We start from the raw sequence: 57,671 nt of genomic DNA on the forward strand, positions 1-57,671 counted from the left end.
ACGCCTATCAAACCAAGGGGATGCGTGGTCTCCAGAGCGAGGGCTATGCGAAAGGGAACCTTTTGGCAGCCTACACGCATGTTCATCTCGCTTCTCTTCCCAAAGCGGCAGCACGCTGGGTGGAACAATGCCAGGCTTACGGTCAATAGTTTTGCAAACGAGTCCACTACTTCATAAAAACGAAAAAAAGCCGATTCCCCTAAAGGGTCCGGCTTTTCTAAATATCAATAGACTTAAACCTTACATAGTTTGGAAGCGTATACATTACTTTTTTGGTGATTCGCTTACATGAGCTTTTTCAGTTGGGAAATCCTTCCCTGACTCACACCAAGCATGGAGGCGAGTTGTTTTTGTGAAGATGCTGGATGTTCTTCCATAAGCTCTCTCATTTTCTCCAAAATAACGTCCGTGCGCTGATAAATTTTTTTCATATGCATATTTTGCTTAAGTGGGGGTGAATGGGTTTCAGTCGCTGTGACCGGAAGTAAATCTTCCGTTTTCATCGAGGCTGCACATTCATCGCAGATAAACTGATCTTTAAAGTAGGTGTTGGTATCAACCGCACCGCAAAAAATACAGTTGGTTGATTTGTACTTACGGAGCATGAGTGTCTGGTCTTCAATAAAAAACTCTAATGGATCGCCGATGTCAATCTCCATCGTCATGCGCAACTCTTTAGGTAGCACAATTCGCCCCAAGCTGTCCAAGGGCCGGGTCATTCCAGTCCTTTTCATTCATGCAACCTCCCCGGTTTTTTAAGATTTATAGAATGTATAAGGTTTGAGGCAATTCTTATCAATTCTATAACCGCAAGCATAAATTCTTACAAAAAGCGGCCCTTTATTGTTAATCAAGCATGGACGCACTTTTTTTCTTACGAGTATACCATAAACAGGCCGAATCGCCATCGTTCAGATTTATAAATTTTGAATAAGTTTTAAATAAGTTTATCCCGAGCGAACATATATGCTATAATCTTCTGCTAAAGGATTTAATAGGCCGTCTGTAGAATTATTTATATATGCCGTAGCTCGGACAATGATGGCGGTGTTATGGGAAATGGATGAGGGCCAAACGGAATTTTCTGAGCGTTTTGACCCCACAAACAAGAATAAATGACACGGGTCCCGCCTTTAAAGTCCTTATATACAAGTCAGGCAAGGAGGATTTATCATGGAAAAAAGAAAAGCATTGTTGTTAGGAGATTATTCGTATCCGGAGTTTCACCCGCTGCAAGGGGTGGACGAAGAGATTAGCCATATTTTACAGGATTGGATGACCGTACAATGCAGTGAGAATCGTAAAATGCTGCTCAAGGAAAATCTAACCCCATTCGATCTATGTATCTCGTACTGTGATAGCCGCAAGGAGGTCCTGTCTCCTCAACAAACAGCAGGATTGCTGTCCTATGTTAGCGGCGGGGGTGGATTGCTTGTGCTGCATAACGGAATCACATTGCAAGGACGGTATGAGATTGCACAATTAATGGGGGCGCGTTTCTTGCGGCATCCGGCTGCCGGACCACTTTCCTTCAAAGTAACGGCGCCGGATCATCCGATTATGGAAGGAATCGAGCCGTTTGAGATCCAAGAGGAACCGTATCGTTTTGACTTTGATCCATTCACTGAAAAAACACTACTGATGGAATATGAACACGAGGGCGAGTGGTGGCCGGCGGCATGGTCACTGTCCTATGGCTTGGGTCGGGTCGTCTATTTGATGCCTGGACATAATCAGCCAAGCTTCCAGCACGAGGGATACCGCAAGCTGCTGCTTCAGGCTGCCAAGTGGGCTGGACGCTTTCCAGGTTAAACATAGATCATTCCATTCATTGAGGAAGGGGAGCTGCGAGCTTTATGCGGCTCCCCTTTTCAGGTTATACTATAGGTAATCACAGGTAGGGGAGGATATATTATGAGCGATTTGTTCAAAAAAGCCATCTCGTTGGGGTGGGGCCTCACCGTTGTCAGCAAAGAAAAGGTGGAGAAAGCCGTCGAGGATCTCGTAAACCGGGGAGAACTTGCGCCCTCGGAATCCAAAGCGCTGGTCGATCGTCTGATCGAACGAGGGGCAGAGGAACAGGGACAATTCAAAACAGTGATCCGCGAACAGGTTAGCCGCATTTTGCAGGAGCTGGAAGTACCTACCGAAAATGATGTTACAAGTCTGGAGCAGCGTGTGGCATTGTTGGAAAAACAGGTAGCGGAGCTGGAAAAAGAAAAGGCGGCGCTTACGGGTTCGAGCGACGCTGAAGAAGCGAACCGGCTGGATTAAAATGGCGGTTCGTATGAAGCACGCCGGTCGTTACCGGGAAATTGCCATGGCGCTGGCGCGTCATGGCTTTGGCTATATGGTGGAAGAAATGGGACTGTTCCAGCTGCTGTCATTGCCTCGCAAGTGGCTGACGAGAGAAACTCCCGAGTCCAAAACGCTAGGTGAACGGATTCGACTTGTGCTGGAGGATCTGGGGCCTGCATTCATCAAGCTTGGACAGTTGGCAAGCACACGTGCTGACCTGCTGCCGGAGCCTATTATCCGTGAGCTGGTTAAGCTTCAGGATCAGGTACCGCCGTTTTCATCTGAAACGGCGCGTGGCATTCTAGAGCAGGAGCTGGACACGTCATTAGAGGACATACTGGTTCGTTTTGACGATGTTCCGCTGGCCGCTGCTTCGATCGGGCAAGTGCATCTGGGCAAGCTGCACAGCGGCGAAATGGTCGCCATTAAAATCCAGCGTCCTGGCGTTAATCGCATTATTCGGCGAGATTTGGACATTTTGCGGGAACTGACCGCTATGGCAGCCAAGCGCTGGGAATGGGTAGAGCGGTATCAGCTTCGCCAGATGGTAGAGGAGCTGGGGAGATCGCTCATTCAGGAGCTGGATTACAACCATGAAGCCCGTAACACAGAGAAGATTGCGCTCCAATTTGAGCAGGACCCACATATCTATATTCCGAAAATATACTGGGATCATACCTCTTCCCGTATACTGACCATGGAGTTTCTAGACGGAACTCACTTGGGTAGTCGTGAAGAGCTATTACGCCGTGGATATAACTTGAAAGAACTGGCGCAGCGGCTGGTGAACAGCATGCTGCATCAAATTTTTATGGAAGGTTTTTTTCATGCCGATCCCCATCCGGGGAATTTACTCGTTCTGAAAAATGGCAGTCTCGCTTATTTGGACTTTGGCATGACGGGAAGGCTGAGCGAAGAGATGAAGAATCATCTCGCTTCCCTCATTATTGCCCTGATGCGCAAAAATACCGATGCCATGGTTCGGTCTATCGAACGTTTGGGTCTGGTCGAACCGGACACCGACCTGAATGCGCTGCGTGCCGATCTGGACAAGATACGCGAAGATTACTCAGACGTTCCTTTCTCACAGGTCAGTATTGGTGATGCTTTGAACGACCTATTTGGCGCAGCGCAGCGCCATCGGATTGGTTTGCCGTCGGACGTCCTGTTGCTAGGCAAGGCGTTGCTGACACTGGAGGGGGTCGTGGAGCATCTGGACCCTGATCTCAGTATTATCGCTTTGGCTGAGCCCTTTGGTAACAAGCTGTTGAAGGAACGCTTCAGTGGTCGTCGTATCCGAGGCAAGCTACTGGGTGGTGCAACCGAGCTGTTGGAGACGCTGATGGAACTGCCAGGACAGGCGAGACAATTGGCCTCGATTATCAGCAAGGGCAAGCTTAAGCTGGAGGTTACTGTGCCGGAACTGGAAATGCTTTTGCGCAGGCTGGATCAGATCAGCAACCGCCTGTCATTCAGTATCGTGCTGTTAGCGTTCAGCATTATTATGGTCGGACTGATTATCGGTTCATCGCTGAATCATCAGGCGACTATGCTGTGGAATGTACCTGCCATTGAAATCGGCTTTGTTGTAGCTCTCTTAATGGTTGCCTTTTTACTGTATTCCATTTTTAAATCGGGAAGGTTTTAGATACCGACCAGAAAGGAGGGGTTATGGATACACATAAGATGAATAATCTCCTAATTGCAGATGTGCCATGGCATCGCCTGACTACTCCTTATGGTAGGGGCACGGAGTTGCCACAATTGATATCCAACGGGGAGTACGCAGCAATTGCTGATCTGATAGAGCATCAAGGCACACTGTGGCAGGTTACGCCATGGGTGTTACTTTTCTTATTGCGTAATATGCATACGAGAAATTCGGATGATATCACGCTGAGTGAGTTGGAACTGTACCATGCGGTTGTTGGAGCATTGGACATGGAAAATGCACAAGAGGATTCACAGAAGTCTGTGGAATCTCTAACCATGCTGCTGGACGAAAAATATCTATGGCCGACAGACATCGATCCAGAAGAAGATGAACTGGAGTGGGAAGAGGAAGAAGCACGCGGTTATGATCCGGTAGCTTTTTGGAGTTATTATGACTATAGCTATCGATTATTAAAGCAAGCACTGCCTGACTTTGAAAACCTACTCCAGCACCATGCGGACTCGGAGATTGCTGAAGCTCTATCGGAGCTTGTACAGGAATTGCGAAAATTTTAAATATAAGAAAACGAATAAGATGAAGATACTGGGCGATATTTCAAGGAAATAGATGATTTCTTTCTGTAAACAGCCTTTTAACTCATTCGTCTCTGCGAATTCCTTACGTTATAATGATGGACTGAATGTAACGGACCGGGTTCGTTTGAGAGAGACGAGCTGAATGATAGGAGAGCCTTGGCGATTGGCAGCTGGACGGATGCCCGAAACACACGGGTTGCGAGTCAACACGCTACTCTCTGTAAATATAGGAGGCTGGAACGAGACAGTATGAATCTTAGACAACAATGGTTCGGTAATATCCGGGCCGATATACTTGCGGGCATGACTGTGGCGCTAGCACTAATTCCCGAGGCGATTGCCTTCTCGATCATTGCAGGGGTCAATCCCATGGTCGGACTGTACGCCTCCATCTCGATGGCAATTGTCATCTCTTTTGCAGGTGGACGTCCGGCGATGATCTCGGCAGCGACCGGGGCCGTAGCTGTACTGGTCGTTGGCCTGGTGAAGGATCATGGCGTGGAATATCTGTTTGCAGCTACCATTTTGGCAGGAATCATTCAAGTGCTGCTGGGTGTTTTGAAAATAGGTCGCTTTATCAGCTTTATTTCGCAGCCAGTCATGACCGGATTTGTGAATGCGCTGGCCATCCTCGTCTTTATGGCGCAACTCACCCACTTTCATGGAGCTAATTGGATCATGTACGCGATGGTAGCGGGGACGCTACTTATTGTGTATATTTTACCGAGATTTGTGAAAAGCATTCCTGCCCCATTGACGGCAATCATCATCATGACGATCATTACGTATGTATTTGGATTGAATGTGAAAACAGTAGGAGATATCGGTACACTAACCAGCTCGCTGCCTTCATTCCATTTGCCGCAAATTGAGTGGTCGTGGCACACTTTGCGGATTTTGCTGCCGTATTCCTTTACGATGGCACTGGTTGGACTGCTGGAATCGCTGCTGACAGCCAGTATTTTGGATGAAATGACCGAAACGAAAAGCAATAAAAACCGGGAAGCCCGCGGACAAGGGATTGCCAACTTTGTAAATGGCTTTTTTGGTGGTATGGGTGGCTGTGCCATGATCGGACAATCCGTCATTAATGTCAGCTCAGGCGGAAGAGGGCGTTTGTCCACTTTTACGGCTGGGGTATTCTTGGCCTTTCTGCTGCTCGTGCTTGGCGGGGTTGTAAAGGAAGTGCCAATGGGCGCATTGGTGGGAGTCATGTTCATGGTGTGTATCGGAACCGTGGATTGGAAATCGCTGCGAAACATTGCCAAGGTTCCGAAAGCAGATACGTTAATTATGGTAGTCACGGTGATCATCGTGGTGGCTACGCATGATTTGTCCAAGGGCGTGATCGTGGGCGTACTGCTGAGTGCCCTGCATTTTGGCTGGAAAATGGCTAAAATCCGCATCAGCGCAACGGAGAACAACGATGAAAAGGTGTACCATGTCAGGGGGCCGATGTTTTTTGCTTCAACGACTCATTTTGTCGATCATTTCGAACCTTCGGATGATCCAGAACGTGTCGTTGTGGACTTTAGCCATTCTCATATTTGGGATCACTCCGCGGTTACTGCCATCGGCAAGGTGCTGCAAAAGTATACGAAATCCGGCAAATCTATTACCCTGCAAGGGTTAAATGAGGAAAGCCGTTTAATTATAGAGAAGCTCGGCGGTCCTGTAGTTACAGAGCCACTCGTGTGATGAATCGTATAGCATAAATCAAAGCTTGAAATGAAATTTATTCATTTCAAGCTTTTTTTATTTATTTCTGAAAGAAAACAACACTTTTCTTCCTAAATCATAGATAATTATGACAAATTTTCGTCAAAGTATTGACGTAATAATTGGGCAGGAATACAATCATTGTTATTAAGCAGAGCAAATACATAGGAATAATTGAAAATCGAAAGGTATGCACATATGAACTTAGACTGGGAGTTTATTGTAGAGAGCTTGCCGTTATATGGAGAAGCTATGTGGCTGACGTTGAAGATCGCCTTTTTTGCTATTCTATTTTCACTAGTCGTCGGTTTGCTGTGCAGCACAGTACTGTATTACAAGGTAAGGGGAATTAGCGGCATCATTGTTGCCTATATTGAGCTTTCCCGAAATACGCCGCTGCTTGTACAGTTATATTTTCTGTATTATGGGTTTACGAAAATAGGTCTGCATATGAGCGAAATGACGTGTGCCATTGTGGGCATGACCTTTTTGGGCGGGGGGTATATGGCTGAGGCGTTCCGTGGGGGAATGGAAGCAGTGAGTAAAACCCAGACGGAATCCGGGCTGAGTCTCGGGCTGTCCAAGATACAACTGGCGAGATATGTTATTTTGCCACAGGCTTTTGCCATCAGTGTTCCGTCTCTGGGAGCGAATGCGATTTTTTTGCTCAAGGAGACTTCCATTGTTGGCGCCATTGCTTTATTAGATCTGATGAATGTGGCAAAAGACCTGATCGGCATGTACTACAAAACAACAGAATCACTAATTCTGCTGGTATTGGCATATCTCGTCCTGCTTTTACCTTTGTCGATACTGCTGACGTGGGTGGAAAGGAAGGTGCGATATGCTGAATTCGGGGATTAATGTGCTCTTTGAAGGTTCCAATTTCGAGCGTCTATTAGGGGGATTACTCGTTACGCTGGAGATTGCGCTACTTTCCATTATTATCGGTACTCTATTAGGCATTTTGATGGGGTTGCTGCGCACCTTAAAATCAAGACCGATTCGGTTTGTGCTGAAATTATATTTGGAGACATTCCGCATTATTCCAATTCTGGTGTGGTTGTATGTCGTATATTTTGGATTTACTCCTTTGTTGAATGTGAATATCAGCGGGGAATTGACAGCAATTATCGTATTCAGCCTGTGGGGAGCGGCCGAGATTGGTGACATCGTTCGTGGTGCATTGGAATCACTGCCCAAGCATCAGGTGGAATCCGGGCAGGCACTGGGACTGACATATAGACAGTTATACCGCCATGTGCTCATTCCCCAGGCGGTGCGCCGAATGCTTCCCGGTTCTATTAATCTGGCGACACGGATGATCAAAACCACTTCATTAGTGGTGCTGATCGGTGTAGTGGAAGTGGTCAAGGTCGGACAGCAGATTATTGAGCTTGGTGTAATCAAAGCGCCCTCGGCATCCTTCTGGGTGTACGGCTTTATTTTCATATTGTATTTTCTCGTATGCTATCCGTTATCCAGACTTTCCAAAAGATTTGAACGCAGATGGCAAAATTAGCAGGATGGGGTGGGTGTCATGGGAGAGGCTGTGGAGGTTTTACTCGAAATTCGAGGGCTGCACAAAAGCTTCGAAGACCGAAAAGTACTGCAACAGATTAATCTGGACGTAACGAAAGGGGAAGTTGTGGTCGTTCTCGGTCCTTCGGGATGTGGAAAAAGCACACTCCTCCGATGTCTCAATGGTCTGGAGCCAGTCCAGAGTGGAGATATCCGTTATAGAGGGCAGGACCTGACGGATAAGAAAGTGAATTGGCGTGAGGTGCGGCAGCATATCGGAATGGTGTTCCAGAACTACGAATTGTTTCCGCATATGACGGTCTTAGAAAATATATTGCTCGGCCCGCTTAAAGTTCAGCGGAGAAACAAGCAGGAGGCACTTGAACAAGCGGAGCAACTATTGGAGCGAGTGGGTCTGCTGGATCGCAAAGATGCGTATCCGAGACAATTATCAGGCGGGCAAAAGCAACGGATTGCGATTGTGCGCGCCCTGTGTATGAACCCGGAAATTATGCTCTTTGATGAAGTCACCGCATCCTTGGACCCGGAAATGGTCAGAGAGGTGCTGGATGTCATGCGAGAGCTGGCACAACAGGGCATGACCATGATTATCGTGACGCATGAAATGGGATTTGCCAAGTCGGTAGGAGATCGTATCGTTTTTATGGATCAAGGACAGATATGTGAAATGACTACACCGCAGCAATTTTTTACCCAACCGGAAACAGAGCGTGCCCAGCACTTTCTGGATATATTTCAGTACGAAACGATATAAACAGGGGGATGAATACAGATGAGAAAAGGAATGAAGTTCACGACGTTATTACTGGCTTTAAGCTTGCTGCTTGTTGGTTTGGCGGGATGTGCAGGAGGCGGAAATACCAACGGTAGTTCAGGCTCGGCTAAATTTGCTTCGATTGAGGACATTAAAAAGAATGGCAAGATTCGAATTGGTGTATTTGCAGATAAGCCGCCTTTTGGCTACGTGGATTCGGAAGGGAAGAATCAAGGCTTTGACGTTTACATTGCGAAGCGGTTTGCCAAAGATCTCTTGGGTGACGAGTCCAAGGTGGAATTTGTCCTGGTGGATGCTGCCAGCCGGGTCGCCTATTTGGAATCCAACAAGGTAGATATCATCATGGCTAACTTTACGGTGACGGATGAGCGTAAAGAAAAAGTCGATTTTGCCAATCCATATATGAAATTATCCTTTGGCATTGTGTCACCTGACAGCGCTCCAATCACCACGATTGACCAATTAAAGAATTCGGACCAGAAGCTGATTGTCGCAAAGGGAACGACGGCTGAAACCTATTTCACGAAAAATTATCCTGACATCAAGCTGCTTAAATTCGATCAATACACAGAAATCTTCTCAGCCCTCAAAGACAAACGCGGTGCCGCCATTGCCAACGATAATACAGAGCTGATCGCCTGGGCCAAGGCCAACCCCGGCTTTACCGTAACCATCCCGGCCTTTGGTGGTCAAGATACAATTGCACCCGCAGTAGCAAAGGGAAATAAGGAGTTGTTAGACTGGATCAACAATGAGCTGGCTACATTAGGCAAGGAAAACTTTGTGCATCAAGCCTACAAGGACACATTGACCTCTGTTTATGGAGAAGGCTTTACAGATCAATTGGTTGTAGAGGGCGGCAAAGTGGATTAATCATAGTATAAGTTGTTGTTTTACCATAAAGAAGCGTTGGGACAACAAGCCCAACGCTTCTTTAATATGGGGAAAAGAGGGCCTTAGCAACCTCTTATTTTGTCATGGAAATGCCCACTGGGCTAATAGTAATCCTCATTCTCATGTTACAGTCTCACTGTCTCTCAATTCCATCTTCAGGAATGTATTCTATAATATCAGCGAGAGTAATAGCCCTTGTAAATCTTCGTTGGCGGGCAAATCTATTCAAAGCATCAAGTATATGGACTAGTGTTTCCAGTTCAAGTCTTTTGGTTTTGCCATTTACCATATCTATTACGGTAGCCGGACGTATTTTTGCTTCTGAAAAATACTCCTTTATCAGTATAGATTCTAGTTACACGTACTCTGAAATAATGATAACAATTATGCTAAATAACAAGGGAAAAAATATCCCTGCCAGGGGCAGAGATATAAGGTGCAGCGGACTATTCTGTGAATGAATTAGTGTTTCTCTAGTTCATTTTCAGGTATATATTCGAGAACATCATGTAGAGTTAATGGACGACCAGAGAGCCGAATCAGTGTTTCCATCACGGTATTAAATGTTTTAAATTCGATTCGCTTGGATGTATTGTTACACATCTCATAGATGGTATTAGGCCTGATTTTTGCCTCACGAGCGAGAGCGTTTTTAGTAATCCCGATTTCTCGAAGTAATTCTTCAAGTTTAAAAACAATTCCCATACATACACCTCATTATAGAAATTTAAATAGAAATAACATTAACTATTGAAGTTTATCTTCAAAGGATATAAAATAACTACAAAGGTTAATCTTTAAAAGTTATAAAATTTACAAATCTAATCTTTAGTAAAGACCGTTTTAATAGATGTGAAGGGAGCTAAATCTAAATGAACAAAAGTAATTTTGAAAAAGTAAGTGTCATTCTTGGTCCCTGTGATCTTCCGCATATGTATGAGCTTTTTGAAGGCTATCTGATCAAGGACCGTTACGTCATGATGATCGACAATAGCGTGCTTACTCTTCGACATGTAAAAAAGGAAAGAAATCATTCGCATCTATATGTTGATGGTGACACGGGAGGAATTCACTCTTGCAAGGCATGTACAACGTGAAGACATAGATGTGATTACTGAGTTGGTCGAACGATTGCGCAACATGGATGCATTAAGTTTTCTTACAGATGAATTGTTATGGAACACATGTCGGGAAGATATAGACTTTGATTTAGTTCGGAATAAAGGACTATGAAAATGGCGAACGTAAATCTGATTCGAATTTTTGTTCTCGTTTTACTTATATAATGTAACACAGAAGCGTAAAAGGGTGAAATGAACACCGTCCTAATAAAGATACATACTCTACCCAAAAGCTCTTGCATGCTAGTAGATTTCATTATATAATCTTAAATGATAATGAGAATCATAATCATTACTAACAGTCTTTAGGTGCATGCTCCCAATATGAGCCTAAGTGAATAGGATGGTGATGTGCACATGGCTAAAGCAGATGTGGCAACTGCCAGAAGACAGCTTCGGAGTCCGAACAAGGTAACTCGCAGACGAGCTTTGAGAACGATCAAAGCTGCGAAACGGGCAAAGTAGCAGGTTCCAAGTTAACTGCAAATGGCAATACCAGTGTCAAATTTTTCAGTCTCCTCGTTTTGATATTGCACCTGCTTTCCTGATGGTGGTACACAGGAAGGCAGGTGCCTTTTTTTGAATGATATAAAAAAGCGCCAGACGGGTATCGAACCGTTCTGGCGCATTATTTGGAGATATAAAAAAACCAAACTTAAAATGAACATAAAAATGGAGTAGACGGAATAGTGCTGTACAAGCGAAGCGATCGCTTTTGTCCCCGGATTACTACTCTATAAAAGGCTTTGTTCAAGAAATCCGGTGGCGGTGGCGATGGGAAGCACTATCCGACTGCGTAGTGGCACAATATGAAACTTTTAAGTTCGGTTTTAATACAAAAACTACATTTATTTCTTTTGTGCAAACAGCCATTCAATCATATCCTGATTTTGCAGAGCCGGAACCCAGGAGAAGTGTCCTGTAGGTTTGATAATCCCTGCTTCGTATTCAGTGAAGTGAATGAGGTTTCCGTTTTGTGCTTTAATGGCAGCGACCATTTCTTGCGAGTTTTTAGGACTTACTGTGGTGTCGTCTGCAGCATGGAAGGCCCAAATAGGAACGTTTTTCAATACTTCGACGTGTGTAGGTTCAACAGGCGCATACATGTTAACGGCTTTTTCATAGTTGGTCAAACCGGCAATCGGTACACCTGCGGCGAACAAGTCAAGATTTTTTTCCAACAATCTCCACGTTCCCATGGCTCCTTGAGAAATACCAACAATATAGATTCGGTTGGTATCGATCGGGTATTTTAACGCCGTTTCACGTACCAAATCGGCTACAGCGCTGTTGCGTGGCTCATCCGCCCAAATGAATTTATGCTCCAGGTCAATCGGGCTTTGTGGAGCGATTACGAAGGATGGGTGTTTGGCTTGCTGCTCAGGAGAAGCCCAAGTAACAGCTCCGGCATTTGCCAGCAGGTTTACTCCGTTTCCGTCGCCACGTTCGCCGTTTCCGTGCAGAAACACAACCAGAGGGTAGGTTTTGCCGGGCTCTACTTTAGGCTCAAACGTAAAGTAGTTCAGCTTGAAGCCTTCTTTATTTTCAAAGGTGTTTTTTTGGAAATCGTCCACGATCGGTGTAATTTTATCCGTTGCTTTTACAGTCTGTGCAGAGGCTGGAATGACTGTTTTCTTTGAAGTTGCAATATCTTTCTTTTGACTAATCGTATAATTCAACGTGTTGATGCGGTTAACTGCGCTTGTTGCATCATAAGTAAGGGTACTTGCATTTTTATCTTGCGTATCCAGCTCAATCACGACATATTTACCATGAGTACTGCGGTTGGTGATAGCTCCGGTATCATTGGTATATACACCGGTCACGGTTCTGTCTGTATATACATCATTGAGTACAGATTGAACCTGAAAGCTGGAAGTGGATAAGGATGCCCCGTCAATATTAGTGCTGTATTTCAGTACAACAGCAGAAACAACTTCACCCAAGGGCTGTACCTGCGTAAGCAGGGTAGCCTGTGGCGCTGGGACATCGGCTGCTGCGGCAGAGCTGGAGGATGGGAAAAAGATCGTAAGCAGGAACACGAAAGATAATAAAACAAGGGCAAAACGTCTTCTTTGCATGAGATTAATCTCCTTTGGTGTCATTTTTTAAAGCGCTTACTACATGTTCGGGATGGTTGATTGTATGCTGTGGAATTCATACAAATAAAAAAAGGCAAACTCCGGGTACACAAGTGTACTCGGGTTTTGCCTTTTCAGTAACAATCCCACTTGAAGGATAGCACCTTCATTGGAATCTGACAAGTGAAAGCGCTACATTTTTGGATCTTTTTTATAAAAAATTCTACTTTCGCAACTTAGAATTTTGCAAAAATCCATTGAAGAGATTTGTAATCAGCAAATAGATAAATCGAACTCATTGTATTCTTCTATAGCGGGCAACCAAGATACCGGGCTTTTCAACGGTAATATTGTGGTATATAATCTCCTTAACTTAACACCGTTAACTTATATAACGATGTTAATAAAGGAGATGAAATCATGAATCAATACGATGTTATTGTCATCGGTGCAGGACTGGGTGGCTTGTCCTGTGCAGCAAGACTCTCCGCGCTCGGTTACCGAACAGCTGTTTTTGAGAGCCACACTCTGCCTGGCGGTTTCGCAACTGAATTTACAAGAAAGGGCTACACTTTTGATGTCTCCTTGCATGGTGTCGGTGGACTCGGGGAAGGCAGCTTCGGTCGGATGTTAAAGGACTGTAATGCGGACCAGCGAATTGTTCCTCTCCGCAAAAAGCACCCTTACTCCATTCGTTGGGAAGGGCAGACCATTGATATTCCGTCCGATGTTCAGGAGTATGTGCAGCTCCTCAAAAACATGTTTCCTGCTGAGGTGGCAGCCATCGATAGTCTATTCGCGGGCATTCGCCGTTTTGAAACAGGCTTCTCTGCTTTTTCTTCCCTCACTTCCTGGCGCAGGGCGGCTGGCCTGCTCAAAGCAGGAACCTTCTTCCGCTGGACGCAGATGACTACCTGGGAAGCTGTAAGCCAGTTCGGGTTGTCTGACCGATTCACGGAATTTTTCACCGCGCTGTGGGCCTATTATGGATTGCCTCCAAAACGGCTTGCGGCCTTGTATTTTTTCATTCCCTGGATCGGCTATCATTTGGAGGGGACGTATTACATTGAGGGAGGCGCACAGGCTTTATCCAATGCACTGGTTGACACTATTAAGTCAGCGGGAGGAGAAGTTCACCTGCGCAGTCAGGTGTCTGAGATTATGCTCGAACGTGGTAAAGCAGCTGGTGTCCGTCTGAAGAAAGGGGATGTATATAAAGCCAACTGGATTGTGTCTGGTATCAGTCCCCATCATACCTATGGCCGCCTACTGGAAAACTATGATGCTGCCCGTCGTGAGCTGGAAGCTGTCAGCAGTTTGGAGGCTGGCACGTCTCTCACCCAGCTATATCTGGGATTATCATGTGAACCCCATGAGCTTGGCATCACCGAAGAAGACTTAATCCTACGTAATGAGCCGGATTCGGAGACAGATTATGAAGTTATGATGAGCGGCCAGTACACGAAAGGCAACTGGATGCTCACGAATTATAACGCTATGGACCCAAAGCTCAATGAACCGGGAAAGGGTGTCATCGCAATTACATTTTTGGACAAATTGGAGAACTGGCCTACTGCACGTCCCGAATATAAAGCCAAAAAAGAAGCCGTGACACAGCAGATATTGGGATGTCTTGAACAGCTGTATCCGGGTTTTGGCAGCAAGGTAGTGGTGGCCGAGTTGGGCACACCGCGCACGATGCAGCGTTATACCGCTAATCCCGACGGGGCCGTTTATGGCTATGCACAAACGGTCCGGCAGTCCGGTATAAAAAGACTGAAGCACAAATCAGCTGTGAACCGTCTGTCATTGGTAGGGGCGTGGACGCAGCCTGGGGGCGGGTTTCAAGGGGCTATGAACTCGGGTATAATGGAAGCTGATCGTATCGCCGCCAAATTGGGGTAGGCAGAAGGGGCAAGTACATCTACTCATGAAACATATCAAACGCCGAGAACGTGAAAGCAGTGAGATCCGCCGGAAAATCATTGAGGCCGCCCGGTCGCTTTTCCTGAATCAGGGGTATGCCGAAGTCTCCATGCGCAAAATTGCGGATCAGATCGAATATTCACCAACGACTATTTATCATTATTTTGCCAATAAGGAAGCCGTTGTCCGTGAACTGCTGCTAGAAGGAAATACCTTGTTCCTGCAGGCTCTTCTGCAGCGTGTGGATGAAGCACAGGCAGCGGGATTGAATACGCTGGACACATTGAAAACGGTATCTGATGCGTATGTTCGTTTTGGAACGACTAACCCGGAATATTACAACATCCTGTTTATCAGCAACCTGGAAACTGTAAGCTTGGTCAGTCTTATAGACAGTGGGAGTTTTAAAGGCTTTGAGCTGCTTGAAGCGGGGCTCAAAGCTGCTATGGAGGAGGGCTGCATCATTCAAGGAGATGAGCACCTGATCGCCAGATCCGTATGGAGCATGCTGCACGGATTGACTTCTTTGCTCCTGAATTTTGAACTTCCTATGGCAAAATCCAATGATGAATTGATCGCATTCACTATAGATACTTTCCTCAAGGGGTTAAGCCGCTGACGCAGCGGCTAACTTTCTTTACCTCACACCACTGTACATGCGAATCCGCATACAACCATTCCGAAAGATTAACGAAGTTCCAAATCTGAAAGCTGCTTAAGTACGGCTTCAATACGACGTTTATCTTTTTTGAGCATAACGAGCTGCAAAGAAGCAAGAAGTAGATCTGAGATATTGGCCCAAGCGTCTGCTTCCAGAGCGGGAAGAGGATCCCGATGAATCATAATATCCAGCGCCTCGGTTGCAATTTTTTGATGAAGCTCGCTATCGGATAGCCATTCAATCAACTGCTCAGCTGTAGGACGGGAGTGAGCGAAAAGTATTGCCCAGCCATCCACCGGATGATTGACCTTATCCCGCATCCAGTTAATGATCTGTGGTGAACGAAAATGTTGTAGCTGCCCATTAGCGGTGTATCCTCCTAATTTGTCTTCTGCGACCGAATGCTGTAGCAGGTGATTGCAAACACATACCAAGCCTTCCTGCTCGGGTAGGCAGCGGGCGCTTAGATAAGCACGTGTGGACGCAAATGCACCCTTAGCATGTAGGGTATTGTTTTGAGCTAAAGATGTCCATGCTTGCGCGGTTTCCGGTTCCCACAAGGAGCGGACCCAATCAGCAGCCCCAATCCCCGCAGTCTCCCCTACCAAAACGGCCCAAGTAGAGAATGGAACCTGGCTATGTTGAATGTTCTGCCAGTGCTGCTCCCAGGCAAGAAAAATATCCTTTGGATCATAGGCTTGAAAAGCCTGCAACACAGCAGGATAATCTACGCCATGCATGGTGGTGTAATGGATTAGCGTCTCCAACGACTGTGCATCCTCCAGCTTCATCGTGCAAAACATGTTCAACCAGCGTTGCCACAGTTGCAGTGGTGGGCTGTTTAGCTGAATGCCATGCTCATCGGTCACTTTAAACCAATCCCATAGCCATAGCCCGTGCAAGGTGAGCATGGTGTCTATATAGGCGGGTAGATTTTCCGCGAGCAGCGTGAACTGATCCAGCTCGTGATGATAGCAGAAAACCGCTGGCTCTGTTGCGGATGTTGCCATATCAAGCAGTATCGGATCACCCGCACCATTATAATTAAGGATCAGATATCGTTGCTCGTCCGCTGCTGAGTCGGTATCTTCCCCATAGGATGTAAAATAGCCAATATACTCATGATTCCATCCAAACTCTCCTGTGATATCGTCTAGGATACACTGCTCTTGTTCAAGATCCTTGCTGTTTTTATATGAACACTCTGGTCCATCAGCTACAATACAGTGTTGGGGGAGACACCATAGCAAATTTAAGCTGCCACACCGCTTTATCAATTCAGACAGGGAGGCAGGCAAATGCATCTGCAGCCGTTCCTCCAGCTCAGTTAGTTCACCTGTAGAAATCCCTTCCGTCCATTGGTATACCACATCAGGCATCCCACTTTGTCTCAGACGATCAACGACTTGTTCCAGTTTTTCTAAGGTTTGTGTAAAATGTACTGTCATTCGTATTCGCCCTCCTCTTACTCTACAACCCGGCAATGCTCTTTTTGCAAGAATGATAAAATTTCATCACGAAGTGCTATCGCTTTGGATTCATAAATGATCGCCACTTCGCGTCCATATGCATAGTTAAAACGCACGTATCCGCCAAGAGTCTGAAGAAAAGCCATGCAGATATGCTCATTTTCAATCCATAGATTTGAGTTAAAATGCTGTTTAAATCGCTGAGCCAATGCTTGTAAGGATGCCGGAGCAAAATTCAGCGCCTGATCGCTCGGATTGGCTGGATTGTAGGCCTCGGCCGTATCCAGGGGACTAAACAGTAGGAATGTAGCGGTTTTGTCTTGGCTGACAGGTTCGAAATAACGGGGGAATGGCTCCATTCTTCCAAATTCATCCTGTAGTATATGTCCTAATGTCTCTGTGAATGGAACTTGAACATCTAAAGTCTTCGTAGTAATGATCTCCGAGTGTCGTGGCAGCCACATTAAGCCTTCAACCTGAGGGTGAATCGCTAGGAAGTCACCATCTATGGAACTGCCAATGACCACGCACTCGCCCAGCTGCTGTGCTGTAATTGGGCAGTTATCATCATGCGTCCACAGTTCGTAATCCGTATAGGATTGCAATAGTTGAGGATCAGGCATTTCAATTATCAGCAGGCCACAATAGGTGCCCGGCCCGTAGCGGGTGAGGAATGCTACATAGGGAGGTGGTAAAGTTATTCCATAGGTATGCTCAATATTTGTCAGTTCATCGGTAGCCACCGGTGTGTGCTGTGTGGAAACCCAATACATGTAGAATACACCTGCTTTCCGGCACTCTATCTATAGGGATAGAGCCCAAAAGTAAATGAGAGATATGCTATAATCAGGAAATAAAATAGTTATAGATTAGTCTATCTTAATTTCATAGGAACTACAATTTGTGAGGGGACGAAGGAGGAACACATCTTATGACATCAGGGGTACAAGCCTACATAGATCCAATTTTTGAGGCGATTGATGAGGCGTACGCTTCTGAGCAAAAGCGCATCGCCGAATTCCAAATCAAAAGTGTCCTTCACGAAGGGATTCATGAATACTTAAAAGTTACCTGTAAGAAGGATGGGCTGTGGGTGGATACCTACGAACCGTTTGATTGGGATCATCGTAGACCGGATATGAAAATTTCTGGGTTTACAGATGGGGTAACATTGCAGCAGGTACAGGACGAATGGATGCCTGTGTTTAGGGAACGGATAGAGGCTCTGTTTAAGTCGAAAGAATTTAGTTCCATGTTCTTTCGTTATCGGCTGGAATTTCATCTGGAAGTAGTCTTGGAGAATAAGGCTAGTCATTTTACATTCTCACTCCTGAACGAAGATAAGCGGCAGCAACTGTTAGCCACTATCCAACAGTTTGTAGAGCAGAAACTCAACCCCTCTAGTAAAGCTGTGCCGAAGGAAGAGGACGATTTTTTCTTAGTAAGGCACTTGCTTGATCCTCATTTGTACCCTGTAAACGCCCAGTGGATGAATGAGCTGCTGAATCGAATGGATGCCAAAGTGAAGGTCAGCCGCAAGCGTGAGGAAGCATGGAGGTATCAGCTCAGCAGTGGCTTGAAGCTTTGGGCAGAGGATGAATTTTTGGCCAATTATACAGATCGGGAAAAAAGCTATGGGCTGGATTATAAAGTGAAGCCTGATATTCTCCCTTCGGAAATTCCTGCGCCAGCCATGGAGATGTTCCTGCTTACCGCGATGCGGGTGGGCTCGACCGATGCCGATGCACGGCAGAAGTATTTGGAGATTGCTGCACAGCTAGGCTCGGAGCAGGCTTCCGTGTGGCTTGAGAGCGGATCAGGAAGCATCCCAGCGTTATATACAAGTGAGCGAGTCATCTGCCAAGCCAATGATATTTTGCAAACGCTGGAGGTTCAGATTCGTTCAGAGGAAGAAGAGAGCTATAGAGAAGCACTCGTATATTTATGCGATATTTTAAGAAAGGGCTTTACCAAGGAATATCGGATGAAGTTCAAAAGCAAGGTGAAAAACTACCTGCCTGTACCCAAGTTGGCTAAATCTACGTTACATCGTTTCTTCGCCAATGCACTTGAATACCCTGCGCTGCATCCGTTGCTGGCTGAATATGCTGAGGTCGTGATGGAAGAGTTCAAGTGGTATAACGATGTAGAGCCCGGTGAAAAGTCGGCGATGCCGGGAACCTATGCGGTGATGGGACTGGGCCTAAAAGGAAAGAACTATTTCCCATTAGTGAATCGTTATATGAATCTGGTGGACAGTGAACATCAGTCCGTACAGGACGGTTACGCCGCTGTATTTGCTGACGCACACGGACTGACACCGGACACGATCCCCATTTGGACGAGGGTTCTACTGGCAGGCAACGAGTCTGCCAAACCACTGAAGTCATCCAGAATCGAAACTGTAGAGCAGGCACAGGTACTGGTGGAGGAGCTTGAGAAGCTGGAGGACTATGAACAAGAGGTGCTTGTTTATCGCATATGGGGTGGCGCGAAGAAACTAAAAAACAGCCTGAAGCAGGCTGCCCCTGAGGTAAAAGAGCTGCTGGAAACGCTTATTCCATAAAAGCATCATATTCATGATAATATCGCAGTCCCTGCGCAATGCGTTCAATATCCGGCTCGCTTCCGCTGTGGCGTAACACTTCAATGACATCCTGTACAGTCGCCACCTCCAACCAAGATTGCACGTGATGGTCTGGTAGAGATGCAGGTATACTTTCATCACGATGATTGGTGACGGTGAGACCGGCATCCTCCAGTTCCCACAATTCTTCCTCGGGGATGATGTAATAGGTAGAATTGAGCGGATTACTTTGAACACGTTCCAGATTGGCAAATACCCATTCATTGATCTCTGTTTGGCCAACGGCACGAATCAATGCTTCAAGGCTGTCAAAAGTTTGTATGCTCATGTATGGAGGCCCCTCCCTTAGTCGCTGGCTTATGCTGTAGCTTTTGTAATATTCTCAAGATGGCCTGTCGATTCTTCGCATCCTTAATGTACTTGGGAATGGAATGGGAAGCCGTACGCATCATACCGGATGTAGGCTTTTCTCGCAACTCGGCAGAGATATAGGAGAGCAGGTAATTCAGGTGTATCCGGTTAAGAGCCCAGACAGGTTTCCCCCGGTAGTAATCAAGGAAGTACAGCTGAAGCTGGAAAATAGGGTCTTTTCCGTTTTGGACCACGTCTGTATGCCATTCGTGTGATTGAACACGATGCACCGGAACCTGATTGCGTGTCTCACAGTGCGGACAGTTTATATTCGTATTTTTATGGAGTTTCGTTCGGTCATCATGGATTCCGATATTAAAATACCGCTCGCAATGGTTGCATACGCCGCGTGCATAGAATGTATAAGATTCTGGCTGCTGATACGTGTAGTAACAATGAGAACATCGAACGACGTAATGACAGTCTTCCTTTGAGTTGGAAATGAAAGCTTGGCCCTGACAACGAGGGCAATGAACAGCTACCTGTTCTCCTCTCCGGATCACGGCGCTAAAGTCATATTTATATCCATGTTCATCTTTGAAGCGCTTTTGCTCCATATTCGTTCCTCCTTTTTCGAAAAGAGCGTAAAAACGTACGTTTTACGAGTCTTATGTTATAATATTCCTCAACAACAGAATGGCTTAGATGGGCGGCCGGCTAGTCTCCTGTAAAGGAGGTGAGGCCTGTGGAGGTTAAAGACACCCTAATGTTGATGATTCAATTCGCAACGTTGGTGATCCTAATTCTTTCCCTCCATAAAAAAGAAATAGACCGCCCTCGACAAAGGCAAGCGGTCTATTTCAATGATCATCCTTTGACACGGCTACCGCCCTTAAAAGCGGCTGTTGCCAAAGAGTGAGGATGTTGACGCATCTTCACTCTTTTTTTAGAATATACATCTTATTCCCATTTTAACACTTGAAAATGGCCTTTTCAATGCGCCGAAGGGTGAAAAGGTGAATAGGACGTGCAAAAGGAGAGGGCGAACATGAGCATTTTTACAGGGCTGCAACGTCCGCAGTTTCAGGCTTATTATGATGAGGTTTTTCTAATAGAGCATCGTTTAAAAAATGGTATGGGCTTTCCGCCTTCTTATATAGATTATGTCAAAACTCTTGGTTACGGGCGACTATGTGGCTTATGGAACATTCATATTCCTCTTGGCGATCACCCGGATTCATGGCTTCATCGTTATCATAACTGGCGGGCCTGGTTTGATGATTTACTGGAATCGGAAGAGGTTCTACAAGAAGCGGCGCTGGAGCCAGATGGTTTTCCGGAGCTTTTGGAGCATGCGGTTCCCTTCGCTTCCAGTGAAGGGAATGACCTGCTGATTTGGGATATTCAATCGCCTGATGAACGGGGAGAATTCCCAATCTATGCTTTGAATCTACGCACATGGGGCAATTTTCGGTATGCAGCCCCGGATTTATATAGCCTCGTCGAAGCGTTGGTGGATGAAGAGCGCGTGAAGTCAGTATTAGGGACAGAGCGTACACCATTCTCTTATACGTTCGAGCCCTTTTAGCAGCGTAAATAACCACCTTGGTATCAAACTTCAAGGTGGTTATTTGTGCTGCTTTTCTTCTGCTAGTGGTCTTCGTATTGGGCTAAATATCGCTGTACCAACTCATATCCAGCCACGCCCATTACAGTATATTGATTATATTCTTCCAGTTCCAGATTGCGTATATATTCATCCCCGCAATACAGATGGCCCGCACAATTAAAATATTTTAGCTGCTGTTGTTCCTCGGATAGAGGGCGCTGATCGATAATAGGCCATACTCCCTTCGTCAGATTTTGGGTGGCGGTGAATATAACTTCAAATCGGCCGCGATAATTTGTGAACGGAAGATATGTCTTTTCACCCTTGTACGCTTGATTCTGGCCTATGGATAGAACCCCGAAGGAGAACGCTTTTTTGAATCTACCATACAGTGCGCAGATCACCTGACATACCGCAAATCGGCCGTCATGCATGGGGATAACAAAAATATCGCCTTCCCGATGTTTGATTCTTTTGAACACCATCGTCAGGCCAGCTCTTCCTGAATGATCTCTGTTTTTAGACCTTTAGCGTTGGTAATCGTAATGCTGATCGCATCATAGCCGTTCCGCTTCGCATCTTCAAAATCGCATCGTTCGCCGTTGATCAGCTCTAACTGTCCATTCTCATCCACATCGTCTGCAAACTCGTCATCCCAATCAACATTATAAAAAGTGGTCAAGCTTACCTCGAAAGTATCTTCACCATCTTCGTCCAGATAGGGCAGCAGGGGAGTACGATTGTTCTGCTGTTCCTTGGTATAAACTTCGCATAGCAGAGCATCGTAACCATGGCGGGTTCCGTCAAAAATCACGATCTGTTCACCTGTGACTGCCTCTTCTGCAATAATGAGTTGGGGGGCAAATTCAGTTCCAGCGATCAGCTCGTCCATAAGTTCTCCATAATAAAAAATGTGGAATTTCGTATGTCCTGCCTGTGAACGAAGCGTACCTGTCCACTCCTGCTCGACCCATGCCTCTGGGTTTTCGGGTACAACCCAACCTTCTAAATAAGCCGGTCCCCAATTAGGGTTATGTATTTCTGTCATCAGTAGGCCTCCCTTTCTGCTCGTTGAGTCGTTCAATTACCTGATTAAAAAACGTTGTAAAGTCTGTTGCCACCAGATACAAATGTCCACATTCGTCCTGCTCTGCAATATCATAGTTCAGTTTGTCATCATAAGCATGAAGATGTGTGCGGTCCCAGTAGTACACATACGGGGTGTATTCATTACATATTAGAACGTAAAAATTGTCGCCCGCATCTGCACCAATCAACAAAGCGTTCTGGACATGATTGATTTCATCCAGAAATTCATCATTAATCGCTAGAAGGTCATGATTTTTGTTGGATACCTCATATCCGAAAAAACAAGTCAAATCAATGTCTCCGTTATCCACGCGATCGAAGGGCACATTGCAATAAAAAGGGGCGGCTACATAAAAACCGTTATATTGTGAAAGAAAACGTGTATAGCCAGCGGGCAATATATGCTGTATCTGTTCCTCCAATGCCGCGATCTGGGCAGGCGAAAGCCCTGATTCAATTGCGAATGACATCAACAACCAGCCTCCTTGATCCTAGTAAACCATAGACCTCTTTTTGGAAATGAGAAGACGCAGCGGTGCATCGTTTGTGAGATCATGTCATGGATAGGGTGACGATTTTGTTGTCCTCATCCACATCTACCTTCACATTCACTCCCAGCTTGTCCTTAAACAGCTTACTGATATTGATATAGTCATCCTTTACCGCACGGCTTGATCTACCGGTCGTGCGAGTCATCCCAGCGGTGATGATGGAACGGACGTATGTTTTATCGAGCTTGGCTTTGGGATTATAGGTATAAATAATCTGTTCCTGCTGATTGTAATAATGGGTTAATTCCGTGTAGTCGTTAGCATTCTCATACTGCTTTTCCTCACGCACATACTCAGGATGGTCCATGGTGTAGTGGACTCCCCCGTCCAGAAAAGGATTTTCCTTGGAGGGTCGGAGTTCATATTGTCCATACGCCAGTTGAAACAGATACTCTATGCCTGAGCCCTCCGCCTGATAGTAGAGCTGACGATTGTCCCCTTTTTTATCTATAGCGGTATAGCTGCTGATTAAAGGCCAGGCATCATACTTTTTATCCTTTACCTCAATGGCAAGCTTGTAATGTACAAGCACCTTTTCATTTTGAAATAATCCAAAGCTACTCATAATAAAATAGGCAGGCACACATATAATCCCGATAATCAATATGAATATAAATATTCTTACACGCATAAGTAGAGTGATTCTCCTTTGGTTGTCGATTATGTGGACAGCTCCCGTTTGGCAGATGCACCGAATTCCTCATGCTGCAATAATTGCTTCAGAGCATGTTGTGCGAAAGGCATGCTTTTATGTGCGCGAAGCAGTGCACAAGCGGCCTCCTTGACTAAGATATATGTATCACTGCGGATCAACTCTCATGTCTGTAGTTCGATAAAGCTTCTTCCCGTCCGCCACCCTCCAGCAGCACCATAACCGCATAGGAGATCGTATCAATCCAATCGTCGAGGGTGTTGATCTGCTCTACGGTCAGCAGGTTGTTTCGCTGCAGCATACTATCAGGATACAATGCCCATGCCCGTGTATATTGACATATCCCCCACAGAGCGGCAATCAGCTCCCGTTCTACGGATGGTTTCTCCAACTCATCTGCGAGAACTTCAATGATGGTCATCAGTTCATGGAAGTTGTCCTCGATCAGTTCTCCCTGAAAGGGGCGGAGCATCCCTAGAAATCCGTTTTGCATTTTGGGATGCTCCAGATCATCGTGAATAAAAGAATGACAACGTAATAGCTCGCGAGCCTCCTGTTTATTCATTCAGCTCCTTAATCTCTGCGCGGATACCTCTGCACAGAAAGCTACCTGACAGTCCCGACAAGGCATCGATATCAACGACCATGTCTGCTTCTTCATAGCGGAAATCAAGCTGCAAGATGATGTTTTCTGTTTCTACAGGAGTTAATACATGCTCTTTGGTTTCCAGAAATGTAAAAGTCACTGCATAGCGTGGGACGTCTTTTACTGGAGCTTCAGGGATTACAGGTGCCTCAGCCGAAGGCTCCAGATCCGGTGATTTAGGGACAAGCACGCTAGCGTAGGATAGCTCAATCGTCAGCGTAATCTGGTCTTTCGTCATATTAGCAGCTGTAATTCGGTCATAATGAAAGGGAGGGAAATAGCCGAGCTTCTCGACAATGCTGTCTGCTCCTTGAATAGAAACGGTTGGAGAGAAAGCCAGTTCCAGTCCGATGGACCCTGCCAGTTGGTCTTCATATTCTGGATTGATACGTACAAGGGCTTGTTCCGGCTCTACTTTCAAAATCGTGCCTATAAAATACTGTTTGCCATGGATCAGAACAATATCATGCGGAACGAACGGCAACGCTCCCCCGGCTTGATAATGAATGAGATATTCGTTCTCTTTTTTTTCAACCTTTTGAACTTGAATTTGCATAAATTGCAGCCTCCTGGGGTTAATGGTATGACGGATTGTTTAAGTGTGTGGTAAAGGGAACGGAGTCCACGTTTGAAAAACATACTTCATATCCGGGGTATCCTGTTCGAGCATAAATGGAAGAATATCCATAATAGCGCGTGCTTTACTGCCAGTATAAAAGTTACGCGAGCTGTGTAGCAGCTTGTTTGCCTTTAACCACTGGCTCAGCTTCATCATAACGTCTTCGACGATTGCTTGGTCGATACTTTCATAAACGTCCTGACGGATTGAAACGAGCATGCCGCAATGATTAGAAGATTGGCACATGGGGTCATTGGACAAAAGAATGTACACTTCCGGCGTTGTCCCTTTGTTATAGGATGATTTGATACTGGGAGCCTCGATAGCTAGCATCAGCGGAATCAATTCATCATCGGTAACAATACGAAGCAACTCCTGCTTGTCCCAGCGAATCTTACCGTGTTTGGCCTTTTTAGCCCCGGCTTGATAGACTGACACACGGGTATTGCGGATTCCTGATATATTCAGGAGCGTTTCAAAACAATCGAACAGGTTAGTAAAGCACTCTTCGGCAAACAAAGTGTGCTTCTCCGACAAGGAACCGGTCATTATGAAATTATAATGCAGCTTGTTAACCACAAGCATCCATCCTTTATTCATGAATTACCAATTCATATACCATAATATATGACATGAAGATCGAATTCACCTTTTACATTGACTGTGGTACTGTTCATTAAAATCGTTTGGAAACCAGTTCAACTTCGCGTATACTAGGAAAGTCATAGATGGAACGGGCCTGAGCCGCATTGCGGTCGTATGTTGGTTACATGAACAGATTCAACGATAACGGATAAGCTCCCTTCCTGAAAAGGGGAGAATGAGAACCGATACAAAAATGGGAATTCTGAACTATGGAACGATAGATGTCATATGGCACATGAACCTATTTTACGTGACACATATTGAATACAGAAAAAGGAAGTGAATACCACTTGAAGAATTTTGCAGCATTAGGCGTAGAGCAGCATTGGGTAGAAGCCTTGAAAGAACAGGGAATTTCATCCCCAACTCCTGTACAGCAGGAGTCGATTCCACTGTTGATGGAAGGTCAGGATGTTATCGCCGAGGCACATACGGGAACAGGGAAGACGCTTGCGTTTTTACTGCCGATTCTACAAAAGCTGAATTTGGATAAGCGACACCCGCAGGCGCTCGTGATTGCACCTACGCGTGAATTGGCGCTCCAAATTACAGAGGAAGCCAACATATTGGCTGCGACGGAGCCAAGTTTGTCTTTACTGGCTGTTTATGGAGGACAGGACGTAGAGCGTCAGCTTCGTAAACTGAAAGGCGGCGCACAACTGATTATTGGTACACCTGGGCGACTGCTGGATCACCTGAGACGTGGCACGCTGGATCTGGGTGGCATTAAAATGCTGGTCCTGGACGAAGCCGACCAAATGTTACACATGGGCTTTTTGAACGATGTGGAGACGATTCTTCAGGAGGTTCCTTACCGGAGACAGACGATGTTGTTTTCCGCTACGATGCCAGCTGGTATTCGCAAGCTGGCTCGTGTATATATGAACGAACCCGTAGATGTCAAAGTGAAATCCGCTTCTTCCGTTCCGGTGAGCCAAATCCGTCAGGTCGTTGTGCAAACAACAGACCGTGGTAAGCAACAGGCATTGGTGGATATGCTGAATACGGATCGCCCGTACTTGGCTGTTATTTTCTGCCGTACGAAGCGCCGGGCTGCCAAACTGAACGAAGAGCTGCAAGAGATGGGCTTTGAGAGCGGTGAGCTTCACGGAGATTTGTCCCAGAACAAGCGGGAGCAAGTGATGAAGGCGTTCCGGGAAGCGAAACTCCAATTGCTCGTAGCGACTGATGTAGCTGCGCGCGGCCTGGATGTAGAAGGCGTCACGCATGTCTTTAACTATGACATGCCACAGGATGCCGAAAGCTACATCCACCGCATCGGGCGTACCGGCCGTGCCGGAGGCAAAGGCGTGGCAGTGACGCTCGCTACGCCAAGAGATGTTCCAGAGCTTCGGAACATCCAGAAAGTTGCTGGTGTCACATTCACCAGCAGTGAGGGCGGCGGACAGCGTAGACCTGCTTCCGATACGGCTGATCGACAGGGTCGAGAACGCCGTTCGGGCAGAAACGACCGCCGTTCCTACGGCGGCAACGACTCCGGCGGCGGACGCCGGGGCAGCGGCCGCGAACAGGCGGGTCGTCGTGATGCCACAGGCGGCGAACGTCGTTCTAGCCGCGGCAGCAGCGAGCGTGGCGGATATGACCGCAGCAGCAGTGGTTCTGCACGCGGAGGCCAAGGCCGCTCGGCAGGACAAAGCAGCGAGCGTGGCGGATATGACCGCAGCAGCGGCGGCGGTTCCGCACGCGGAGGCCAAGGCCGCTCGGCAGGGCAAAGCAGCGAGCGTGGCGGATATGACCGCAGCAGCGGCGGTTCTGCACGCGGAGGCCAAGGTCGCTCGGCAGGACAAAGCAGCGAGCGTGGTGGACAAGCCAAAGGCGGCCCGCGTGGTGGTCAAGGACAAGGCGGCCGTCGCGGACGGTCCAGATAGATAAAACAGGAGTATTCTCATAGAATACTCCACTATGGTTATCATAATAGCCCCGGGGAGGCTCATCTTCCGGGGCTATTGTAATCTTCACCCATACCGCTTGAAGGAGCAGCACCATAAGATGACATGAGTAGCGGAGCTACCTTGAAATAAATGATCAGCGTTCAGGATACATCTTTCAAAAGATAAATTTGGAGGGGTTATACATCATGCAGGAACAGGATATGGGCAAGCGCGCCATGGTCTCAGCATGGATCAGCCTGATTAGCAACATCCTATTAACCGGCATTAAAATTATTACAGGACTTATGTTCAACAGCAAGGTGCTGGTGGCCGATGGTGTGCATAATGCCGGGGACGTGATTGCCTCTGCAACGGCACTGGGAGCGATGCGCATATCCAGCCAGCCGCCGGATGAGGATCATCCTTATGGTCACGGCAAAGCAGAAGTGATCGGTGCAAGCGTGGTGGCGGTCATATTGTTTGGAGCGGGCATATTTATCGGCTATCATTCGATTGCAGCACTGTTCGAACCGATGCCACAGGAGCATATACTGGCATTGGTGGCCGCCATTATTTCCTTGCTCTGGAAACAGTGGTTGTATATCTACACGATTCGTATCGGGAGAGCGGCCAATAGTCAGGGTCTTATCGCAACGGCAAAAGATCATCTCGCTGATGTGTACGCCTCTGGGGCTGCTGTACTGGGTATCGGTTTGGGGCTGATTGGGGAGCACTGGAGCATTTCAATCTTATCCTACGGTGACCCTATTGCGGGATTCGTAGTGGCATTGCTAGTTCTGAAATTAGCGTGGGAAATGGGCCGTGAATCCATAGATGTGCTTATGGAAAAAGCGATTGCCACGGAGGAAATTGAAAGCTACGCCGCAGCCGCACTGAGTGTAGCTGAGGTTCAACGTATTGACCGTATCCGTGCCCGTGAGCACGGCCATTATATTATCGTGGATATCCGCGCTTCAGTGGATGCCTCTTTGACGATTCAGCAGGGACACGATATTATCCGACTGATTAAGGGGGCTGTCATGAAGCAGGAACCGCGGGTTTATGAGGTGCTTGTCCATTTGAATCCATGGTATCCAGACGACCACTAGAACAGACGACGCGAATTGACAGATAACTTGCAGGGAGGGTATGCTTTTAAAAGCCGAACGATGATGAATAAAAGCGAGGTTACCCGAAAATATGCGAAAATTTTTAAAATGGTTAGGCATTTCTGTGACTGCGGCTGTTCTTTTAGTGGGCGGATATTATACGTATTCTATATATCATTTTACGAACCAAATTTCGGTTGCTTCCGGACAGGATTCGAAATTCAAACCGCAGGCACAAACTCAAACCAATGTACAACCTGTAGAGGTATCGCTCCCACCAGAATGGGATGGGACAGAAAGAGTGAATATTCTGCTGCTAGGCGGCGACTCCCGTGGAGAGGATTCAGGGCGTTCTGACTCCGTTATGGTTGCTTCTATTGATCCGGTTACGAAAAAGGCTACACTTATGTCGATTCTTCGTGATACGTACGTCAATATCCCAGGTCATGGGCAAAGTCGATTGAATGCTGCTTTTTCCTACGGTGGACCGGATTTAACCAGACAGACCGTGAGCGACCTGTTGGGGATACCGATTCAATATTATGTATATACTGATTTTAATGGCTTTATTGCGTTGGTTGATTCTGTGGGTGGTATTGACCTGGATGTCGAAAAAGATATGCACTATACCTCCAAGGCAGATAAACACCAGTTTGATATTGATTTGAAAAAGGGAATGCAGCACATGGACGGTAAAACAGCCTTGCAATATGTACGCTTCCGTCATGATGCGACTTCCGATTTTACGCGTACGGAGCGGCAACGCAAATTCATTACCGAGCTTGGCGGTAAAATTCAGTCAACCTCATCTCTAATCAAACTGCCAAGTATTTTAAATAGCATTTCTCCTTATATTGAAACGAATCTCAGTACTACGGAAATGCTGCAATTGGCTTCATTGGGCTTTAATATCGATGCAACAACAGTAGCGAAGCAGCAAATCCCACCAAATGAATTGGTACGTGGGGAAACCATTAAGGGTGCGCAGGTGTTGGGTGTGGACGAAAGAAAGCTCAAGCGCTTCATACAGAATCTTTTTGAACAGGAGAACAAACCTGTGACCACGACGGTGGATGCTGCAACCACGATAAATGATACTCCATAACCCTCGAAAGCAAGCGAAGTTCGTACGATGACGTACAACTTTGTTTGCTTTTGTGTTTATTTGGGTATAACCTTGTATATTTTGTTCCAAAAATATATCGTATCTATGAAGAACGTATACTCAATTGTGTAAAGAGAAGGGGAATGTGGTGTGGAAATAACTCCGGCATGGAAAGACCGATTCAAGAAGTTTTTTCTGAACAACAAGTTTGTGTTATTCCTGCTGGTACTGCTGCTGATCGGCTTGAATATCTTGGTGCTTACCAAAATTTCATACATATTCACACCTGTCATGGTGCTGCTGAAAACGATAATTCTCCCTGTCATTTTATCCGGCGTGTTGTACTATCTGTTCAATCCGTTGGTTGATGTACTGGAGCGCAATAAGGTGAAACGAATATACTCCATTATTGTACTGTTTTTGCTCATTATAGGGGTTATTGCGATTGTGGTTACATCGGTGGTACCTGTAATCCGCGATCAAATACAGGGGCTTATCCAGAATTTCCCTGCCTATAGCGAGCAAGTACAACGACAATTCGAGAAACTGATCGGCAGCGATTTTGTAAACCAGTTCCAGAACACCATTCAAATTAATCCATCTGAGCTGGCCTCCAAAGCTTCTGAAAAGTTATCTAGTTTTATTAATAATGCATGGACGGGTGTGGGCAGCTTCTTGGGTGTGGTTACAGAAACGGTACTTGCGATTGCCACGGTTCCATTTATTTTGTTCTACTTGCTAAAAGATGGACACAAGCTGCCACAGTTTATCCTGAAAATGCTCCCGCCTATGTTTCGTAAAGAAACAGATCGCATTATGACTGAAATGAACCATCAGGTCAGTTCCTATATTCGTGGGCAGATTATTGTCAGCTTCTGTATTGGGGCGCTCTTGTATATTGGTTATCTAATCATTGGATTAGACTACTCTCTGACGCTTGCAGTCATTGCGTCCTTTACGAGCGTTGTCCCCTACTTAGGTCCCGTCATTGCCATTACACCTGCGTTAATTGTAGCCTTGGTCACTTCACCGATTATGCTGCTCAAGATGGTTATCGTATGGACAGTCGTACAGCTCATTGAGGGTAAATTTATTTCTCCACAAATTATGGGCAAATCTCTTCGAGTACATCCGATCACGATTATCTTCGTTATTCTGACCGCAGGCAATTTGTTTGGTGTGGTGGGAATTGTACTGGCGGTTCCGGGATATGCTGTCTTGAAAGTAATCGTTACACATCTGTATAGTTTCTTTAAAAAGCGTTCGCATCTCTATGAGGCGGATAAAGAGAACGCAAGTCTTTACGAGAAATAAAATTTTCCACTATAAAATTGATATGGCCCCCTCTTGGGTAACTGTGGCTACGCGTGCTATAATTAATGCCTATCCTTATTCCAAAATAGAAAGGTCAGACTTTTATGATAAAACTCAGCATTCTTGACCAATCTCCGGTATCGGAAGGCATGACGCATGCGCAGGCATTACAAAAGACCGCTGAGCTTGCTATAGAGGCGGAACGCTTGGGTTATCATCGCTTTTGGGTATCAGAGCATCATTCTGCCGCAAATCTTGCAGGGTCCAGTCCGGAGGTACTGATTTCACATCTGGCCGCCCGGACTTCAACCATTCGAGTGGGGTCGGGTGGTGTGATGCTGCCTCATTACAGCGCTTATAAAGTAGCGGAAAACTTTCGTGTGCTGGAGGGGTTGTATCCGGGACGCATTGATCTGGGTCTGGGACGAGCGCCTGGAGGAATGCCCATTGCTACCAGAGCACTGCAAGAAGGCAAAATGCGAGGTGGCGTAGATCTATACCCTGAGCAGTTGGATGACCTGTTAGCTTATTTACATGACAGCACAGGCAATGATCACCGTTTCGGTTCGCTACAGGCGATGCCGCTCATAGAAACTGTACCGGAAATGTGGTTGCTCGGCTCCAGCGGTGATAGCGCAGGTCTGGCAGCCGAGCGTGGCGTGGGCTTTGCGTTTGCGCAGTTCATTAATGGTGAAGGCGGCACAGGGGCTATGAAGGAATACCAGGAAAGCTTCCAGCCTTCCCAGCATAGTGACCAACCGCGTTCGCTTGTTGCCGTATTTGCGATCTGTGCGGACACCGAAGAGGAGGCGAATCGGTTGGCTTCCAGTATGGACTTGTCTCTTGTACTATTAGAGCAGGGAATGCGCTCCGCTGGAACACCTTCCGTCGAAAAGGCACTGGCGTATCCGTATACGCCGTTTGACCGGATGCGTATTCGTGAGAATCGCAAACGTATGGTGGTCGGTTCGCCCGAACAGGTGAAGCGTCAGATTGAGCAATTAAGTAAGGACTATAATGCACAGGAGATCATGGTTGCGAGCATTATTCACGACTTTGATGCCAAAATGAAATCTATACGTCTCATGGCTGAAGCATTTGGACTGTCTTCTGTATAGTCATAATGCGATTCGCCGGATTTAAAAGATCACAGCTTCGAGGAGCTGTGATCTTTTTTTGAATTTTTTGAGGGAATATTGGATGATATGCACTGTATGATATAGGAAATAAACCAGTAAACACTTGATAATGATTATCAATATCTTTATTATATAAAGATAGAATGAAGTTTTGATGAAAGTCGTGCGTTAAGCCCGTGACTATATATATTGGATAAGGGAAAGGGATGATTCCAAATGTTTCGTCTGAAAACGGCAAATCTGGATATTGCTTATGAAGATCGATTGATTGTAGAAGATCTGAACGTAGAAATACCGCAAGGGAAAATCACAGCCTTGGTGGGCGCAAATGGTTCTGGCAAGTCCACCATTCTGAAGACGATGGCTCGCATCATGAATCCTAAGGGCGGCAGTGTTCTGCTTGACGGTAAATCCATTCATAAGCAATCCACCCGGGAAGTAGCTAAACAGCTGGCTATTTTGCCACAAAATCCGACTGCACCGGAAGGATTAACCGTGACGGAACTGGTATCTTACGGACGTTTTCCCTATCAAAAAGGCTTTGGTTCCATGAAAGCGGAAGATCGCAAAATGGTAGAGTGGGCCATTCAAGTAACGGGAATGAGTGAGTTCCACGATCGTCCGATTGATCAGCTTTCTGGCGGTCAGCGTCAGCGTGCTTGGATTGCTATGGCGCTTGCGCAGGATACGGATATTTTGTTTCTGGATGAGCCGACGACATTTTTAGATATGGCGCATCAACTGGAAGTGCTGCATTTGCTAGAGTATCTGAATACTTCGGCGGAGCGCACCATTGTTATGGTCGTACATGATTTGAACCATGCGGCCCGGTATGCTCAGCATATGATTGCGATCAAAAAAGGGAAGGCCGAGGCGGTAGGAACTCCAACTGAGGTTATGTCTCCTGATGTGCTGCGCGAGGTGTTCGGGATTGAGGCGGATATTGTAACAGATCCTCGTACGGGTGTACCGCTCTGTCTTCCATATGCTTTGGCTGGACAGCCAGCGGTAAGCCAAGCAGTAAAGGAAATGAATGTGGAAGAGAAGCAACCCGTGGGTTCTGTTGCCGAGCGACGTGATGCCAGACCACAAGTAGCGGCAAGAGGTTAAAGGGGACATACCATGAGACCACTGGATTACAATCAGCTTGAGCAATTAGCGAAAATAGTGAGAGTCACGCCGGAGGATGCAGTATATTCCGGCCCAGTGGCCGAATGGCTTGAACCAGAGAAAATCCGCTCTGTGATGGAGTATTACGGCGATCTTCTGCGTGCTGAAGACGATTTAACCGCAGCCGTTTATTTTGTGAACCAGTTGCGTGGTCTCGTGTTTGCACAGCATTTTATGGTGTCACTGTGTGAACGCCGTTTGGATCTGTCCGTTTCCAATCTCAGATTTCATATTTGTTATGAAGGTCAATATCCCTCTATTAGCCTCCAGGTCATCGACCTAACAGAGCTGGACAATACGCGGAACAATGGGGATGACCATTCTTCCGGACAGGCTCAGCAAGCGTTACGTGACTTTTACAGTTTGCAGATGCGGCCCATATTGGAGGCAATAGCTGCAGTGGGGAGCGCATCTATTGGGCAAATGTGGGGACAGTTTCCGTTGACATTGCTGTATTTTAAGGATAGAGTACAGCCATCGTTGACTGATCCTCAGGATGTGGAGCGCTTTGAACAAGATTATATGTATGTGACACGTGAGCTGGAGGGAGAGGTATTCGGGCGTAAAAGAAATCCGTTTACGGTTCGTCTCATTGAATTAGACAATCCTTACCGCCCCGGTGAAAATACCTACATGAAACCGTCCTGTTGCCAATATTACAAGACAGGTGGAGGCCAGCGGTATTGTTATGCTTGCCCAAAAATGTCCGCTTCCGAACGCGAAGAACGCAGACTCGAAGTGATGGCATCACGGTAAAGTCACTGTGGATGTTGGCATGTCCGTCACGTTTTGGTTAAAATAGGTTATGTAACCTAAACCAAGCGACACGAAGGAGGATGCTGTATGTCTGTCTATTCACATAATGCCGTAACACCAGCGAATCAGGAGGTTTCTCTGGATACTTACACCGGTAAGGTGCTGGTTATTGCGAATACCGCCAGTAAATGTGGACTTACCCCTCAATATGGGGATTTGCAAAAGCTTTATGACGAATATAAGGATCGGGGATTAGTTGTATTAGGATTTCCTTGCAACCAATTTGGCGGTCAGGAGCCGGGCAGCAGCGAGGAAGCGGCTGAATTTTGCCAATTGAATTATGGGGTTAGTTTCCCGATATTCGCCAAAGTGGACGTCAACGGACCGGATACAGCGCCTCTGTTTGAATATTTAAAAAAGCAACAGCCTGGAGAACAGGAAGATGGGACAATTCAGTGGAATTTCACGAAATTCATTGTGAATCGTGAAGGTGTACCTGTGGGTCGTTTTGAACCGAAGGAGTCACCTGAAGCGATGAAAGCAGCTATTGAGCAATTGCTATAGTAGCTTCGCTTTAATTCCAACGTATATGTTTAAAAAGGGTCTGATTTCCGGAATGTCTCCGGGAAACGGACCTTTTTTGTTCTCTACATATGCATTTGTCTAAGGTGTGTTGCATCATGTGAAGGTCGATTCCAAGGGCATAATCAGGAGGCTTACAGGGAAAACTGGATGGAGCAAAGAAACATTTCAGCAAACGACTGAACTCGTATATCCTTTCTTTTTTAAATGTGGACAAATTGTGAATATCTTAAAAAGCTATTGTAATGTGAAAAATATCACACTATAATAAGCGCATGAAGTGAAATAAATCACAAACGCTAACGAGCTGTTTACGTGAAACTATTCACAATTATTATACATTTTATGCCCACACACCAAGGAGGAATTTAACATGAAAGTAGCAGTTATCGGATGTACACACGCAGGCACGGCAGCTATCGTCAACACAGCTAAATGTTATCCAGATGCCGAAATTACCGTTTATGAGCGTAATGATAATATTTCATTCTTATCTTGTGGTATTGCTCTGTACGTAGGTGGTGTCGTCAAAGATCCGCACGGACTGTTTTATTCGTCTCCAGATCAACTGGCTGACTTGGGTGTAGAGACCAAGATGCTTCATGAGGTAACGAGTGTGGATACGGCAGGCAAGACGCTGCATGCACGTAATCTCCAAACAGGTGAAGAATTTACAGACACATTTGATAAATTAATTGTGACCACAGGATCATGGCCTATTATTCCGAAGCTGGAAGGCATTGAACTTGATCATATTTTGCTCTGTAAAAACTATAATCATTCGAATGATATCATTGAGAAAGCCCAGCATGTACAGAACATTACAGTTGTCGGAGCTGGATACATTGGTGTTGAACTGGTAGAAGCTTTCCAAATGAACGGTAAAAATGTAACACTGATCGACAGTGCTGATCGTATATTGAATAAGTATTTGGACCATGAGTATACAGACCGGATTGAAAGTTCCCTGAAGGAGCATGGCATTAAGCTGGTACTTGGCGAGACGGTGAGTCGTTTTGAGGGTACGAACGGTAAGGTAAGTAAAGTCGTGACCTCTAAAGGAGAATATGAAACAGAGCTTGTTATTCTCTGCATCGGTTTCCGACCTCAAACGGATCTGCTCAAAGGTCAGGTAGATATGTTGCCTAACGGTGCGATCATTGTGGATAACTATATGCAAAGTAGCTGCCCGGACGTGTTTGCAGCAGGTGACAGCTGTGCAATCCGCTATAATCCGACAGGCAAAACGGCTTATATCCCTTTGGCAACCAACGCAGTTCGTATGGGTACGCTGGTAGCACGTAATCTGGTACAACCAACCATTGCCTACATGGGAACCCAAGGAACTTCGGGTATCAAAATTTACGAAGACAATATTGCAGGAACAGGCATGACGGAAGCGGCGGCAACGGACGAAGGCATGACTGTAGAAGCTGTAACCATTGAGGACAGCTACCGGCCTGAATTTATGCCAACCTCCGAAAAGGTATTACTGAAAGTGGTATATGAGCAGGAGACACGGAGAATTTTGGGGGCACAAATTATGTCGAAGGTGGATTTGACGCAATCCATTAACACGCTATCCGTAGCCATTCAAAATCATATGACCATTGACCAGTTGGCCTTTGTCGATTTCTTCTTCCAGCCACATTATAACAAGCCTTGGAATTTCCTGAACGCAGCAGGTTTACAAGCATTGCCTACAATATCCGAACGGAACCCAGTTACTGTATAATTCGGTTTGTCTGTGACATTGTTCATAAGTTTGTCAACAATCTGAGACGTATGGACGAATCCTTATAGTACAATATAGAGTAGCATAAGGATTAGGGGGTAAGTAGCTTATGGATTTGTTTTATATCCTTTTTCTTGTAGTCGTAGCGCTGGTAGGCCTCGGTGGAGTTATTTGGTTCTTGAGAGCAGTTGAAAAGGAAGAATACAACTAAATGCAAAGCGCGTAGTAGCGCAGTAGATGTAATAATACAGAAAAGACAGTCCTTTTTCCAAGGGCTGTTTTTTTAATGCTTGATAAAGTGATTTTTTTCACAAACATAATCACTGATTTTAAATAAAATATGAAAGAAGAACATTTTAGTGAAAAGATATTAAAGGAGCGGGGACATATGGCGAGCTATAAACCGGGGCAAATTGCCGAAAAGACGGTGGAAACAGGAGTGGCCAAGGCGAACAACCCGTGGACTGTGGCGGTGGTACTGGGATTTTTGGCAGGTGCATTTATTGCACTCGGGTTTTTGCTGGATATACGTGTTATTGCAAGTGCGCCTAAAGAATGGGGAAGCATTGCCACCTTTATTGGAGCTGCGGTGTTCCCTGTAGGTCTGGTATTAGTTTTGATCGCCGGCGGAGAATTGCTGACCGGCAATATGATGGCGGTTCCTTTGGCGAGATGGGCAGGACGGATTAAGACAGGGGCCATGCTTCGTAATTTGGCGATTATTACGCTCAGTAATTTTGCGGGTGCGTTATTCGTTGCATTTTTCTTTGGCCATGTGCTGGGTTTGACAGAAACGGGCCCTTACCTGGACAAAGTGGTGGATATGGCAGGACATAAGCTACATGAAAGCTTTTTGCAGTCTTTTATATCGGGTATAGGATGTAACTGGCTCGTAGCACTGGCTGTATGGCTGGCTTATAGCACAGACTCAATTGGCGGCAAAATTATGGGGATTTGGTTCCCGACCATGGCCTTTGTCGCTATTGGATTTCAGCACGTTGTTGCCAATATGTTTCTCATTCCGGCGGCTATCTTTGCAGGCCACTTTTCATGGGCAGATTATGTTATGAACTTCATTCCGGTCTGGCTGGGGAATTTGGTAGGAGGTAGCCTGTTTGTGGCTGGAGCCTACTGGTTGGCCTATTTGAAAAAGCCTCAAGCCAACGCACATCCAGTGAATGAATCTCCAACTACTTCTTCGGTTGCACATCAAATCCGTTGAGTGATCCTGCTTAATTACGGCACTTTAAACAGCAATAAACAAAGCAAATCCGCCATGACAGGCCCGGGGGAACGAAACCTGTCATGGCGGATTTTTTTGGGAGTGGTCCATGATTTGGCATGGAGGATGAGTGTGCTCTCGTCCCATAATGCCTTGATCTCTTTTACCCTCGGTAAGATATGATGAAACAGGATGTCGAAAAAAATTATGATTCTTAAAAAAATCCGTTTTGCTCTATGCAGCAGACGGATTTTTTTAATATTTTGGAGAGCGGCTGTGTGGGAAAATCCTTCTCTTGCCATAGGCCAAAGCTGTGGATATGATAAGATCAGTGTAATTTTTGGAAACGGTAACGGAAAGGAGCATCAACACTATGGATCATCGCAATAGCGCGCCTCCTGAGGCCACGCTTCAACAAGACTTACAGAGGGGACAGCGGATGACGGAGCAGCAGGACGGTATTTTTCCGGCTGTATGCCCGTTAGATTGCCCGGATACGTGTGGGCTCCTGCTTCACAAGGAAAATGGAAAGATAGTCAAGGTCACTGGGAACCCGGATCATCCTATTACCAAAGGCGCTATTTGTAACAAAGTTCGCAATATGACGGAGCGGGTATATGATCCTGATCGGGTGCTCTATCCGTTGAAACGTATAGGCCCCAAAGGAGAAGGGAAGTTTGAACGAATTAGCTGGGAGGAAGCGGTCGATACCATTACAGGTCGATTCAAGGAGCTGATACGTACGGACGGATCGGAATCTATTCTCCCCTACAGCTTTTATGGCAATATGGGCGTATTGAGTGTGGATGGAATGGATCGCCGTTTTTTTAATGCGCTGGGTTCAAGCCAACTGGATCAGACGATTTGCAGCGTGGCTGGGAATGAAGGCTGGGCATCCGTTATGGGCTTTAAGGGCGGCACCAGCCCGGAGGACACGGAGGATGCAGACCTCATTATTGTGTGGGGTGGAAATGTCATTAGCACCAACATGCATCAGGTCGTTTTGGCTGAGAAGGCACGTAAAAAGGGTGCTAAGGTGGTCGTTATTGACGTTCATCGCAACCGGACGGCGCAATGGGCGGATTGGTTCATTCCGTTATATCCGGGGACGGATACGGCGCTCGCGCTGGGTGTTATGAATGTGCTGTTCGCTCAGGGACTGACGGACGACGAATTTTTACATCGCTACACGGTAGGCTATGAGGATCTGCGCGAGCATGTTAAGACATATACACCAGAGCGAGTTTCGCGGATTACCGGCGTGCCGGAAGCAGATATTATCCGTTTAGCGGAAATGTACGGAACTGCGCGAGCAGCGTATATCAATATCGGCAATGGGCTTCAGCATCATGATAATGGCGGTATGAACGTACGTGCAGTTACATGTTTGCCTGCGCTCACTGGACAATGGCTAAAGCACGGCGGGGGAGCGTCACGCTCTAATGGCGCTTATGGCAAATTTAACGGCGCCAATCTGGCGCGTCCTGATCTGCGACAGAACCCGGATGCCCGGGTGATCAACATGAACCGGATCGGAGAAGCGCTGCTACAGAAGGAACAGCCGATTAAGGCGTTATTTGTATACTGTAGTAACCCGGTAGTTGTAGCTCCCGATTCGGAACGGGTGACTGAAGGATTTGAACGAGAGGATTTGTTCACAGTCGTACATGACCTGTTTCTTACGGATACGGCCCGTTATGCCGATATTGTGCTGCCTGCAGCGTCTTCCTTTGAAGGTACGGACCTATATAAATCCTACTGGCATCACTATGTCCAGATGCAGGAACCCGTCATTGCTCCACTCGGGGAAAGCAAAAGCAATTATGAGCTGTTTAGCCTGCTCGGACGGGCTATGGGCTTTGACGAAGTTGCCTTTACGGAAAGTGAAGCGGACATGATCGCAGGCGCGCTTGATAATCCAACGAACCCTTATCTCAACGGTGTAACCTTGGAAGCCTTAAAAGAGTCACCTTTTGTAAAGCTCGATATGTCGCCAAAGTCCACTTATTTGGATCGTCTAACCACGCCTTCAGGCAAGATTGAACTATATTCGGAGAAAATGAAACAAGCAGGTCTGCCCGCGATGCCTTCATATGTGCCGCTCATTGAAGGGTATGATGGAGAGCATCGACCGCAAGCGGACGAGCGGTTTCCATTAATGTTTATTTCACCGCCAAACCATAATTTTCTGAATTCTACTTTCGCTAACTTGCCCAAGCATCAGCGGCTGGAGCGGGAGCCCTTGCTACAAATTCACCCGGAGGATGCTCAGACAAGAGGCATCGCAGATGGGGAACCGGTTACCGTATGGAATGATCGGGGGACGTATGAGCTGAAAGCCAAAGTCACCGATCTGATGCTGCCCGGTACAGTGATTAGCCAGGGATTATGGTGGGAAGGCAAAGGACGCAGACAGCGTGCCAATGTGTTAACCTCTGATCGGCTGTCGGATATGGGACAGGGGGCTACTTTCTTCTCAACGGTGGTGAATGTGAAGCACCAATGAGATAATGCCATTTATGGCGTCAGATGCAAAAGGAGAAACAAAAGATATGAAATGGTTGGAGTCTTATCCGAAAGAAGTGAAAGTGTTTCTCATTGCTAGCCTGATTAATTCCGCTGGAAGTTCATTGATGTGGCCGTTGGTCAGCATGTATGTGTTTGACGAACTGAACCGTAGTATGGGAGATGCAGGGATTGCGATTTTAGTGCAGTCTCTGGGCGGAATTTTTGGTCAAGTGCTGGGCGGAGCCCTCTATCATCGTATTGGAGCCAAAAAATTGATTGTTGGCTCACTGGCGATGAACGCGCTGGGACTTCTCACGCTTCCATTTACCAGTGGTCATTGGGTAGCGTTTGTCATCATGATGGGCTTTATAGGCTTTTTTAATGTCGTATCTGTGCCTGCGATTCAGGCCTTTGTAGGTTTTCGTTTCGCTGATCGTCGTGGAGAGCTGTTTAATATTATTTATGTCGCTAACAATATTGGGGTTGCAGTGGGTACGGGATTGAGCGGCGTTCTGGCTGACCTTTCCTATCAGCTCAGCTTTGTGATGAACGGGGTGACTTCTGCGGTATTTGCCGGGTTCTTCTGGTCTTATCTAAGTAGGGTGGATCGGGAAGAGGGAGAAGTACAGCTCAGCAAGTCCGTGAAGAAAAGAGAGGAAATACCAGCTCGTTTGCTGTTTCGTGATACCAGATTGTATCTCTTTGTGGGGGTAGGCTCGCTTTTTTTATGGTTCGGCAATTCGATCTGGAATACAGGAGTGTCTCCCCATATTATTGAGCAGGGCTTGCCTAAAACGATGTATGGGTTACTATGGACACTGAATGGTATCCTTATTTTTGCCGCACAACCCATTATTTTTTGGATAAAACGACTGTACGCTCATCACGCTTCAGCGCAAATGACATGGGCCGGAGGATTTTATTTGGCGGCTTATATTGTCATGCTGGGCACACAGAACTATACTGGGATGATATTCGCTATGGTTCTGGCGACCCTGGGAGAAATGCTGATTGCACCTGCGGTTCCAGCATTCCTGTCTGATCATGGAGGTCGGGGTGCACCCTTTTACATTGGGCTTGTGGGGGGTATTGGCGCAGCCGGACGGGTAATGGGGCCTTATATTATGGGGAAGTTGTATGATGGCGGTGGGTTACCGCCTACACTTTGGCTGGCATCAGGCGTAGCGGTGTTGTCGATCCTGTTTTTCGTCCTGCATAGCTGGTTGAACCGTTTCCGGCATCATTCGGATACTTTGGATACTACGACACCCAAGGTAGATGTTCCCAGTTCTTAAGTCCTAATAAAAGTGCAGTAATATGCTGTAATTATGGTACAATAAGTGACGAATGGTTGTAGTTATTGCTTCAGGAAAGCCTTCACAGGAAGGATTGAAAGGAATTGTTTACAAGTCAACCCTTGACAATACGTCATTCGGAGATGAAGGATGCTCCTGATCTGATTGCGCTGGATGAATTGGTATGGAATGAACGCACGGCTCCCGCTTCGCTGTCCTGGAAGTCGCGCGGAGAGTTTCTGCGCAATACGCCTCCAGGCTCTCAACTGGTCGCCATCGAACAGGAAGTACTCTGCGGGTATATTGGATTTCGTTCTCCAACGCTGTTGGCTAGTAATTGTCATGTACTCGAAATAAATATAGCTGTACATCCAGCTTATCATCGTAAAGGTATTGGGACGGCGCTCATGAACTCCATGAAGGACATTGCAGCTGCCGAGGGCATACGCAAGTTGAGTTTGCGTGTACTCTCATGCAACACGGAAGCCCTTATGTTTTATGAAAAAAGCGGTTTCGCGATTGAAGGACGTTTGCATGAGGAGTTTTACATAGCAGGCCAATTCGTGGATGATGTGTTAATGGCCTATTTCTTAAAATAGGCGGGAGGCTACAGACAGTAATATTCGGTTTTATGCCCGGCCTAAACAAACAACGCCGCAGACCTGATCAGGTCTGCGGCGTTGTTGTACATCAATATTACCGAAGTTGCTTCCATTCATTTTGGAGCATACCATACACTGCGTGGTTCATGTAGCCGTCGGGCAGCAATTCCGCTTCGCGCACAATGCCTTCGAGCACAAAGCCCAAACGTTCCGGAATACCGCGGCTGCGGCGGTTCGTAGTTGCGCAACGGATTTCGACCCGATGCAAGTCCAGCTCCATCAAAGCATATTCAACGAATACGCGGCAGGCGCTGGTCATAAGACCTTGTCCTTCGTACCCGTGTCCAAGCCAGTATCCGATGCTAACGGAGCGGTGAGTCCAATTGATCTCATGGTAGCTGATGATGCCAGCAAGCTCGTTGTCTATCCAAATTCCGGCGGTCAGACTACCGTTCTCTGCGGCTTGTTTCAAGGCGCCCTGCACGAACTGCTCTGTGTGGCTGATTTCCGTGGTAGAGTCTACCCATGGAAGCCATTGACGCAGGCGGTCACGGGACATTTCGATCAGCTCAAACAGAGGCTGCATATGCTCCTTGGTGAGCGGCCGAAGGACTGTGCGTTCGTCCAACGCATATGTAAACATGATTGATCCCCTCTTTCACTCGGAAAATCGCTAAACCAGCCAGTCTAGCATTTAATCCCATGCTACCTTATTCTGCGAGAGTCGTCAAAAGGGAGAGGAAGCTTCAAATTCTATAGGTCCCACCCGGAACCGTTCATGCTCGTATACATATTTCAGATCCAAATCCCCTACAAATTCGCTTGGGGATACACTGCCAGATACAGTGGCTTGCAGAGGAAGTTGTTCGGCATCATACATTACGACAGAGCTAAAATCGAGATGCTTTGTAAATTGGGCTGGATCATCGTAAAATACTGATGCTTTAGGGTCCATCGTATGTGTAGCACCGTCAATCGTAACAGCAATATGGACCTGGCGGTCGTGATCACGTAGCTCCACTGAGCTGTGTACGCGCTGGGACACAGCATCTGCTGCCGATTCGACCGCATATTCTTCCATCGTGCGTGCGTTAACAATATGCAACTCCTGCAATTCGACACCCGTTCCCGAGGCACGCGTGAGGATCACGACGGCTTCATGGACACCATCCCCGTTCACATCCCTGTAATATAATTGTGGTGCGGTGGAGATATCTGCCGAGCCCGACCATCGGAATGTGCGGCGTTGCTGACCGATTTCCAGTACAGCCGAATGGAATAGTCCCTGTGACGGATTCACGGCATATAAATGGACGGAGGGGTCTTCTGGAGCGCTGGCTAGCGGACGAGATTGTACGGTTTCGTTCACCGGGTCCGATGAAGGATGACCGGAAGTCATGACGGAAGAGGACAAAAGCATAGACAGCAGGATCACAATGAGCAGCTTAAACACGGGTGGGTCTCCTTTTCCGGACAAAATAAAAGATATATACACTATAACGAATTTATTTGCCGAAAATGTTAACTCTTTTTCATAACTTGTCACTTTTTTTGCTGAAGAGAGCATAAGGATTTTCATTTTATTGAGTTATGCGGTGTGAAAGGGTATATTTAAGGGAACAGGTTTTACACAGATTATACGGAAGAAAGGTTGATTAGCGTGGAGAAGCCGATCACTCCCCCCAATTTTATTAAAAATGTTATTGAAGAGGATTTACGTACGGGTAAGGTAAAGGAGGTTGTTACACGATTTCCGCCTGAACCTAACGGATATTTGCATATTGGACATGCCAAAGCTATCTGGATCAATTTCTCGCTGGGAGATGAATTCGGAGGACGCACCAATCTGCGTTTTGACGACACCAATCCGGCGAAGGAAGACACGGAATACGTGAACTCCATCCAGGAGGACGTGAAGTGGCTCGGTTATGAATGGGAGGAAAAACATTTTGCCTCCAATTATTTCGAAGAAATGTACAAGCGTGCCATCCTGCTGATCCAAAAAGGTAGAGCCTACGTGGATGACCAAAGCGCGGACCAAATCCGCGAAACTCGTGGCACACTGACCGAACCGGGGCAAAATAGCCCTTATCGGGATCGCAGTGTGGAAGACAATCTGAAGCTGTTTGAAGAGATGCGTGCAGGCAAATACCAAAATGGTGAAAAGGTGCTGCGTGCCAAAATTGATATGGCTTCAGGAAACATTAATTTACGTGATCCGGTTATTTACCGCATTTCACACACAGCACATCACAATACAGGCGACACATGGTGCATCTATCCAATGTACTCCTATGCTCATCCGCTGGAAGATGCGATTGAGGGAGTAACGCACTCGCTCTGTTCGCTGGAGTTCGAAGATCAGCGCCCGCTGTACGATTGGGTTGTAGCTGAATGCGAGATGGAAAAGGTACCGCACCAATACGAATTTGGACGGCTGAACCTGGCTCAAACCGTAACCAGCAAACGTAAGCTCAAGCTTCTGGTGGATGAAAAGCATGTAGATGGTTGGGATGATCCGCGTATGCCGACGATATCCGGTTTACGTCGTCGCGGCTATACGCCTGAGGCCATCCGCAGCTTCGTATATGAGACAGGCATTTCCAAAGCCTACGGAGTCATTGATTTGCAGGTGCTGGAGCATTTTGTACGTGAGGATTTGAAGCTTAAGGCACCCCGCACCATGGCAGTCATAGATCCGTTGAAGGTGGTTATCACAAACTATCCTGAAGGACAAGTTGAAATGCTAGAGGCGGAAAACAATACTGAAAACCCTGAACTTGGTACACGCCAAATTCCATTTTCCCGTGAAATTTATATCGAGCGTGAGGACTTCATGGAAAATCCGCCGAGCAAATACTTCCGTTTGTTCCCTGGTAATGAAGTGCGTCTCAAACATGCTTACTTCATTAAATGCAACGATGTGATTAAGGATGCGGACGGAAATGTAACGGAGATTCACTGTACCTATGATGTAGAAACCAAGAGCGGATCAGGCTTTACAGGACGTAAAGTGAAAGGCACGATCCACTGGGTGGAGGCTACTCAGGCTGTACCTGCCGAATTCCGTTTGTATGAGCCTTTGATTAACGCAGAGGACACGGAAGAGATTGAAGAGGATGCATCGGAAAAAACATTCCTTGACCAATTGAATCCGAACTCTTTGGAAATTGCTCATGGCTATGTCGAGCCGAACATGAAAGAAGCTCAATCGCAGGACAAGTTCCAATTTTTCCGTCATGGTTATTTCAGTGTCGATCCGAAGCTTTCCAAGCCGGGTGAGCCTGTATTTAACCGTGTTGTATCGTTGAAAAGCTCTTTCCAATTGCCTAAGCAATAGGTTGTTGGAAAGTGTGGGACAGATGGTAGCTTCGTGCGACCAAGTTGAAAAGGAGTCTGCCGACGGCAGACTCCTTTATTTTACGCATGCACACTCTTTATACATGATCATTGACTTGACGATACTCTATTGTCTTTGCTAACAAGCCAGAAGGGAAGAGGGGATAGCTCATTCCTTTAGTGTTGTTAAGGGGCTTCTTCTATTCGTTTGTGCCCGCTGGCAGTCCTGGCTGATAACCGTTCTTGTACAGCATATACCACATGATAGCGAATCCCACAGAGCCAAGTAGGGCGAAAAAGACCCCTGCATGGTACATCATTTCTCCGCCAAAGTTCTGGAATAGCCAACCTCCCGCAAAACCTGCTACGATACCGGATATACCACTCCAGGTCAAGGTATATACGGCCTGTCCGGATGATCGGTATGCTGCAGGGGTAAATAGGACGGTCAACTGGGTGCCTACATAGAAGTATCCACCGAAGGTGACGCAATGAAGTGCCTGAATGAACACGATCTGAATCGGGTCTGTGGCCAGAGCCATCAGTTCCCACCGTAAGGCAAACAGCAAACTGACGAGTGCCAAACAACCGACCATCACGGTCATTCTTTTCTTCAAGAAGCGATCAAACAGCAAAAAGACAATAATTTCGAATACCGATGACATAAAAACGGCAAAACCAAGCATCTGTTTGGACCCGCCCAGCTCGGTGATGTACAGGGACATAAAGGCGCTGTTGATCGAATTCGGGATGGATACAAGGATGCCCAATAAAATAAAGGATATAAAGTATCCGTTCATTAAAACGCTGCCAAAGCCACGCAAATGAATAGTTGCTGTCTCCACAGTGCTTTTCAGTGGTGGAATCGACAAGGTGCAGATCAATGCAGCCAGAAGAAGTACCGTAAAGATGGTGGATATGCTGGATATCCCCGTTTGGTCAATAACTATGCCGGCAACTGCTGCTGTCACAGCCCAACCGAAGGAACCCCATATACGGAATGAACCAAATTTCCGGTCTGTGCCCTCAATATAGCTGAGAATTAGGCTGTTGCTTTGCGCAAATAAAGGGCTTTGGAAAAAATAAAAACCAATCATCGACACATAAATCATGATATACGTATGGACATGAAATAAAGCTTGCAGCAATAACAAGGTACCTATAATCATAAATAGCAGAATACGTCGGAGGTTACGGCTCCGGTCGCTTGTATAGCCCCAAAAAGGGTTCGCGAATACGGATACAAAAGGTCCGATGGCCATCAGACTCCCGATCTCCAGCTTGTCCATGCCGATATCTTGCAGATACAACGGGAAGAAGCTGGAGAAAATGACCATAGCTCCATATAGAAAAAAATTATACAGTTTTAAGGAATATAGAGGAGTCTCTTGAATTTCTCTCTTTTGCAAGACAAGCCATTCCTTTCTTAGCCCGATAGAGAATTGCGCATCGATGCCGATCTGTGGGAGGTTCTTTATTCCAATGTATCATGTGTTGAAAGGGTTAACAAACCAATAAATTAACAATTATGTAATAATTATTAGAAGATACTAATTTGATATTGGTTTATGCAAACTTAATGATTATTTCGCTATTTTACTAGTTATTGTTTTTGTAGCTCTAAGGGGCGACATGTAGACGAACTACAGGGTTTAAGACTATATATGGTTAGTTCAAGTAAATGCTTGGTTAGTTACAAAATCTTTATTTATAAATAGGTTCTTAAGACCTAAAGTTTATACATAGAATAGCCGATACTTAATCCATAATCAGGAGAATTTAGGATTATTTTTTCTTGAATAAAAATATATTGTCGCAGATATTACATAAAATCAGAATACTATGCTTCGTAAGAAATGATATAGGTTTAATCGACTGGCCTGTATAGTTGGTTTTATGAAATATCGGGTGGAAAGGGATGGAAAATGGCATTACAGCATCATAGAGACAATTCCTTGTACCGCCGATTTCCTCGGCTTCTTTTGCTTCAGGCAGGAGAAGGAGGTGCGTTGGTGACTTCTGAAACCAACGAGCCCAATGTAATACTGACTCGTGAGGGACAATCATATTATTTGCATGATCCTGAGCAACCTAGGCGGGAAGCAGAATTATTTGTTTTGGGTTTTAACGAGGTTAAACCTCAAGCGCACGTGATCTTTTTTGGTGTAGGACTTGGGTATCATATTCGTGAATTTCTACGCAAGTACCCGAATACCAGCTTCTCCATCGTCGAGCCAGACACTGGTTTGATGAATATTTTTTTGCAGCATCTGAATGAAAACGATTGGCTGGCTGATGAGATGATCGAAGAGGTAATGGTAGGAGGAATGACAGGAGAGACAATCGGTACACTGCATAGGTTGATCGACCGTGTATCTGGGATCCTAGTTGTTCCATGGCTCCCGTATCGCTCCTTATTTGCTGCGGAACTGAAGAAGTTTAATGAAATATTGTACAAAATGGTCTCTAACAAGAAGGACAAAATGGCTATCAATAACGTGTACGAAAAAAAATGGGCGTTAAACAGTATTCATAATTTCCCTTATATTTTACATAGTTCGGATTTTCTGCAGGCGGGCTCAGAGCATATTAGGGGTAAGCCAGCCTTAGTAATATCTGCTGGACCTTCGCTTAACGACGAAATTGAGCACCTGCGACATATTCGTGAGAATAATCTTGCTTATCTGTTTACAGTAGGATCGGCAGTGAACACGCTGGTGGAGCATGGCATTTATCCGCACGGCACGTTCAGTTATGACCCGAACGAACACAACGTAAATGTAATTCAAAAGGTGATCGACAAGCGAATTGATTCAATTCCACTTATTTTCGGCAGTACGGTCGGTAAACACACACTCGATCATTATCCAGGTCGTCTTATGCATATCATCATTTCTCAGGATGAACTCTCCAAACACGTATTGCGTACACCGGAGGGAAATAAACCAACGATTATTAACGATGCTCCTTCAGTAGCGGTCATTGCACTCCAATGTCTGATCCAGATGAAAGCAGACCCTGTTGTGTTGGTAGGGCAAAATTTAGCTTATCGGGATGAACAATATTATGCTGAGGGGATTACTCATGCCCAAGGTGTTCCAGCTAGTGCCGATTTGCCGCGTGTACAGGGTGTTCATGGTCAACAGGTAGTTACACGACATTCTTTTATTAAAATGAAAATAGAGATGGAGTTTTACATTAGTACAGTGAAGGGAACTGAATTTATAAACACAACGCGTGAAGGCGCTGTTATCAAAGGAACATCTTTTCAGAACTTGGAAGAGGTAATCCAGACGCGGTTAAAAGGTGCTATTGACGATGCGTGGCTGCAAACCAGCAGTAATTCGGAATACGATCTCATGTTTCTGAGGTCACGCATTGAAGAGCTTCAGCGGGATGAAGAGGTTTTTCAAACCATTATGGAACAGATTCATCATGCTTTGCTCGGCATCAAACATAAGCTCAGTCTGAAGCAGGCCAATATGCTGAACGTGTCCTTTGGACAGTTTGATGACTTATTTGCCTCATTATTAGGTAATTGTTTTTTCAAAGTATATGTTCTTCCTCGCCATCGTATGCGGTATGAGTTTTTGTACAGTAAAATGGGCGCCATTCAGAGCAGTAGGAATCCTCTAATCAGAGGGGAGCAAATTCTGCTGTACTTCGGGGATTTCATATGGAAATGCCAGCAGGATTATATGGAAATCAAGAATGAGATCCATGAATTTCACCATTCCATTCACACCTAGATAAAAAGGAGCACGTATATGAGTAAGAAGAAAAGAAATAAGAATCATGTAAATCGAATGATTAAGGTAAGTGTACTGACAACACAGGTGCTCAACCTAGCCAACCCATATATTTCAGCGACGTTTGCATCGGAGAGCGTAAGCGACAATACGACGGAGAATGTGTCGGTGTCGGACGGGTTCATACAAGACGCTTCCTCATCCCCCGTGGCCTTATCAGTCTATATGCAGGCGCAAATGGACGAGCCTCCATACTATACATGGCTTTCACCTCAGGAAAGCGGTGTTTCTTTTTATGAAAATCTGTATATGGCATTCAGTGAGGAGGTGCAACTGGGAGCAGGCCACCTGGTGGTGCATCAGGAAGATGGAAGTGAAGTGGGAAGAATAAACATAAGCGGAGGAACGGTCACAGGGGGAGATATCCATTTTAGTGGTCATAATGTGGTGATGAAACTGGATCACCCGCTGACGGATAGTACGGGGTACTATGTAGAGGTCAGCTCGGGAATGTTTGTAGATAGCGCGGGCCAGGGAACAAACGCCATTTGGGATAAGAACACGTGGAGCTTCCGGACAGCAGACACCACAGCACCGAAGCTGGTAAGGGAAATATTGCCGGAAGGTACAGAGCTAAGCGGAGCGGGTCCAGATGCGAACTTTATGCTGGAGTTCAATGAGCCGATGAAGTGGAACCACGGTTACGTAAGACTCCATGAAGCTTCGGGTGGGGCCGTGGTGCGAGAGCTGCGGGTATCCGGAGCCGGGAATGCGAATTATACGATCAACGACGAAGAGAATGTAGTGTACTTTAGGCTATCGGGTGGACTGGAGGAAGGGAAGTCGTATTATCTGGAAATTACCTCGGGAGCACTGACGGATATGGCGATGAACCCGTATGCGGGGATGCATACGCCTGAGGATTGGACGTTCCGCGTACGAGATGAGCGCCCATATTCTATCTATACATACCCCCGTGAATATGCACATACGCTCACACCGAACCTGTACATGAACTTCAGCGAAGAGGTGCAACTGGGAGCAGGCCACCTGGTGGTGCATCAGGAAGATGGAAGTGAAGTGGGAAGAATAAACATAAGCGGAGGAACGGTCACAGGGGGAGATATCCATTTTAGTGGTCATAATGTGGTGATGAAACTGGATCACCCGCTGACGGATAGTACGGGGTACTATGTAGAGGTCAGCTCGGGAATGTTTGTAGATAGCGCGGGCCAGGGAACAAACGCCATTTGGGATAAGAACACGTGGAGCTTCCGGACAGCAGACACCACAGCACCGAAGCTGGTAAGGGAAATATTGCCGGAAGGTACAGAGCTAAGCGGAGCGGGTCCAGATGCGAACTTTATGCTGGAGTTCAATGAGCCGATGAAGTGGAACCACGGTTACGTAAGACTCCATGAAGCTTCGGGTGGGGCCGTGGTGCGAGAGCTGCGGGTATCCGGAGCCGGGAATGCGAATTATACGATCAACGACGAAGAGAATGTAGTGTACTTTAGGCTATCGGGTGGACTGGAGGAAGGGAAGTCGTATTATCTGGAAATTACCTCGGGAGCACTGACGGATATGGCGATGAACCCGTATGCGGGGATGCATACGCCTGAGGATTGGACGTTCCGCGTACGAGATGAGCGCCCATATTCTATCTATACATACCCCCGTGAATATGCACATACGCTCACCCCGAACCTGCACATGAGCTTCAGTGAAGAGGTGCAGTTAGGCACAGGCCATCTGGTAGTGCACCAGAAGGATGGAAGTGAAGCGGGCCGGATTAACGTGAGCGGAGGTACAGTCGTAGGTGGCACGGTACATATCAGTGGTCAGCATGTGCGGATGGAACTGGATCATCCACTGGCAGATAGTACCCAGTATTATGTAGAGGTCAGCTCGGGTATGTTTGTAGACCGTGCGGGTCAGGGGACAAATGCCATTTGGGACAAGGACATGTGGACCTTCCAGACGGCAGACACCACAGCGCCGAAGCTGGTAAGGAAGGTATCACCGGAAGGTTCAGAGCTTAGTGGTGCAGGCCAGTATGCAGGCTTTATGCTGGAGTTTAATGAGCCGATGAAGTGGAACCAAGGCTATGTAAGGCTCCACGAAGCCTCAGGTGGGGCAGTGGTTCGCGAACTGCGAGTATCCGGTGCAGGAAATTCGAATTTTACGTTAAAAGGCGAGGAAAATATAGCGTACATCGAGCTATCAGGCGGGTTGGAAGAAGGAAAGTCGTACTATCTGGAAATTACCTCGGGAGCGCTGACAGACCATGCAATGAATCCGTATGTGGGGATGCATACTCCAGAGGAATGGGCGTTCCGCGTACGAGATGAGCGCTCACATCGTTCTAAGGATAAGGAAACGTCAGCTCAGGGTACTTCGTCAGCGGCTTCCCAAACAGAGACTAAGACGGGAGCCGTATTAACAGACGCTAAGACAGTAGCCGATAAGAGCCGCACTATTCAACTTATTGGTTTGAACGATGGAGACGTCAGCCAAGCCCTGAATGTTACAATCGGTGAGCAGAAAGAGTTGGTCGTGAACGCCTCGGGGTACAATAAAGCAGCAAAAGTGAGTATACCTTCTACCTTTTTAAAGGAATATGAGAAAGAAAATACAAAGGTGCCGATTAGCATTCACACAGCAGTAGCCCAGTTTACTCTTTCTGCTGAATTAGTTGGCAAATTGGTCTCATTATATCCTGAAGACAACCTGATCGTCGAAATTTCAGCGCTGTCAGGCGAAAACGGTGCACAAGTGCGACAAGCTATTGCAGACACGGGTTTAGCGAATGTTGTCGTAAACCCGGTTGATTTCAAGCTTATGGCTGGAGATCAAGAGATCACTGAATTTTTCGGGCATTACGTGGAACGGAAATTGATTCTCGATCATGAAGTTGATCCTAAGCATATAGCGGCCGTTTGGTTCGATCCTAAGACAGGTGTGTTGTCGTCTGTTCCCGTGTTGATACAGAATGTGGATGGGCAATTAGAGGCAATTATTAAGTCAAACCATAACAGCATTTATGCTGTAGTCTCAGCAGACAAAAAGTTTAAGGATCTAGAAAATCATTGGGCGCAGAAAGATGTAGAGATGCTGGCAAACAAGTTGATTGTCCAAGGTGTTCAGTCTGATATTTTTGAACCAAATCGGGCTGTAACAAGAGCTGAATTTGTGTCAATGCTTGTTCGCGGACTTGGTATGCAGGAAAAGCCGTTAACGGGACATTTTACAGATGTGAAAGAAAATGCCTGGTATGCTGGTAGTGTTGGAGCTGCGGTGGAAGCTGGTTTGATTCGTGGTTATGGGGATCAGTCATTTGGACCAGAAAGGTTAATTACGCGTGAGGAAATCGTGGTTATTACCGAAAAGGCTGTACATTATGCTCAAACACTGAATGCTGATCCTACTAATGAGAAATATAAAGAGATTTACAGCGACGCATCTACTGTTTCCCCTTGGGCTCAAGATGCTATGGCGCAGGCTACAGAGCAAGGCTTAATTAAGGGTGTGTCTCCAGACCTGCTTGCTCCCAAACAACAGGCAACGCGGGTAGAAGCGACCTCGATATTAAAACGGTTTTTGCAACTTATTAAATTCACAAATTAAAAAACAATAAATTAGACGAATAAGTACTCTTTTTTGGCGGTCCGTATGGATCGCCATTTTTATGCTTTATAATAGATGCTATTATTAGAGCTATCGCTGTTCAATGATAGATTTTTTTAGAAAAAAGGAGGTGCGATGGTGATGATGGAGGTGACTGGCATTATCGTGGCGGGCGGACGCTCTAGCAGAATGGGACAGGACAAGGCGCTGCTTCAGCTGGGAGGGATTACGGTACTGGAGAGAATAGCTGCTGTGCTAGGGCAGGTAGCAAAACGGGTTATTGTAGTGACCCGGGATGCACAACAGTATAGAGAGTTTGATCTGGAAACGACAAAAGACCTGTATCCCGGCTTAGGGCCTTTGAGCGGCATTCATGCGGGGCTTTCTGCTTCCACAACGGAGTGGGGCATTGTCGTTGCCTGCGATATGCCCTTCGTGCAGCCAGAGATATTGTGTGCTTTGCTTACTCACGCAACGAACTGGGCAGCGGCGCAAGAGACAAGTAGTGAACAAGGAAAGCAACAAGTACAAGGAGATCATACAACCTTGACAGGAAATGGCTCATTGCTCCAGCCAGCAGAACCAGCATTACAGGCAGTGATCGCCTCTGTGGATGGACGTATACATCCGCTGCTAGGCATATATCATCAAAGTGTGTTGCCGTCTGCCGAGCAATGTCTGCGTAGTGGACGTCTTCGTCTGATCGACTGGCTAGATTCATTGAACGTTCATTATGAGACAGCGGGCGATTGGCCAGGTGCGAGCTTAGAGATGTGGCGGCAAGCTGTGTTTAATATGAACTACCCGCAAGATTATCAGACTACAGTGGAGCAATTGGAGCATATACAAAAACGTACCGAACGTGTACAGAACCTGGAAAATCCAGAACGATAACCACATCAAGATCGGGAAGGAAATAACGGAAGATACGACAGAAGAAGTGTAATGGTTTTGAGGGGAGTACATAACATGTTGGAAGCTATTATCCATGCTGTTTTATTGGCGCTGGGTTTGATTTTGCCTTTGGGGGTACAGAATGTATTTGTGTTTAATCAAGGAGCGTCCCAGTTGCGGTTTCGCAATGCACTGCCTGCTGTCATTACAGCGGGTGTCTGTGATACAATCCTGATCACGCTTGCGGTTGGGGGCGTGTCTCTTATTTTGCAGCAATTTCTATGGCTCACGAACGTACTCTATGCAGCGGGCTGTTTGTTTCTGCTGTATATGGTCTGGACTCTATGGAGGTCGAAGGCAGCTTCCTCAGGAGAAAGTCAGGCGATGCGCCCGAAACGACAGATGATTTTTGCCGCTTCGGTATCGCTATTGAATCCACATGCCATACTCGACACTGTTGGGGTAATTGGAACCAGCTCCCTTCATTATGACGGCGGGGAACGCTGGGCCTTTGGTCTGGCTGCCGTGTCCGTATCTTGGATATGGTTCATCGGTCTGGCAACGGCGGGGTGTCTCGTGGGACGTATGGATTCAGAAGGGAAGTTTGGGACTGTGCTCAACAAAATATCGGCACTGATTATTTTAGGCCTGGCAATGTATATGGCGATAAATTTTATTACCAGTATGTGATCCAAGCCTGGTTAGAGGAAAAACTTCAAAACAGCGAATACCCCGCTCAAAGCAAAGGGAACACCGATCAAAAACAGCATAAAGGCCAGACAGCCAGCACCATTTACACCGCCTGCAATTCGGGCGTCCCGAGGGTTGGATGGATTGTATAATACCTTAATCTTGCTGCCAACCCGGTTGAGGCTTAGGTTGGTGCTATAAGGATTCCAGAATTCTACGACTTCACCTGAAGCTGTATAGAAGCGCACCTTTAATCGGCGGGTGTAGCTAGTATCTACCGGATCATCTCGGTCAAAGGGAACGACATCAATATCTACTTCGATATGCGCATCAACGATTTGCCCCTTGGTACGGACCCAGTGGCGTTTACGATAACGATGACGACGGATCGTTCTGAATCCAAAATAGATGAGTAGCAGTCCAATCAAGCTGAACAATGGCATCAGCAGATCGGAGCTAAAATGAAACCAATACACATTGAAATCAATTGAGATGATAATCTACTCCTTTAAACAAAGCGATAATCAATATATCGGACTTTTTTTAGAAACAGTTTAATTCTTCCATAGAGATAACGGCAGAGCTGTATGGAATATAAAAAGATCCTACTTCACCGGGAAGTGGATCTTTTTAATAGCTGCGAGGATTACTTTTTGCTCGATAGGGACATATCAAAATCAACATCCTTGATAAATTCGATAACCTCACCATTAGGGCTGTGGACTAATGCATTTGTTACAATCAGAGGAGGTTCCCCAAGTGTAAGTTGATTGGGTTCCACAAAGGTTCTTGCTCCGTGGGCAAGGGCTTTTTGATATATTTCATCTACATTGTCTACGTAAAATGCCAAGTGTAATAAAGCCCCGTGAGCAATCTCTTGCTCGGATGAAGCTTTTTTTCCTTGGGCAGGAATGACAGCATCTTTATCAAAAATTTCGAGACAGGTTCTCTGATCGGGTGAGATCAGCATGGAAGCCTCTTGAATTCGAAAAGACGGAAGACTCCAGTGATGTCCTCTTTTAAATCCCAATACCTTGGTATAAAATGCAATGGTCGCTTGATAGTCACGGGCTTGTATGGCAACATGCGCTAGTCCCTTTACGCTCATTTCAGATCCTCCTTTTGATTCAGGATTTTGCAAAATTCGATTCCAGCCGCTCCGAAGTGCAATATATAGACGAACTAAACCATTTCGATCTATATATTGTTCATTGGAAGTCGCTTATGAGATTTTTGCAAAATCCTCATGTAAGTAAACCTTATTATATGAATAATTATGTGGTGCTTATATATTTAAAGTAAGGTTTTTATACTATATTAATTATTAAATAAAAGTTAATTTGGGTGAAAAATATTATTTTTTTAAATTCAGGTTAGGAGGGCTCGATATGCAGCATCACATTGACGATATAGATTACAAAATCATGAAATTGCTACAGCATGACGCTCGGATAACTATTTCCCAAATCAGTAAAGAAATCTCGATGTCACAGCCGTCTGTTAAAGAAAGGATAACCAAGCTTGAAGAACGAGGGATTATTTCTGGATATAGCACCGTATTTAATTTACGGGAAATGAATCGAGGGACGACTACATTTATTCTAATAAAGACAGAACATTGCCAAGAGCTGGTTGAATTTTGTAGAGAGGCGAAGGAAGTCACCGATTTATTTCGCATTAGTGGGGAATTTAATTATCTCATGAAGGTACAAACCGCGTCGGTAGAGGAAATTGCAGAGCTTCAGGATTCACTAGTCAAGCTGGGTCCTTCGAAGTCGCATATTTGTATGAAAAATATACTGGAGAACAGGGTTCTGCTGTAAGCAACTCGGAAAAGCTCATATTTGGAATATAGAGCATTCGGAATAACTGCTTTGTGAAATGAAAATAAGTGAATATTTAGATGAAATAAAAAAAGTGACGCTGAATTACAACAGCGTCACCGTAATGCCTTGCTCCAGACGCTTCACGTCCTGGAGCTCGATTTTCCCGGCCATGGCGTGCAGAGCTGCCGCTGTGCCGCAGGCCGCTCCCTGCCGTAGCATGGCCGGGAGATCCAGCCCCGTCGCCGCGCCGGTGACCAGCCCGGCGACCATGGCGTCACCGCTGCCGAGCGCGCTGACAATGTCCGCGTCTGGCAGGCTCACGAGGTAGCGCGCATCGCTCGTTACCGCCAGCGCCCCGCGCGCGCCGAGCGAGATGACGGCCAGCTGCGCTCCGGCTTCCAGCAGCTTTGCTGCCGCCGCTTCAGCGGCATCCGGGCGCGCTGCGTCGATTCCCGCGAAGTGGGCGGCCTCGTCCTCGTTAGGCTTCACGAGGTCGGGCTTTCCGTGCAGCCCCAAGCGTAGCGCCTCACCGCTCGCGTCCAGCGCCACCCGCGCGCCGCGCGCCTTCGCCAGCGTGCACAGCTCGGCGTACAGATCGGGCGGGCAGCCGGGTGGCAGGCTGCCGGAGAATACGACCCAAGCCGAATCCTCGGCAAGGGTCTCGATTTTGCGCCGCAGTGCGGCTAATTCAAGCGGCCCAATGGTCGGTCCGCTCTCGATCAGCTCGGTCTGCGTGCGCGCGGACGGGTCGAGCACGGTAATGGCGAGACGGGTTTCCCCATGTGCCGTTTCAATGAAATCGGCACTTACGCCTTCTGCGCTCAACCCGTCAATGAGCAGCCGTCCGGTGTGTCCGGCAGCAAACCCGGTCGCTCGTACAGGCTCGCCTAGCGTGCGAATGACGCGAGCGGCATTCACGCCCTTGCCGCCCGGTACCGTCAGGCCGCCTTTAATGCGGTGGACGGCATTCAAACCGAAGCCTGCAACCGTGTAGACTTTATCCACAGCCGCGTTAAGCGTTACGGTGGTAATCACAAGGCATCACTCCTTTAAGATCAGCAATTTGCAACATTTGATGCCATTCGCTCATGTTAAGATATCAGCTTTAATCCCAATGCTGCGGCAAGAATCATGGCGATGAATAAAACACGCAGTACGCTTTTTTGTTCACCGTACAAGAACATGCCTGTAATCGTGCTGCCAACCGTTCCGATGCCTGTCCATACCGCATAGGAAGTTCCCATAGGCAAACTTTTCATGGCATAGCTGAGTAGAGAGAAGCTAAGAACAAAGGATAAGACCATAAGCACTAAGGACTTCCAGCCTTTGCCCACCGTAACGCCCTTCATACCGATGACTCCTAACACTTCCGAGCATCCCGCGATAACCAATGCAATCCAAGCCATTATGCACCACTCCCTTCCTGAACATCACGGTCGGTAACTAACTTCAAGCCGACCACACCTGCCAGCAAAAGGGCAATTAACAGCGTTTTGGACCATTGAAACGGTTCCCCGAATAGCAGCATTTCGCCTACGACCGTTCCCCCTGTCCCCAGTCCGGTGAATACAGCATATACCGTGCCTACAGGCAAACGCTTCGCAGCCTTCATGATCAAATAAAAGCTGGCTA

General features: G+C 46.5%; 56 protein-coding genes and 2 pseudogenes (2 of these 58 only partly in view). 36 read left to right on the plus strand and 22 right to left on the minus strand.

Annotated features, from left to right (window positions below):
• A protein-coding gene (locus NSS66_RS12020) for a cobyrinate a,c-diamide synthase (protein WP_068938977.1) crosses the window boundary here: on the plus strand, positions 1 to 149 show its 3' end. The gene continues 1,312 nt to the left of window position 1, outside the view; 149 of the gene's 1,461 nt are visible here — the last part of the coding sequence; its start codon lies off the left edge, out of view; its stop codon occupies positions 147 to 149.
• A gap of 135 nt (positions 150 to 284) precedes the next feature.
• Here the strand turns inward: NSS66_RS12020 and NSS66_RS12025 are convergent, their stop codons facing one another.
• Entirely contained in the window at positions 285 to 734 is a 450-nt protein-coding gene (locus NSS66_RS12025; protein WP_023990783.1) for an AbrB/MazE/SpoVT family DNA-binding domain-containing protein, read from the minus strand.
• A gap of 439 nt (positions 735 to 1,173) precedes the next feature.
• On the opposite strand from NSS66_RS12025, the gene NSS66_RS12030 reads away from it, so the two are divergent.
• The 9 genes from NSS66_RS12030 to NSS66_RS12070 all read left to right on the plus strand — a co-directional run bounded on the left by NSS66_RS12030 (position 1,174) and on the right by NSS66_RS12070 (position 9,457).
• Positions 1,174 to 1,812 (plus strand): ThuA domain-containing protein, encoded by a 639-nt coding sequence (locus tag NSS66_RS12030; protein WP_023990782.1) that lies wholly within the window; start codon positions 1,174 to 1,176, stop codon positions 1,810 to 1,812.
• Between the two features lie 102 nt (positions 1,813 to 1,914).
• Positions 1,915 to 2,274, plus strand: a complete 360-nt coding sequence (locus tag NSS66_RS12035; RefSeq protein ID WP_013312404.1) for a phasin family protein — start codon at positions 1,915 to 1,917, stop codon at positions 2,272 to 2,274.
• A 1-nt stretch (position 2,275) separates the two neighbouring features.
• Positions 2,276 to 3,946, plus strand: a complete 1,671-nt coding sequence (locus tag NSS66_RS12040) for an ABC1 kinase family protein (RefSeq protein ID WP_069080890.1) — start codon at positions 2,276 to 2,278, stop codon at positions 3,944 to 3,946.
• A 23-nt stretch (positions 3,947 to 3,969) separates the two neighbouring features.
• Positions 3,970 to 4,527, plus strand: coding sequence for a hypothetical protein (locus NSS66_RS12045; RefSeq protein ID WP_340959001.1), 558 nt, complete (start codon positions 3,970 to 3,972; stop codon positions 4,525 to 4,527).
• A 270-nt stretch (positions 4,528 to 4,797) separates the two neighbouring features.
• Positions 4,798 to 6,246, plus strand: coding sequence for a SulP family inorganic anion transporter (locus NSS66_RS12050; RefSeq protein ID WP_028540738.1), 1,449 nt, complete (start codon positions 4,798 to 4,800; stop codon positions 6,244 to 6,246).
• A gap of 219 nt (positions 6,247 to 6,465) precedes the next feature.
• Positions 6,466 to 7,131 (plus strand): amino acid ABC transporter permease, encoded by a 666-nt coding sequence (locus tag NSS66_RS12055; RefSeq protein WP_023990776.1) that lies wholly within the window; start codon positions 6,466 to 6,468, stop codon positions 7,129 to 7,131.
• Positions 7,112 to 7,789 (plus strand): amino acid ABC transporter permease, encoded by a 678-nt coding sequence (locus NSS66_RS12060; RefSeq protein WP_023990775.1) that lies wholly within the window; start codon positions 7,112 to 7,114, stop codon positions 7,787 to 7,789. The genes NSS66_RS12055 and NSS66_RS12060 overlap by 20 nt, the downstream gene beginning before the upstream one ends.
• 18 nt (positions 7,790 to 7,807) lie before the next feature.
• Positions 7,808 to 8,563 carry an amino acid ABC transporter ATP-binding protein gene (locus tag NSS66_RS12065; RefSeq protein ID WP_029518574.1) on the plus strand — a complete coding sequence of 252 codons (756 nt, stop codon included), beginning with the start codon at positions 7,808 to 7,810 and terminating at the stop codon, positions 8,561 to 8,563.
• An 18-nt stretch (positions 8,564 to 8,581) separates the two neighbouring features.
• Positions 8,582 to 9,457, plus strand: a complete 876-nt coding sequence (locus NSS66_RS12070; protein ID WP_025721633.1) for a cysteine ABC transporter substrate-binding protein — start codon at positions 8,582 to 8,584, stop codon at positions 9,455 to 9,457.
• 483 nt (positions 9,458 to 9,940) lie between these two features.
• On the opposite strand, the gene NSS66_RS12075 is transcribed toward NSS66_RS12070, so the two are convergent.
• Positions 9,941 to 10,183 carry a helix-turn-helix domain-containing protein gene (locus tag NSS66_RS12075; RefSeq protein WP_023990771.1) on the minus strand — a complete coding sequence of 81 codons (243 nt, stop codon included), beginning with the start codon at positions 10,181 to 10,183 and terminating at the stop codon, positions 9,941 to 9,943.
• Positions 10,184 to 10,350: 167 nt separating this feature from the next.
• On the opposite strand from NSS66_RS12075, the pseudogene NSS66_RS12080 reads away from it, so the two are divergent.
• Both NSS66_RS12080 and NSS66_RS12085 read left to right on the plus strand, forming a co-directional pair.
• Positions 10,351 to 10,711, plus strand: a pseudogene (locus tag NSS66_RS12080) (hypothetical protein).
• Between the two features lie 245 nt (positions 10,712 to 10,956).
• Positions 10,957 to 11,064, plus strand: a complete 108-nt coding sequence (locus NSS66_RS12085) for a putative metal homeostasis protein (protein ID WP_158451783.1) — start codon at positions 10,957 to 10,959, stop codon at positions 11,062 to 11,064.
• 383 nt (positions 11,065 to 11,447) lie between these two features.
• Here the strand turns inward: NSS66_RS12085 and NSS66_RS12090 are convergent, their stop codons facing one another.
• A complete protein-coding gene (locus NSS66_RS12090; RefSeq protein ID WP_075154869.1) occupies positions 11,448 to 12,680 on the minus strand; it encodes a PHB depolymerase family esterase in 1,233 nt (410 codons plus the stop codon).
• Between the two features lie 420 nt (positions 12,681 to 13,100).
• On the opposite strand from NSS66_RS12090, the gene NSS66_RS12095 reads away from it, so the two are divergent.
• Both NSS66_RS12095 and NSS66_RS12100 read left to right on the plus strand, forming a co-directional pair.
• Positions 13,101 to 14,585, plus strand: coding sequence for a phytoene desaturase family protein (locus NSS66_RS12095; RefSeq protein ID WP_340959002.1), 1,485 nt, complete (start codon positions 13,101 to 13,103; stop codon positions 14,583 to 14,585).
• A gap of 25 nt (positions 14,586 to 14,610) precedes the next feature.
• Positions 14,611 to 15,225 carry a TetR/AcrR family transcriptional regulator gene (locus tag NSS66_RS12100; protein ID WP_340959003.1) on the plus strand — a complete coding sequence of 205 codons (615 nt, stop codon included), beginning with the start codon at positions 14,611 to 14,613 and terminating at the stop codon, positions 15,223 to 15,225.
• A gap of 68 nt (positions 15,226 to 15,293) precedes the next feature.
• Here NSS66_RS12100 and NSS66_RS12105 read toward each other — a convergent pair whose 3' ends face one another.
• Together NSS66_RS12105 and NSS66_RS12110 are read right to left on the minus strand one after the other, a co-directional pair.
• Entirely contained in the window at positions 15,294 to 16,715 is a 1,422-nt protein-coding gene (locus tag NSS66_RS12105) for an SMI1/KNR4 family protein (RefSeq protein WP_076264509.1), read from the minus strand.
• 17 nt (positions 16,716 to 16,732) lie between these two features.
• The gene (locus NSS66_RS12110) at positions 16,733 to 17,509 is read right to left on the minus strand and encodes an SMI1/KNR4 family protein (protein WP_023990766.1); all 777 of its coding nucleotides are present in this window, start codon (positions 17,507 to 17,509) and stop codon (positions 16,733 to 16,735) included.
• Positions 17,510 to 17,667: 158 nt separating this feature from the next.
• Between NSS66_RS12110 and NSS66_RS12115 the strand changes: the two genes are divergently transcribed.
• The gene (locus NSS66_RS12115) at positions 17,668 to 19,302 is read left to right on the plus strand and encodes a DUF6138 family protein (RefSeq protein ID WP_340959005.1); all 1,635 of its coding nucleotides are present in this window, start codon (positions 17,668 to 17,670) and stop codon (positions 19,300 to 19,302) included.
• Here the strand turns inward: NSS66_RS12115 and NSS66_RS12120 are convergent.
• Complete coding sequence (locus NSS66_RS12120) at positions 19,292 to 19,651, minus strand: DUF7716 domain-containing protein (protein ID WP_023990764.1); 360 nt, start codon at positions 19,649 to 19,651, stop codon at positions 19,292 to 19,294. The genes NSS66_RS12115 and NSS66_RS12120 overlap by 11 nt on opposite strands.
• The gene (locus NSS66_RS12125; protein WP_254348465.1) at positions 19,632 to 20,291 is read right to left on the minus strand and encodes a hypothetical protein; all 660 of its coding nucleotides are present in this window, start codon (positions 20,289 to 20,291) and stop codon (positions 19,632 to 19,634) included. Before NSS66_RS12125 ends, NSS66_RS12120 begins: the two co-directional genes overlap by 20 nt.
• A 128-nt stretch (positions 20,292 to 20,419) precedes the next feature.
• On the opposite strand from NSS66_RS12125, the gene NSS66_RS12130 reads away from it, so the two are divergent.
• Both NSS66_RS12130 and NSS66_RS12135 read left to right on the plus strand, forming a co-directional pair.
• Positions 20,420 to 20,593, plus strand: coding sequence for a putative holin-like toxin (locus tag NSS66_RS12130; protein WP_254348467.1), 174 nt, complete (start codon positions 20,420 to 20,422; stop codon positions 20,591 to 20,593).
• 129 nt (positions 20,594 to 20,722) lie between these two features.
• Positions 20,723 to 21,262, plus strand: a complete 540-nt coding sequence (locus NSS66_RS12135) for an SMI1/KNR4 family protein (RefSeq protein ID WP_340959008.1) — start codon at positions 20,723 to 20,725, stop codon at positions 21,260 to 21,262.
• Between the two features lie 62 nt (positions 21,263 to 21,324).
• Here the strand turns inward: NSS66_RS12135 and NSS66_RS12140 are convergent, their stop codons facing one another.
• From NSS66_RS12140 to NSS66_RS12170, 7 genes are all read right to left on the minus strand, one after another.
• Positions 21,325 to 21,768, minus strand: a complete 444-nt coding sequence (locus NSS66_RS12140) for an immunity 26/phosphotriesterase HocA family protein (protein WP_068938959.1) — start codon at positions 21,766 to 21,768, stop codon at positions 21,325 to 21,327.
• A 2-nt stretch (positions 21,769 to 21,770) separates the two neighbouring features.
• Positions 21,771 to 22,331 (minus strand): hypothetical protein, encoded by a 561-nt coding sequence (locus tag NSS66_RS12145; protein ID WP_254348471.1) that lies wholly within the window; start codon positions 22,329 to 22,331, stop codon positions 21,771 to 21,773.
• The gene (locus tag NSS66_RS12150; protein ID WP_049828352.1) at positions 22,315 to 22,842 is read right to left on the minus strand and encodes an SMI1/KNR4 family protein; all 528 of its coding nucleotides are present in this window, start codon (positions 22,840 to 22,842) and stop codon (positions 22,315 to 22,317) included. The genes NSS66_RS12145 and NSS66_RS12150 overlap by 17 nt, the downstream gene beginning before the upstream one ends.
• A gap of 82 nt (positions 22,843 to 22,924) precedes the next feature.
• Positions 22,925 to 23,554, minus strand: coding sequence for a hypothetical protein (locus NSS66_RS12155; protein WP_023990758.1), 630 nt, complete (start codon positions 23,552 to 23,554; stop codon positions 22,925 to 22,927).
• Positions 23,555 to 23,732: 178 nt separating this feature from the next.
• Positions 23,733 to 24,140: a hypothetical protein gene (locus NSS66_RS12160; protein ID WP_053326289.1), complete on the minus strand. Its 408-nt coding sequence runs from the start codon at positions 24,138 to 24,140 to the stop codon at positions 23,733 to 23,735.
• Positions 24,133 to 24,777: an immunity 50 family protein gene (locus tag NSS66_RS12165; RefSeq protein ID WP_023990756.1), complete on the minus strand. Its 645-nt coding sequence runs from the start codon at positions 24,775 to 24,777 to the stop codon at positions 24,133 to 24,135. Before NSS66_RS12165 ends, NSS66_RS12160 begins: the two co-directional genes overlap by 8 nt.
• 39 nt (positions 24,778 to 24,816) lie before the next feature.
• A complete protein-coding gene (locus NSS66_RS12170) occupies positions 24,817 to 25,440 on the minus strand; it encodes a hypothetical protein (protein WP_340959009.1) in 624 nt (207 codons plus the stop codon).
• 335 nt (positions 25,441 to 25,775) lie between these two features.
• Here NSS66_RS12170 and NSS66_RS12175 point away from each other — a divergent pair, with 335 nt between their 5' ends.
• The 13 genes from NSS66_RS12175 (at position 25,776) to NSS66_RS12235 (ending at position 41,911) form a co-directional block, all read left to right on the plus strand.
• On the plus strand, positions 25,776 to 27,374 hold the full coding sequence (locus NSS66_RS12175; protein WP_340959010.1) for a DEAD/DEAH box helicase: 1,599 nt from the start codon (positions 25,776 to 25,778) through the stop codon (positions 27,372 to 27,374).
• Positions 27,375 to 27,583: 209 nt separating this feature from the next.
• Positions 27,584 to 28,486, plus strand: coding sequence for a cation diffusion facilitator family transporter (locus NSS66_RS12180; protein WP_023990753.1), 903 nt, complete (start codon positions 27,584 to 27,586; stop codon positions 28,484 to 28,486).
• Between the two features lie 91 nt (positions 28,487 to 28,577).
• The gene (locus NSS66_RS12185) at positions 28,578 to 29,591 is read left to right on the plus strand and encodes an LCP family protein (RefSeq protein WP_013312376.1); all 1,014 of its coding nucleotides are present in this window, start codon (positions 28,578 to 28,580) and stop codon (positions 29,589 to 29,591) included.
• 150 nt (positions 29,592 to 29,741) lie between these two features.
• Positions 29,742 to 30,905 (plus strand): AI-2E family transporter, encoded by a 1,164-nt coding sequence (locus NSS66_RS12190; protein WP_023990752.1) that lies wholly within the window; start codon positions 29,742 to 29,744, stop codon positions 30,903 to 30,905.
• A gap of 104 nt (positions 30,906 to 31,009) precedes the next feature.
• Entirely contained in the window at positions 31,010 to 32,023 is a 1,014-nt protein-coding gene (locus NSS66_RS12195; protein ID WP_028540726.1) for an LLM class flavin-dependent oxidoreductase, read from the plus strand.
• A gap of 237 nt (positions 32,024 to 32,260) precedes the next feature.
• On the plus strand, positions 32,261 to 33,154 hold the full coding sequence (locus tag NSS66_RS12200; RefSeq protein ID WP_023990751.1) for an ABC transporter ATP-binding protein: 894 nt from the start codon (positions 32,261 to 32,263) through the stop codon (positions 33,152 to 33,154).
• Between the two features lie 12 nt (positions 33,155 to 33,166).
• Positions 33,167 to 33,970, plus strand: coding sequence for a (2Fe-2S)-binding protein (locus NSS66_RS12205; RefSeq protein ID WP_075154865.1), 804 nt, complete (start codon positions 33,167 to 33,169; stop codon positions 33,968 to 33,970).
• An 87-nt stretch (positions 33,971 to 34,057) separates the two neighbouring features.
• Positions 34,058 to 34,534 (plus strand): glutathione peroxidase, encoded by a 477-nt coding sequence (locus NSS66_RS12210; RefSeq protein WP_023990749.1) that lies wholly within the window; start codon positions 34,058 to 34,060, stop codon positions 34,532 to 34,534.
• Between the two features lie 391 nt (positions 34,535 to 34,925).
• Positions 34,926 to 36,287, plus strand: a complete 1,362-nt coding sequence (locus NSS66_RS12215; protein WP_013312369.1) for an FAD-dependent oxidoreductase — start codon at positions 34,926 to 34,928, stop codon at positions 36,285 to 36,287.
• A gap of 388 nt (positions 36,288 to 36,675) precedes the next feature.
• The gene (locus NSS66_RS12220) at positions 36,676 to 37,509 is read left to right on the plus strand and encodes a formate/nitrite transporter family protein (RefSeq protein ID WP_023990747.1); all 834 of its coding nucleotides are present in this window, start codon (positions 36,676 to 36,678) and stop codon (positions 37,507 to 37,509) included.
• Between the two features lie 373 nt (positions 37,510 to 37,882).
• Entirely contained in the window at positions 37,883 to 40,015 is a 2,133-nt protein-coding gene (locus tag NSS66_RS12225; RefSeq protein ID WP_340959012.1) for a molybdopterin-containing oxidoreductase family protein, read from the plus strand.
• 46 nt (positions 40,016 to 40,061) lie between these two features.
• On the plus strand, positions 40,062 to 41,312 hold the full coding sequence (locus tag NSS66_RS12230) for an MFS transporter (RefSeq protein WP_340959013.1): 1,251 nt from the start codon (positions 40,062 to 40,064) through the stop codon (positions 41,310 to 41,312).
• A 104-nt stretch (positions 41,313 to 41,416) separates the two neighbouring features.
• On the plus strand, positions 41,417 to 41,911 hold the full coding sequence (locus NSS66_RS12235; RefSeq protein ID WP_023990744.1) for a GNAT family N-acetyltransferase: 495 nt from the start codon (positions 41,417 to 41,419) through the stop codon (positions 41,909 to 41,911).
• A gap of 97 nt (positions 41,912 to 42,008) precedes the next feature.
• Here NSS66_RS12235 and NSS66_RS12240 read toward each other — a convergent pair whose 3' ends face one another.
• On the minus strand, positions 42,009 to 42,557 hold the full coding sequence (locus NSS66_RS12240; RefSeq protein ID WP_340959015.1) for a GNAT family N-acetyltransferase: 549 nt from the start codon (positions 42,555 to 42,557) through the stop codon (positions 42,009 to 42,011).
• An 84-nt stretch (positions 42,558 to 42,641) separates the two neighbouring features.
• A complete protein-coding gene (locus NSS66_RS12245) occupies positions 42,642 to 43,367 on the minus strand; it encodes a copper amine oxidase (protein ID WP_340959017.1) in 726 nt (241 codons plus the stop codon).
• Positions 43,368 to 43,574: 207 nt separating this feature from the next.
• On the opposite strand from NSS66_RS12245, the gene NSS66_RS12250 reads away from it, so the two are divergent.
• Positions 43,575 to 45,254, plus strand: a complete 1,680-nt coding sequence (locus NSS66_RS12250; RefSeq protein ID WP_340959019.1) for a glutamine--tRNA ligase/YqeY domain fusion protein — start codon at positions 43,575 to 43,577, stop codon at positions 45,252 to 45,254.
• A gap of 185 nt (positions 45,255 to 45,439) precedes the next feature.
• Here the strand turns inward: NSS66_RS12250 and NSS66_RS12255 are convergent.
• A pseudogene (locus NSS66_RS12255) lies at positions 45,440 to 46,662 on the minus strand (MFS transporter).
• Positions 46,663 to 47,265: 603 nt separating this feature from the next.
• On the opposite strand from NSS66_RS12255, the gene NSS66_RS12260 reads away from it, so the two are divergent.
• The 4 genes from NSS66_RS12260 to NSS66_RS12275 all read left to right on the plus strand — a co-directional run bounded on the left by NSS66_RS12260 (position 47,266) and on the right by NSS66_RS12275 (position 54,213).
• Entirely contained in the window at positions 47,266 to 49,002 is a 1,737-nt protein-coding gene (locus NSS66_RS12260) for a motility associated factor glycosyltransferase family protein (protein WP_340959021.1), read from the plus strand.
• Positions 49,003 to 49,020: 18 nt separating this feature from the next.
• Positions 49,021 to 52,629, plus strand: a complete 3,609-nt coding sequence (locus tag NSS66_RS12265; RefSeq protein ID WP_340959022.1) for an Ig-like domain-containing protein — start codon at positions 49,021 to 49,023, stop codon at positions 52,627 to 52,629.
• A gap of 144 nt (positions 52,630 to 52,773) precedes the next feature.
• A complete protein-coding gene (gene mobA / locus NSS66_RS12270) occupies positions 52,774 to 53,523 on the plus strand; it encodes a molybdenum cofactor guanylyltransferase (RefSeq protein ID WP_340959099.1) in 750 nt (249 codons plus the stop codon).
• Between the two features lie 75 nt (positions 53,524 to 53,598).
• The gene (locus tag NSS66_RS12275) at positions 53,599 to 54,213 is read left to right on the plus strand and encodes a LysE/ArgO family amino acid transporter (RefSeq protein WP_340857542.1); all 615 of its coding nucleotides are present in this window, start codon (positions 53,599 to 53,601) and stop codon (positions 54,211 to 54,213) included.
• 11 nt (positions 54,214 to 54,224) lie between these two features.
• Here the strand turns inward: NSS66_RS12275 and NSS66_RS12280 are convergent, their stop codons facing one another.
• Together NSS66_RS12280 and NSS66_RS12285 are read right to left on the minus strand one after the other, a co-directional pair.
• A complete protein-coding gene (locus tag NSS66_RS12280; RefSeq protein ID WP_340959023.1) occupies positions 54,225 to 54,689 on the minus strand; it encodes a DUF3592 domain-containing protein in 465 nt (154 codons plus the stop codon).
• A gap of 170 nt (positions 54,690 to 54,859) precedes the next feature.
• Positions 54,860 to 55,321: a VOC family protein gene (locus tag NSS66_RS12285; RefSeq protein WP_340857543.1), complete on the minus strand. Its 462-nt coding sequence runs from the start codon at positions 55,319 to 55,321 to the stop codon at positions 54,860 to 54,862.
• A gap of 280 nt (positions 55,322 to 55,601) precedes the next feature.
• On the opposite strand from NSS66_RS12285, the gene NSS66_RS12290 reads away from it, so the two are divergent.
• On the plus strand, positions 55,602 to 56,036 hold the full coding sequence (locus NSS66_RS12290) for an Lrp/AsnC family transcriptional regulator (protein ID WP_023990735.1): 435 nt from the start codon (positions 55,602 to 55,604) through the stop codon (positions 56,034 to 56,036).
• Positions 56,037 to 56,141: 105 nt separating this feature from the next.
• On the opposite strand, the gene NSS66_RS12295 is transcribed toward NSS66_RS12290, so the two are convergent.
• The 3 genes in view from NSS66_RS12295 to NSS66_RS12305 are tightly spaced (at most 56 nt apart) and all read right to left on the minus strand, a layout consistent with a single transcriptional unit that may run on beyond the window.
• Positions 56,142 to 57,074, minus strand: a complete 933-nt coding sequence (locus tag NSS66_RS12295) for a 1-phosphofructokinase family hexose kinase (protein ID WP_279835480.1) — start codon at positions 57,072 to 57,074, stop codon at positions 56,142 to 56,144.
• Between the two features lie 56 nt (positions 57,075 to 57,130).
• Positions 57,131 to 57,445, minus strand: coding sequence for a DMT family transporter (locus tag NSS66_RS12300; protein ID WP_013312355.1), 315 nt, complete (start codon positions 57,443 to 57,445; stop codon positions 57,131 to 57,133).
• Positions 57,445 to 57,671, minus strand: partial view of a DMT family transporter gene (locus NSS66_RS12305; protein ID WP_023990733.1) — the 3' portion only. The gene runs 115 nt beyond the window's last position; only the last 227 of its 342 coding nucleotides appear in the window; its start codon lies beyond the right edge, outside the window — the gene reads right to left on this strand; the stop codon is at positions 57,445 to 57,447. The genes NSS66_RS12300 and NSS66_RS12305 overlap by 1 nt, the downstream gene beginning before the upstream one ends.

This window comes from Paenibacillus sp. FSL R10-2748 (genome assembly GCF_038005565.1).
In the GTDB taxonomy this organism is placed as follows: Bacteria; Bacillota; Bacilli; order Paenibacillales; family Paenibacillaceae; genus Paenibacillus; species Paenibacillus polymyxa_B.

Coding starts and splice junctions, on each gene's coding strand:
- NSS66_RS12065 (WP_029518574.1), top strand. CDS start 7,808: ATGGGAGAGGCTGTGGAGGTTTTACTCGAAATTCGAGGGCTGCACAAA.
- NSS66_RS12070 (WP_025721633.1), top strand. CDS start 8,582: ATGAGAAAAGGAATGAAGTTCACGACGTTATTACTGGCTTTAAGCTTG.
- NSS66_RS12120 (WP_023990764.1), bottom strand. CDS start 19,651: ATGAGCATACAAACTTTTGACAGCCTTGAAGCATTGATTCGTGCCGTT.
- NSS66_RS12145 (WP_254348471.1), bottom strand. CDS start 22,331: ATGACAGAAATACATAACCCTAATTGGGGACCGGCTTATTTAGAAGGT.
- NSS66_RS12290 (WP_023990735.1), top strand. CDS start 55,602: ATGCAGCATCACATTGACGATATAGATTACAAAATCATGAAATTGCTA.
- mobA (WP_340959099.1), top strand. CDS start 52,774: ATGGAGGTGACTGGCATTATCGTGGCGGGCGGACGCTCTAGCAGAATG.
- NSS66_RS12230 (WP_340959013.1), top strand. CDS start 40,062: ATGAAATGGTTGGAGTCTTATCCGAAAGAAGTGAAAGTGTTTCTCATT.
- NSS66_RS12205 (WP_075154865.1), top strand. CDS start 33,167: ATGAGACCACTGGATTACAATCAGCTTGAGCAATTAGCGAAAATAGTG.
- NSS66_RS12100 (WP_340959003.1), top strand. CDS start 14,611: ATGAAACATATCAAACGCCGAGAACGTGAAAGCAGTGAGATCCGCCGG.
- NSS66_RS12105 (WP_076264509.1), bottom strand. CDS start 16,715: ATGACAGTACATTTTACACAAACCTTAGAAAAACTGGAACAAGTCGTT.
- NSS66_RS12200 (WP_023990751.1), top strand. CDS start 32,261: ATGTTTCGTCTGAAAACGGCAAATCTGGATATTGCTTATGAAGATCGA.
- NSS66_RS12275 (WP_340857542.1), top strand. CDS start 53,599: ATGTTGGAAGCTATTATCCATGCTGTTTTATTGGCGCTGGGTTTGATT.
- NSS66_RS12060 (WP_023990775.1), top strand. CDS start 7,112: ATGCTGAATTCGGGGATTAATGTGCTCTTTGAAGGTTCCAATTTCGAG.
- NSS66_RS12045 (WP_340959001.1), top strand. CDS start 3,970: ATGGATACACATAAGATGAATAATCTCCTAATTGCAGATGTGCCATGG.
- NSS66_RS12115 (WP_340959005.1), top strand. CDS start 17,668: ATGACATCAGGGGTACAAGCCTACATAGATCCAATTTTTGAGGCGATT.
- NSS66_RS12160 (WP_053326289.1), bottom strand. CDS start 24,140: ATGAATAAACAGGAGGCTCGCGAGCTATTACGTTGTCATTCTTTTATT.
- NSS66_RS12035 (WP_013312404.1), top strand. CDS start 1,915: ATGAGCGATTTGTTCAAAAAAGCCATCTCGTTGGGGTGGGGCCTCACC.
- NSS66_RS12265 (WP_340959022.1), top strand. CDS start 49,021: ATGAGTAAGAAGAAAAGAAATAAGAATCATGTAAATCGAATGATTAAG.
- NSS66_RS12050 (WP_028540738.1), top strand. CDS start 4,798: ATGAATCTTAGACAACAATGGTTCGGTAATATCCGGGCCGATATACTT.
- NSS66_RS12210 (WP_023990749.1), top strand. CDS start 34,058: ATGTCTGTCTATTCACATAATGCCGTAACACCAGCGAATCAGGAGGTT.
- NSS66_RS12180 (WP_023990753.1), top strand. CDS start 27,584: ATGCAGGAACAGGATATGGGCAAGCGCGCCATGGTCTCAGCATGGATC.
- NSS66_RS12165 (WP_023990756.1), bottom strand. CDS start 24,777: ATGCAAATTCAAGTTCAAAAGGTTGAAAAAAAAGAGAACGAATATCTC.
- NSS66_RS12195 (WP_028540726.1), top strand. CDS start 31,010: ATGATAAAACTCAGCATTCTTGACCAATCTCCGGTATCGGAAGGCATG.
- NSS66_RS12030 (WP_023990782.1), top strand. CDS start 1,174: ATGGAAAAAAGAAAAGCATTGTTGTTAGGAGATTATTCGTATCCGGAG.
- NSS66_RS12135 (WP_340959008.1), top strand. CDS start 20,723: ATGAGCATTTTTACAGGGCTGCAACGTCCGCAGTTTCAGGCTTATTAT.
- NSS66_RS12240 (WP_340959015.1), bottom strand. CDS start 42,557: ATGTTTACATATGCGTTGGACGAACGCACAGTCCTTCGGCCGCTCACC.
- NSS66_RS12095 (WP_340959002.1), top strand. CDS start 13,101: ATGAATCAATACGATGTTATTGTCATCGGTGCAGGACTGGGTGGCTTG.
- NSS66_RS12125 (WP_254348465.1), bottom strand. CDS start 20,291: ATGGAGCAAAAGCGCTTCAAAGATGAACATGGATATAAATATGACTTT.
- NSS66_RS12185 (WP_013312376.1), top strand. CDS start 28,578: ATGCGAAAATTTTTAAAATGGTTAGGCATTTCTGTGACTGCGGCTGTT.
- NSS66_RS12040 (WP_069080890.1), top strand. CDS start 2,276: ATGGCGGTTCGTATGAAGCACGCCGGTCGTTACCGGGAAATTGCCATG.
- NSS66_RS12220 (WP_023990747.1), top strand. CDS start 36,676: ATGGCGAGCTATAAACCGGGGCAAATTGCCGAAAAGACGGTGGAAACA.
- NSS66_RS12150 (WP_049828352.1), bottom strand. CDS start 22,842: ATGTCATTCGCAATTGAATCAGGGCTTTCGCCTGCCCAGATCGCGGCA.
- NSS66_RS12075 (WP_023990771.1), bottom strand. CDS start 10,183: ATGGGAATTGTTTTTAAACTTGAAGAATTACTTCGAGAAATCGGGATT.
- NSS66_RS12055 (WP_023990776.1), top strand. CDS start 6,466: ATGAACTTAGACTGGGAGTTTATTGTAGAGAGCTTGCCGTTATATGGA.
- NSS66_RS12285 (WP_340857543.1), bottom strand. CDS start 55,321: ATGAGCGTAAAGGGACTAGCGCATGTTGCCATACAAGCCCGTGACTAT.
- NSS66_RS12110 (WP_023990766.1), bottom strand. CDS start 17,509: ATGTATTGGGTTTCCACACAGCACACACCGGTGGCTACCGATGAACTG.
- NSS66_RS12225 (WP_340959012.1), top strand. CDS start 37,883: ATGGATCATCGCAATAGCGCGCCTCCTGAGGCCACGCTTCAACAAGAC.
- NSS66_RS12155 (WP_023990758.1), bottom strand. CDS start 23,554: ATGCGTGTAAGAATATTTATATTCATATTGATTATCGGGATTATATGT.
- NSS66_RS12085 (WP_158451783.1), top strand. CDS start 10,957: ATGGCTAAAGCAGATGTGGCAACTGCCAGAAGACAGCTTCGGAGTCCG.
- NSS66_RS12170 (WP_340959009.1), bottom strand. CDS start 25,440: ATGAATAAAGGATGGATGCTTGTGGTTAACAAGCTGCATTATAATTTC.
- NSS66_RS12300 (WP_013312355.1), bottom strand. CDS start 57,445: ATGGCTTGGATTGCATTGGTTATCGCGGGATGCTCGGAAGTGTTAGGA.
- NSS66_RS12090 (WP_075154869.1), bottom strand. CDS start 12,680: ATGCAAAGAAGACGTTTTGCCCTTGTTTTATTATCTTTCGTGTTCCTG.
- NSS66_RS12025 (WP_023990783.1), bottom strand. CDS start 734: ATGAAAAGGACTGGAATGACCCGGCCCTTGGACAGCTTGGGGCGAATT.
- NSS66_RS12215 (WP_013312369.1), top strand. CDS start 34,926: ATGAAAGTAGCAGTTATCGGATGTACACACGCAGGCACGGCAGCTATC.
- NSS66_RS12140 (WP_068938959.1), bottom strand. CDS start 21,768: ATGGTGTTCAAAAGAATCAAACATCGGGAAGGCGATATTTTTGTTATC.